Source organism: Vibrio sp. 1580 (assembly GCF_033340055.1).
The window spans coordinates 1-50,669 of sequence record NZ_JAWOVT010000009.1 but is presented as its reverse complement, the minus strand read 5'-3'; the positions used below and the strand labels follow the sequence as shown (position 1 = coordinate 50,669).

The following is a 50,669-nucleotide window of genomic DNA, read 5'->3' as shown; positions in this document are numbered from 1 at the left end:
GAGACTTGAACTCTCACACCTTGCGGCGCCAGAACCTAAATCTGGTGCGTCTACCAATTCCGCCACTTCCGCAACTTATTCTGTAGTTATCAAGGTAATTGGTAAAAACCTAAATAACGTTGTTCATGGTGGCTACGACGGGATTCGAACCTGTGACCCCATCATTATGAGTGATGTGCTCTAACCAGCTGAGCTACGTAGCCAAAACCATATTTTTTGTTCTCAACGCTTTGTTGCCTTGTCGTTGGGAACGGCGCGCATTATGCGAAGTTGAGTGAGATCCGTCAACAGTTTTTTTTAATAAATTTCGGAAAAAACCTCGTTCGCTTCCTTTTTAAACAAAGAGGCGTGTTTATGATCTAAAACTGGAAATAAATTAGCTTGCAGTTGCGTAATTTATTTTTGTTCATTTACTTAAGGTATTAAAAAAGCCAGCTTAACAGCTGGCTTTTAGTGTAAATGAAGTGTTTAGAATTCATTCATTTAATTAAACATTGAAGCGGAAGTGTACAACATCGCCATCTTTTACGATGTAGTCTTTACCTTCTAGACGCCATTTACCTGCGTCTTTTGCGCCATTTTCACCATTGAATTGGATGAAATCGTCGTAACCAACTACTTCTGCACGAATAAAGCCTTTCTCGAAGTCAGTGTGGATCTTACCTGCCGCCTGAGGCGCAGTTGCACCAACAGGGATTGTCCAAGCACGTACTTCTTTAACACCTGCTGTGAAGTAGGTGTGTAGAGTCAGTAGTTCGTAACCAGAGCGAATTACACGGTTCAGGCCCGGCTCTTCGATCCCCATATCTGCTAGGAATTCTTCGCGATCTTCATCTTCTAGTTCAGATAGTTCAGATTCGATAGCTGCACATACAGGTACAACGACATTGTTTTCTTTTTCTGCGAACTCACGAACCGCATCTAGATATGGGTTATTTTCGAAGCCATCTTCGTTTACGTTTGCAATGTACATAGTTGGCTTCAGTGTTAGGAAGTTTAGGTAGCCGATTGCTGCTAACTCTTCTTTAGATAGCTCAACTGTGCGTGCCATGCCGCCTTCAGTTAGTACTGGTAACAGTTTTTCTAGTACGGTTAGTTCAAATTTTGCGTCTTTATCGCCGCCTTTTGCCTTCTTCGCGTTACGTTGAATCGCTCGCTCACAAGAATCAAGGTCAGCCATTGCAAGTTCAAGGTTGATCACTTCGATATCTTCGATAGGTGAAACTTTACCTGAAACGTGAACAATGTTTTCGTTTTCAAAACAGCGTACAACGTGGCCAATCGCGTCTGTTTCACGGATGTTAGCTAGGAATTTGTTACCTAAACCTTCACCACGTGATGCACCAGCAACAAGACCAGCGATGTCCACGAACTCCATCGTCGTTGGAAGAACTCTCTGTGGGTTAACGATCTTAGCTAGTGCGTCTAGACGTAGATCTGGCACAGGAACCACACCAGTGTTTGGTTCAATGGTACAGAACGGGAAGTTTGCTGCTTCGATACCCGCTTTAGTTAGTGCGTTGAACAGAGTTGATTTACCTACGTTAGGTAGACCAACGATGCCACATTTAAAACCCATGATAGTAACCTTATTCAGCTTTGAACGTGTGGAGGCGATTTTGTGCTTTAGATAGGCCATCCTTAATCAGGATATCTAGACAACGAACAGCCTCATCAGCTGCTGCATCTAAAAGCTCTTGCTCTTTAGCTGGCGCTTTACCTAATACAAAACCCGCCACTTTATCTTTGTGTCCCGGATGACCAATGCCAATACGAAGACGATAAAAATCTTTGTTATTGCCCAGTTTGCTAATGGTGTCACGCAGACCGTTGTGTCCACCGTGACCCCCACCTTTTTTAAACTTAGCGACACCTGGCGGTAAGTCTAGCTCGTCATGAGCAACCATGATCTCTTCAGGTTTAATTTGATAAAATTTCGCAAGCGCTGCGATCGATTTACCTGATAGATTCATGAAGGTGGTTGGGATAAGCAAACGGAGATCCTGGCCATTGACCATAATGCGTCCTGTTAGACCAAAAAACTTTGGTTCGTTCTTCAGTGTAACGTTGTGAACGCGTGCTAATTCTTCTACAACCCAAGCGCCCGCATTGTGACGAGTTCTGGCGTATTCTGGTCCTGGATTAGCAAGACCAACAAGAAGTTTGATTTGTTGACTCAAGGTTAGGATCTCTCTGGAATCTCAAAAAGCGCAGTATGATAGCACAGAAAACTCGCGGTGGGCGACCAAGGGATTTTCTAGTTATCAGTACAAATAAAAAAACACCCCAAAGAGGGGTGCTTTTGAAATCAGTGTAACTGAAATGTTCGTATTAGTTGAACATTGCAGAGATTGACTCTTCGTTGCTGATACGACGAATCGCTTCAGCTAGCATGCGAGATAGGCTTAGTGTTGTCACTTTACCTGTTGCAGCCATCTCTTTAGACAGAGAGATAGAGTCAGTTACGATAACTTGGTCAAGAACTGAGTTCTTGATGTTATCCGCAGCGTTGCCTGAGAATACTGCGTGAGTAGCGTAAGCGAATACACGCTTAGCACCGCGCTCTTTTAGTGCTTCAGCTGCTTTACATAGTGTGCCACCTGTGTCGATCATGTCATCAACGATCACACAGTCACGACCTTCAACATCACCGATTAGGTTCATTACTTCAGAAACGTTTGCACGTGGACGACGCTTATCTACGATTGCGATGTCGATGTCGCCTAGTGCTTTTGCTGTTGCACGAGCACGAACAACGCCACCTAGGTCAGGAGATACCACTACAGGGTTATCTAGACCGCGAGCCTGCATATCTTCAAGTAGCACTGGCGTGCCGAAGATGTTGTCTACAGGTACATCGAAGAAGCCTTGAATTTGCTCTGCGTGTAGGTCGATAGTTAGAACGCGGTCAACACCAACGTTAGATAGGAAATCAGCAACAACTTTTGCAGTAATTGGCACACGCGCAGAACGTACACGACGGTCTTGGCGAGCGTAGCCGAAGTAAGGGATAACTGCAGTGATACGGCCTGCTGAAGCACGGCGCATTGCATCAATCATAACAACCAATTCCATTAGGTTGTCGTTAGTCGGTGCACAAGTGGATTGAATGATGAAAACATCGCTACCACGAACATTCTCATTGATTTGAACTGCAACTTCGCCATCAGAAAAGCGAGAAACAGATGCATCACCAAGAGAGATGTAAAGACGATCAGCAATACGTTGGGCTAGTTCAGGTGTTGCGTTACCAGCAAATAGCTTCATATCAGGCACGGTGGAAACCTCGGGTTTGCGTCCAGTTTAAATAGGTCGGTGTGAGGCTGATTGGTATTCAGCCAAAGTCTCTTTTAATGGCGAAATATTGCGCCCTTGAGCGACAAATGCCGAGACTTTATCAGAGAGTTGTGCAAGGATAGTTTCTGCTTCAGATTTGCTCGAAAATTCAGCAAAAACGCAAGATCCTGTCCCCGTCAATCTTGACGGCGCGTATTGTAGCAGCCAAGAAAGTTGCTTATCAACCTCTGGGTAGAGCATTCGTACAATTTTTTCGCAATCGTTTACGCTTGGCGTATTTAAAAGTGTTTCTAGATCTCGTTTTGGGGTGTTTCGCGTCAGATCTGGATGACAAAAAACGTCGACGGTTGCGATAGATACATTCGGTCTGACGACTAAATACCATTTTTCTTCGGGATAAGCAGGAGAGAGTTTTTCACCAACACCTTCAGCAAAAGCTGCAAATCCGCGCACAAATACGGGCACGTCTGCGCCTAGTTTTAAACCTATTTCAGCCAGTTCGTCGTCAGTTAGATTCAGTTGCCATAAGTAATTCAGTGCCACTAATGCTGTAGCTGCATTCGATGAGCCCCCACCAATGCCTCCACCCATAGGCAGCACTTTCTGTAGCTCAATATGCGCGCCAAAAGGGCAGTTTGAGTAAGTTTGAAGCGCGGTTGCTGCTTTCCAAATTAAATTGTCTTGAAGAGGCACACCTTCTATCTCTGGAGAAATCGTAATATCACCAGAATGGTTCGCTTGAATGGTGAGCTCATCGCCGTGATCGACGAATTGGAATAACGTTTGTAACTCGTGGTAGCCATTCTCTGTACGGCCGTTGATATATAGAAAGAGATTCAATTTCGCTGGTGATGGCCAGCGTGTTGAAAGTTCAATCATTGGGTGATGTTCCATTTTGTGATCACTAGATTTATTTTGACATCAGCTGTGGTGAGTTTCAGCTTATTTGGCAGAGGGAGAGACTGTTCATGCCATTGAACGTCGCCATATCTTTGATATGCAATACTCCAATCATTTAAACCAATTTGTTTGTTTAACGCTTGCAGTGTATTGGTTGGAGACAGTTGGAATTTGTCGGCATCGGTCGGTAGACCTAATAGCCAGTCAGGCATGTGATCGACGGGCATCATCAACCCTGTAAGACGGTAAATCAGCTGATTAGCACTGTGAGAAGAAAGGACCTGATCATCGTAAGTTTCTACTGTGGCGCCTTGTGGGGTGATGGTGAGCTTTAATGCCGTTTGTCCGAGAATCGTTGTTAAACGCAACTGGCTTAGTGCTGAAGAATGTTTCCAGTAGAAGTTTAAATTTTGTCTTTGGTCTGGGCCAATATAACCAAGTTTCCCCGTTGCCTGAAAATCTTGGATGGTTTCGAGTCGCTGCTCATGAGCTTGCCATTCAACGCTGGTAACACTTTCAGGAACGGACGAACAACCAGCGAGCAGTAAGCTCGACAAGAAAAAAAGAATAAAGGAGCGTAACGTCATGTTTGATGGCTTATTAATCAGTTTCATCGGGAATCGCTCACAACTATAGCATTGAAAAGTCGCACTTAGGAAAACAAATCCGGCTTACCCTTTCAATAAATGCGTGCTTACAGTAAAATTCTGGACCTATTTTATAACCTATCCCAGAGATACCACGTTAGATGTCCTTGCTTGCTATTGGAATTAATCACAATACAGCGTCTGTCGACTTGCGAGAGAAGGTGGCGTTTGGTCCGGATAAACTCGGCCCTGCACTCGAGCAACTTAGAGAGCACGAAGCGGTTAACGGCAGTGTGATTGTTTCAACCTGTAACCGAACTGAGTTGTACTGCGATGTTAAGCAAGGAGCGCGAAACAAGTTGATCGATTGGCTTGCTCAATTTCATCAAGTGAGCCGCGAAGATTTAATGCCGAGTTTGTATGTTCATGAAGAACAAGCTGCAATAAAGCATTTGATGCGCGTATCGTGCGGTCTTGACTCTCTGGTGTTGGGTGAGCCTCAAATTTTGGGGCAGGTAAAGCAAGCATTTTCTGACTCGCGAGATCATCAAGCCGTCGATGCCTCGATTGATAAATTGTTTCAAAAGACGTTCTCAGTCGCCAAACGGGTAAGAACAGAGACAGATATTGGTGGTAATGCCGTGTCCGTGGCTTATGCGGCATGTACACTGGCAAAACATATTTTTGAGTCGTTATCAGATTCAACCGTGCTTTTAGTTGGTGCGGGTGAGACGATTGAATTGGTCGCGAAGCATTTAGCGTCCAACGGTTGCACAAAAATGATTGTCGCGAACCGCACTAAAGAGCGCGCGCAAGGCTTAGCGGACCAATTTGGCGCAGAAGTGATCAGTTTGAACGAAATTCCTGAACATTTGGCGAAAGCGGATATTGTGATTAGCTCAACGGCGAGCCCATTGCCTATTATTGGCAAAGGTATGGTCGAAACGGCTCTAAAGCAGCGCCGGCATCAACCTATCTTGTTGGTCGATATTGCGGTGCCGCGAGATGTGGAGTCGGAAGTCGGTGAACTGAACGACGCATATCTGTATTCTGTTGATGACTTGCAATCTATCATCGACAGCAACATTGAGCAGCGTAAAGTCGAAGCGATTCAAGCTGAAGCGATTGTTAGTGAAGAAAGCGCTGCGTTTATGACATGGTTGCGTTCACTGCAAGCCGTCGATAGTATTCGCGACTATCGCAAATCAGCCAACGAAATTCGTGAAGAGTTACTGAGCAAAAGTTTGCAATCTTTAGCGGCAGGCGCAGATCCGGAGAAAGTGCTGCGCGAGCTGAGTAATAAACTCACCAACAAACTGATTCACGCTCCAACTCGCGCATTGCAAAGTGCAGCAGAGCAAGGCGAACCAGCAAAATTAACGATTATCCGCCAAACACTTGGCTTGGATGATCTATAACTCACGCTTTTTATTAAGAAAACGACACTATGAAAGCCTCTATTCTGACTAAGCTAGAAACGCTAGTAGAACGTTACGAAGAAGTTCAACATCTTCTTGGTGATCCTGATGTAATTGGAAATCAGGACAAATTCCGTGCTCTATCAAGAGAGTACTCTCAGCTAGAAGAAGTAACCAAGTGCTTCCAAGCTTATCAACAAGCACAAGAAGATCTTGTCGCCGCTGAAGAGATGGCAAACGAAGACGACGAAGAGATGCGTGAAATGGCGCAAGAAGAAATCAAAGAAGCGAAAGCGACGATTGAGCGTCTTACTGATGAGTTACAGATTCTTCTTCTGCCAAAAGATCCGAACGATGATCGTAACTGTTTCCTAGAAATTCGTGCAGGTGCGGGTGGCGATGAAGCGGGCATTTTCGCGGGTGATCTATTCCGTATGTACAGCAAGTACGCAGAAAAGCGTGGCTGGCGCATCGAAGTCATGTCTTCAAACGAGGCTGAGCACGGTGGTTACAAAGAGATGATCGCAAAAGTGAGCGGCGACGGTGCATACGGCGTACTGAAGTTTGAGTCTGGCGGTCACCGTGTGCAACGTGTTCCTGCAACTGAATCTCAAGGCCGTGTGCATACTTCTGCTTGTACAGTAGCAGTAATGGCGGAAATCCCTGAAGCGGATCTGCCAGAAATCAAAGCAGCAGACCTGAAAATCGATACGTTCCGTGCATCTGGCGCGGGTGGTCAGCACGTTAACACCACGGATTCTGCAATCCGTATTACCCACTTACCAACGGGTACGGTAGTAGAGTGTCAGGATGAGCGTTCACAGCACAAGAACAAAGCGAAAGCAATGGCGGTTCTTGCTGCTCGTATCGTTCAAGCGGAAGAAGAGCGTCGTGCCGCAGAAGTGTCTGATACACGTCGTAACCTTCTAGGTTCTGGTGACCGTAGTGACCGTATTCGTACATACAACTACCCACAAGGTCGTGTGTCTGATCACCGTATCAACCTGACCATCTATCGTTTGAACGAAGTGATGGAAGGTGACCTACAGAGCTTGATTGATCCTGTGATTCAAGAGCACCAAGCAGACCAACTTGCGGCGCTCGCAGAGAACGGCTAATCGATGAGCCAAGTTCAATCGATTGAGCAAGCACTGAAAAGTGCGACGGCGAAACTGGCAGAAGGCGGCAAAGAGTCGCCTTCTCTCGATGCAGCTGTACTCCTTTGCCATGTCCTTGGCAAACCACGAACTTACCTGCTGACCTGGCCAGAAAAAGCGTTAGAAGCAGAGCAAAAATCTCAGTTTGACGCTCTACTTGAACGACGTTTAACTGGTGAACCCGTCGCTTATATTATTGGTGAGCGAGAGTTTTGGTCTTTACCGTTCAAAGTTTCTCCCTCTACCTTGATCCCAAGACCGGATACAGAACGTTTGGTCGAGGTTGCACTCGATAAGACCTACGAGCAAACTGGGCCTATTTTAGATCTTGGAACGGGGACGGGGGCAATTGCTATCGCACTCGCATCTGAAATGCCAAAACGTCAAGTGATGGGCGTAGATCTCAAACAAGAAGCGAAAGCACTTGCAGAGTACAATGCTGAGCAGCTAAACATCAAAAATGTGACCTTTGCTCAAGGCAGTTGGTTTGAGCCTATTACAGAAGGTACGAAGTTTGCTTTAATTGTCTCCAACCCGCCATATATTGATGAAAAAGATCCACATTTATCCCAAGGTGATGTGCGCTTTGAGCCAAAATCTGCATTAGTTGCTAAAGAGAATGGCTTAGCTGATATTCGTCATATCTCGGATCTTGCTCGTCAGTATCTTGAAGTGGGCGGTTGGCTGGCATTTGAACATGGTTATGATCAAGGTGAGGCGGTGCGTGAGATAATGCGTGGCTTTGGTTACCAACAGGTCGCTACGGAAAAAGATTATGGCGGTAACGATCGAGTAACGCTTGGTTGTCTGGCCAGTTAATCATGGAAGTCAGCAAACACTAACTAAAAAGAGAAGAAAAATGTACGTAGCTCTAAAACACATACACTTAGTGACGATCGCTCTCAGCGCGACGCTACTATCGATCCGATTCGTGTTAATGATGATGAACTCACCGAAGCGAAATAATCGCTTTTTGAAAGTGTTTCCCCACATCGTTGATACTGCATTGCTCGTGTCAGGTATCGCGCTTATTTTCATTACGGGTTTCATCCCGTTTACCGATGCCGCACCGTGGTTAACAAACAAAATCACCTGCGTACTGGCGTACATTGCGCTTGGATTCTTCTCATTGAAACTTGCGAAAAACAACCTACTGAAGATATTTGGCTTTTTCGGCGCATTAGGTTGGTTGGTCATGGCTGCAAACATTGCTGTGTCTAAGAGCCCTACGTTATTTGGATAGACGTCATGTTAGAGTTTTTTGACGAAGATTTTGACAATATACCGTTGGTGGAAGGTGCGCTTGAGCTAAACAAAGCGATTAACCCAGAAACCAAAGTACATTGGGCGAAACAAGAGTTAGAGCGTCTTTACAAAGATGCAGAAGCCACGCTTGTTCATGAAACCGATGAAGAGCAACGATTTGATGCATTCCTACGACTGTTTTTCCACGAGTGGGGATTCAAAGGCGACGAGCAGGAATACTTTATTTCGGACAACAGCTTCATCGATAAAGTGTTGGAGCGCAGAAAAGGTATTCCTGTGAGCTTAGGTTCGATTTTGTTATACCTAGGCAAAAAGCTGGGGTTCCCGTTGAAGGGAGTTACTTTCCCTACTCAGTTCCTGTTAAAAGTCGACTGGATGCATAAGAAGCCAGACTACATCAACCCATTTAATGGTGAGTATGTAGGTGAAAGGATTCTTCAAGCTTGGCTTATTGGCCAAGAAGGACCGCTAGCTCAGCTAAAGCCTGAACATTTTGAGGAAGCTGACAACCCAACAATTATTGGTCGCTGGTTGGCGTTGATTAAAAGTGCGATGTTGCGTGAAGAGCATTATACGCTGGCATTACGTTGTACAAATCTTGCTCTAACATTTGTGCCAGATGACCCATACGAAATTCGTGACCGTGGTTTTATTTTCCAACAGCTAGAGTGCCCTCAAGTAGCGGTATCAGATTTTCAGTACTTTATTGACCAATGCCCTGACGATCCGGCTTCCGAGCTACTAAAATCACAAGTTAATGTGATGAGTGAAACGCACGTCACACTTCACTAATTTTATCGATGTGCCGAACGGTGGCGTATCGTGGACAGAAAAAGAGAATCAAAATGGAACAGAAAATCGTTAATATCGGCGACATTCAGGTTGCTAACGACAAGCCATTCACCCTATTTGCAGGTATGAACGTTCTTGAGTCTCGTGATCTTGCGATGCAGATCTGTGAGCACTACGTAAAAGTAACGGAAAAACTTGGTATTCCTTACGTATTTAAGGCGTCGTTTGACAAAGCAAACCGCAGTTCTGTTCATTCATACCGTGGTCCAGGTCTGGAAGAAGGTATGAAAATCTTTCAGGAGCTGAAAGACACTTTTGGTGTAAAGATCATCACGGACGTTCACACTGAAGCGCAAGCTCAACCTGTCGCTGACGTGGTAGACGTTATTCAGCTTCCTGCATTCCTAGCTCGTCAAACTGACCTTGTTGAAGCTATGGCTAAAACAGGTGCGGTTATCAACGTGAAGAAACCTCAATTTATGAGCCCTGGTCAAGTGGGTAACATCGTTGAGAAGTTCGCAGAATGCGGTAACGACAAGATCATCCTATGTGAGCGCGGTTCTTGCCACGGTTACGATAACCTAGTTGTAGACATGCTTGGTTTTGGTGTGATGAAAAATGCTTCGAAAGGTAGCCCAATCATCTTTGACGTAACGCACTCACTACAAATGCGTGACCCATCAGGCGCAGCATCTGGCGGCCGTCGTGAGCAGACAGTTGAGCTTGCAAAAGCGGGTCTAGCGACAGGCATCGCAGGTCTATTTATCGAAGCGCACCCAAACCCAGACCAAGCGCGTTGTGATGGCCCATCTGCACTGCCTCTAGACAAGTTAGAGCCATTCTTAGCACAAATGAAATCGCTTGATGATCTGATCAAGAGCTTTGCAGATATCGATATCAAGTAAACGCCAGATGACTGGTGGTAACAAATACTATAGCCAACCGAGTGTTGGCTATTTTTTTATCTGAAAAACTGTAAATTCTCAAACTTGTTACTGATGAATTTGTTATTGCTAAACAATGCATCATAATTATTAAATCAATGTGTTAGGGTGCACGTGGTTTTCAAATAGATCGAATGCTTAAAATGTGCGTCAGTAATCCCAATAAGAAAAAGGTAAATAAATGAATCAGCGTCTGATGATCAAAACTGTTTTGAGTGCCGCTATCTTGGCCTCGTTAGCTGGGTGTGCTACGCAACCTGCACCAGAATGGAATGCCGATACAACCTATAAATTGACCGTGTTGCACACTAACGATCATCATGGTCGCTTTTGGCAAAATCGATACGGTGAATATGGCATGGCGGCGCGTAAAACGTTAATCGATGATTTGCGCGAAGAAATACAGGATGAGGGGGGCAGCGTGTTACTGCTTTCTGGTGGTGACATCAACACAGGAGTACCTGAGTCTGATTTACAAGATGCCGAGCCGGATTTTAAAGGCATGAGCAAAATTGGTTACGATGCGATGGCTCTAGGTAATCATGAGTTTGATAATCCATTGGACGTGCTATTCAAGCAGCAAGAGTGGGCAAACTTTCCGATGTTGTCTGCCAATATTTACGATAAAAATACTGGCAAGCGTTTATTCCAACCATACGCGATGTTTAACAAGCAGGGCATTAAAATTGCGGTCATTGGTCTTACAACCGAAGACACAGCGAAACTTGGCAACCCTGAGTTCATTGAACAAATTGACTTCCGTGACCCAAAAGAAGAAGCCAAGAAGTTGATTGCAGAACTGAAAGAGACAGAGTATCCAGATCTGATTTTTGCTGTCACGCATATGGGACACTATGAAAATGGTAATAGAGGCATCAATGCTCCTGGCGATGTGGCGTTAGCTCGTTATTTGAATGACGGCGATCTCGACATGATCGTTGGAGGACACTCACAAGAACCTGTGTGCATGGAAGGTCCAAACGTTATCAAAAAGAACTTTAAACCAGGTGATGAATGTCAGCCCGATAAACAAAATGGTACCTTTATTGTTCAGGCACATGAGTGGGGGAAATATGTGGGACGCGCCGATTACGAGTTTCGTAATGGCGAACTCTCGATGGTGAGCTACGATCTAATCCCTGTAAACTTGAAAAAGAAAATTAAAGTTGATGGTCAGTCGCAACGAGTCTTGATCCAAGATGAGATTAAACAAGACGAAATGATGCTTGAGTTTCTTCGTCCTTATCAAGAAAAAGGTCAGGGCAAGCTAAACGTGAAGATTGCAGAATCTAACGGTAAGCTTGAGGGTGACCGCAATGTGGTTCGTTACCAGCAAACAAACTTAGGTCGATTAATTGCAACGGCTCACATGGAACGTGCGAAAGCAGATTTTGCTGTAATGAATTCTGGTGGTGTTCGAGATTCGATTGCTGCGGGTGATATTACTTATAAAGACGTGCTCACTGTTCAGCCATTTGGCAATATGGTTTCTTACGTTGATATGACGGGTAAAGAGGTATTAGATTATCTAAATGTCGTTGCAACTAAGCCTGTTGACTCTGGTGCTTATGCACAGTTTGCCGGCATTGCGATGAGTATCAATAATGGTGAGGTAACCAATGTGTTTATTGGTAATAAGCAACTTCGCTTAGATGGTAATTACCGCTTTACAGTACCAAGCTATAATGCTGCTGGTGGAGATGGTTACCCTAAAATCGACGATCATCCAGGGTATGTAAATACAGGTTTTACCGATGCTGAAGTTTTGAAGGATTATTTAGAAACACACAGCCCTATTGATGTTAATGAGTATGCCCCTTCAGGTGAAATCACGTATTTAGTTGATACGGCGATTGATCAGTAACCCAACAGAGAAAAAGCGATTGACTCAAACTCGCTGATATCATTAACTAAAAGCGCAGATCCAATTCAGTCTGCGCTTTTTGTTTTTATGAGGAGAATCTTGATGACTCCGGCCATTAATCTTGCGAAAAAGAAAAAAATTCCACACACGATTCATCAGTATGAGCATGACCCTAGAGCCGATAGTTATGGCTTGGAGGCTGCTGAAGTACTGGGGCAGGATCCGAAAACAGTATTTAAAACCTTGCTGTTCTGCTTGAACGGGGAGCCAAAGAACCTTGCGGTTGCGATTATCCCTGTTGATCAAAAGCTGAACCTAAAACTGGCGGCGAAAGCAGCGAAGGGCAAAAAGGCCGATATGGCTGATCCGGAAATCGCCCAAAAGACCACAGGTTATGTCGTTGGTGGAATTAGCCCACTAGGGCAGAAGAAAGCCTTACCTACTTTTTTGCACGAAAGCGCAGCAGAGCAAGACAAAATCTGTGTGAGTGCTGGTAAACGTGGTTTAGAAATTGAGTTAGCCCCGAGAGATTTGCTGAGCTTAACTCGTGGTCAGTTTGCACCTCTTTGTTTGTAAACTCATGACAAATAAAAAGGACGCTCATGAGCGTCCTTTTTTGATCTTGCCTGTCAGTGAAGCGTTACTTCTTCAGACTCAATGTACCACCAGTGCGTTTAGCTGGTTTGCTTGGTTTCGCGGCATTTGGGTTCATGTAATGCTGCTTAGGCTTACTCAGTGATTGAGGCTTGTTTGCTGAATGCGTATTGCTCGATGCATCTGGTTTACGGTGCGATTTACCATGCTCGCCTTGCGGTCTGCTGCGTTCACCTTGTGATTTCGCTTTGTAATGTTCTTTAGCTGGACGTCCGCCTTCATCATCACGCTGACGACGCTTTTGTTGACCTTTTTTCGAGTTTGGTGCATGACGGAATTCATCAGCATTGTTACCGCGGAAAGTTCGTGTCTTCTGGTTACGACGAGCAGTAGAATCTTGGTTTTCTTCACGGCTATCAAACAGCTTCGCGTCGGTCGCTTTACGAATGTTGCGACCTCTAGAGTCTGTTTTTGATGCTTCTTCTGTACCTACCGAGCCTTCACACATTGCTAGGATCTCTGCCACTTCTTCGTCACTTAGATAACGCCATTTCCCATTGGGAATACCATCAAGAGAGATATTCATGATGCGTACGCGACGCAGCTTGAATACTTCATAGCCCAGCGCTTCACACATGCGACGGATCTGACGGTTAAGTCCTTGAGTGAGCACAATACGGAAAGAGAATTTAGTTTCTTTCGTTACCTTACAAGGTAGGGTGACTGTGTCGAGAATCTTAACGCCACTCGACATCTGTTTGAGAAACTCGCCTGTAATTGGCTTGTCCACGCGTACGACGTACTCTTTTTCGTGGCTGTTGCCTGCGCGAAGGATTTTGTTCACGATGTCGCCATCGTTGGTCAAAAAGATCAGACCATCAGAGGGTTTGTCTAAGCGGCCGATCGGAAAGATACGTTTTTGGTGGCCGATGAAATCAACGATGTTTCCAGGGACGTCTCTCTCAGTTGTACAGGTGATGCCTGTTGGTTTATTGAGAGCGATATAAATCGGCTTCTCTTTTGCTGCCACTGGCTTACCATCCACACAAACATCATCACCAGGTAGCACTTTTGTCCCCATTTCAGGTTTGTTGCCATTAATGGTGACACGGCCTTGCTCAATCAGTCTGTCTGCTTCACGGCGTGAGCAAAACCCCGTTTCACTGATGAATTTATTTAATCGTTTAGCGTTGTCTTGTGACATTTTTGTCTCCTAACGTTTCACAACGGCGAATGAAGCTCCCTTCCTCTAAGGGGAAGGAAGAATAAGGGCGGGCATTCTAGCATTAGGGTGAAATTTAGCCTAACCGTTTTTGGTGACGTTCGCGGGTTTCTAATTTCTTTTCCGCACTTTTTCTAAGTAGGACGTAAACGGCTCCAGTTCCACCGTGAAAGCGTTGCGCACTATGGACGCATTGGACTTCCTTTATTTGTCGTAGCCAACTGCTAACAAAGCTTTTCATCATTGCAGGTGGATTTGAGCGTTCTCCTCGACCATGGACGATAACGACGGTTCTAATGTCCATTGATAGGCATTGCTTTAAAAACGTCACGACTTCATCACGTGCTTCTTTCAATGTTTTACGGTGCAAATCCAAGCGAGCTTGGATTGGATACTTACCAAGGCGAAGTTTGCGGTAAACCCCGTCCTGTACACCATCACGTTTGAACTCAACAAAGTCCTCTGGCTTGAGCATTTCAGCGTGATCAAGTGATAGGTATTCTGGGTCATCTTCCGTTAACCAGATTGCTGCTTCGCGTTTTGCGAGCTGTGCTTCTGTTACTTGGTGTACTTTTTTGTGTTCGGTGGTGTCTTGAGTGATTGGCTTTACATCGCCCATCATCTGTTGAAATAGATCAAAATCGTCGTCGTGAGACATAGCAGTAATCTCATTAAGAACAGGGAAGAATAATAGGATTATATCAATGAGTGGTGCATTGAGATCAAATAAAAAACCGGAGTAGGCAAGTAACCGACTCCGGTGCAAAGCGTTTCTAGAGCTAAGCGAGATCTAGTGAGGAGATTTGTCGTTCATGATCTTGTATATGAAGAAACCGCCGTAAAATAACATCAGACCAATTGCCCCAAAAATTACTATCATTGACGATAGACCCACTGCATTACCAAATAGGAGATCAAGCCAAAAGTCCATACGTTTCCTCCAAGATGTTCCCGACAGGAATAAACTAAATGGCGGTGTCTTGTTGCACACTGATCTGGATCAATTATGTTGCTAAGGTTAATAAACTGTATTTTGTTGTGAGTTATCAGTCACATTTTACGTGCTAGTGTTCAGTTATTCATCAAACGAATTAAGACCTAAGGTTTTTTTGTAAAAAGCACTTGCGCCACAGTTCAGAATCCGTAATATACGCATTCGTTGACGGGGACAATTCCTCAGTTAAACATCTCGGTGAATAGCGCAGCTTGGTAGCGCATCTGGTTTGGGACCAGAGGGTCGGGGGTTCGAATCCCTCTTCACCGACCACTTTCAGAAATCCTGCTCAATGAGCAGGCTTTCGTCGTTTTAGCGGCAGCAAATTTGACTTTGATAGTAGCGAACCAAATGGGGTTCGCCTGAAGTTAGAATATGGCTCTTCATCGACACATATTGAGAAAAAGGCTCTACAGAAATGTAGAGCCTTTTTCGTATTTGGTGATATTTATTTGGAACCAGAGGATCGGGGTCTGGAATGCCAGTCCTCTGGAAGCCCAGTAGCGTCGAATCCCTACTTCACCGACCACTTTTAGAAAGCCTGCTCAATGAGCATGCTTTCGTCGTTTTTAGCGCTAGTAATTTTAGACTTCAATAGTATCGAATCAAATTGGGGTTCGCCTGATGTTCGAATGTGGCACTTCACCGACACGTATTGAGAGGAAGGCTCTACAGAAATGTAGGGCCTTTTCATTTTTTAGAGCGAGTAAATTTATTACTTGATGTCACACGAGATAGTATTGATAGGAGTTTCAGAAGTAGTGAAACAGACATAAGCGGTCTTTGGGTGATTTGGCCCAATCTTGACGTAACCCGCTTTTAAATCGTCTTCATCAAACGTTACTGAGTGAGATTTGCTTGTATTTCCATCATAGTAAACCGCTTCAAAGCCTTGGTTCATCATATGTGCAACGCGATTTCGAGTGTGGGCTGTTGAAAACGTGATGTTCGCGCAACGCATCATTGGTTTTTCGGTAATAAGAAATTGACCACTCTCTTTATCTAAAACACCGCCTTTTACTTCCGGAGTTATATCAATAGCTTGAAAAGCTTCTACGTTGCATGGCGGTTTAGCATAAGACAGCGAAGAAGTGAGCATAATTCCAATCGTGTATAGGAATAAATATTTAAATTTCATATGAGTTGTTTTGTATCCACTTAGCTTAACGGCGTTTTATAAGAAAGTTTGAATGAATTTTAAATGGTTGTATTTAAATAATTGTATTTAAATGGCATTTTTCAAACAATCACTAGATATCACAATTTGCTTGGCGCGTCTTACCCAGTGGTTTGATGTTAAACCCCCGATTTTTAAGCAGTTCAATCAGGTTATCTTTACCTACTAAATGCAAGCCACCAACAACAACGGTGTAGCGACCCGATTGTTGAGGTAGAACACTGCCAGTGTCGAGTTTTTTAGCCCAATCTCGATTACGCTCGTATAAAAAGGCTTGGTTAAACTCTTCTGTTGTATGATCGGTCAAAGAGGCTTCGACCAACATGCTACCATCACCACTCTTCCAACTCTCTATCAAGCATTGAACCAACTCTTCTCCGCCATCATATTCTTCAATTGACGAGAGGAGTATCTCTTTACCGCCTTCTGATTGACCTGCGATTAAATCGATTTGGAATTGCACGGACTCCAGTGGAATGACCGGGATTTGCTTTTTATCAGCGAGTCCTATTAAGTGCATGTCTACCCCTTTATCAGAGACATACCCCAGTTTGTTGACTAAAGCGAGTTGGATGGTGAATGCAGCCATCCAAGGTGGGGAATTTAGGAGTTGAGTTTCTGGCAAACCTAAATCTTGGGCAATTTCAATTAAGTGGCGGCGTTGCGCTCTGTCTAAAACATCTTTAGAAAGAATGGTTGTTTGTGGGTAAACCAAGCCTTCAGAATTCCTGACGTCTGCTTCAATAATCAACCCTGCGCTTTGGCTTAAATGCTGGATGACCGTTCTAGGGAGTGGGTACATCGTTTTATCCCCCACATGTACCGAGCCAATAATCATAAGTTCGGTTTCCCCTTTTTTCGCTAACCAATGCTGTGGCTCTGCATAAGAGGAAAAAGGAGTCAAAGTAACAAGTAGGGATGATATGAGCGTCAAGAGACGAAACATAGAATGGTCCTCAGATAAGATACCTTTAAACTTTATACGCAAAATAGCGTGAGGTTAAGTGCAATTTCTCCAGTGGGGTATTCGACAAAATCGTCATTTCTAAAAATATTGACGAGTTTTGACGACGAATAAATGAGAGTCACTTCACGAAAGGTAAATAGGTAATTCGCTTACTAATGGTTCACAAAATAATTAGGCGTGATCCAAATCTTACAAAATCAGTCGTAACTCATGAATATAAGTGACCTAGATCGCAGCAAACTCGTCAAAACAAGTTGTTCGATTTTGACGTGTATTGTAACTCCATGAAAATTAGGTTTTTATTGTTTTTGCTGAGTGTCATTTTTTGAGCTGGATCACTTCCTATTTCTATTTATTTTACGCTTAGAAATAACAGGTTGTATGTTGAATGTAACGGTTAGGTACCTCGCATTTGAGGGGCCGAGATTTTTATCATTGTCGTTTTGAACCACTGACTTTTTTGGGGAAGTAAGATGTTTAAACCTAGTCTGATTGCTGTTTCTGTTATCACTACATTAGCAGGTTGCTCTGCGCTGCAAAGCTCTGAACAACAAGTTGTAAATTCGTTGGCTAATAATCTTGATATTCAATACCAAGTGTTGACTAACCACGGTGCAAACGAAGGTCTTGCTTGTCAGGACTTAGGGGCTGAGTGGGCGTCTTGTAACAAGGTAAACATGACGCTGGTTAACCAAGGTGAAGCGGTTGACTCAAGAGATTGGGCTATTTACTTCCATAGCATTCGTCTGATTCTGGATGTTGAAAACGAACAGTTTAAAATCTCTCGCGTAACGGGTGATCTACACAAACTAGAACCAACAGATAAGTTTGATGGTTTTGCTGCGGGTGAAGAGGTTGTGCTTCCTCTTGTTGCTGAATACTGGCAGCTATTTGAAACTGACTTCATGCCAGGCGCTTTCGTTGCTGCACCAAATGCAGAGCCTAAGATGATCGCTTCTCTTAACACAGAAGACGTTGCATCTTTCGTGACTGGCCTTGAGGGTAACAACCTAAAACGTACGCCAGATGACAACAACGTATTTGCGAGCGCTGTGTCTCGTTTCGAGAAGAACGAAGATCTAGCAAAACAAGACGTATCAACCACGTTACTACCAACGCCAATGTCTGTTGAAGCAGGTAAAGGTACGGTAGATATCGCGGCGGGTATTGCGCTGCCTAAAGACGCATTCGATGCGGCTCAATACGCAGCAATTCAAGGTCGTGCAGAAGTGGTAGGTGTGGATGTTCGTGGTGATCTTCCTGTAAGCATCACTGTTGTTCCTGCAGACTTCACCGGTGAATTGGCAAAATCTGGTGCTTACGAAATGAGCATCAAAGGCGACGGTATTGCGATTAAAGCGTTTGACCAAGCAGGTGCTTTCTACGCAGTACAATCTATCTTTGGCCTGGTAGATAGCCAAAATGCTGATTCTCTACCACAACTGTCTATTAAAGATGCGCCGCGTTTTGATTACCGTGGTGTGATGGTGGACGTGGCTCGTAACTTCCACTCTAAAGACGCGATTCTTGCAACGCTTGACCAAATGGCCGCGTACAAGATGAACAAACTACACCTTCACCTAACGGATGATGAAGGCTGGCGTTTAGAAATCCCGGGTCTGCCAGAGCTGACTGAAGTGGGTGCTAACCGTTGTTTCGATTTGGAAGAGAAAAGCTGTTTACTGCCTCAGCTTGGCTCAGGTGCAACGACAGACAACTTTGGTTCTGGCTTCTTCAGCAAAGCAGACTACGTGGACATCTTGAAGTACGCGAAAGCGCGTAACATCGAAGTGATTCCTGAAATCGATATGCCAGCACACGCTCGTGCAGCAGTGGTATCAATGGAAGCACGTTACGACCGTCTAATGGAAGAAGGTAAAGAAGCCGAAGCGAACGAGTACCGCCTGATGGATCCTCAAGATACATCGAACGTAACGACGGTTCAGTTCTACAACAAGCAAAGCTTCATCAACCCATGTATGGAATCTTCAACTCGCTTTGTTGATAAAGTGATTTCAGAAGTAGCAGCAATGCACCAAGAAGCGGGCACACCGCTAACAACATGGCACTTTGGTGGTGACGAAGCGAAGAACATCAAGCTAGGCGCTGGTCTGCAAGACATCAACGCAGAAGACAAAGTAAGCTGGAAGGGTAACATTGATTTGTCTAAGCAAGACAAGCCATTCGCACAGTCACCACAATGTCAGACGCTAATTGCAGACGGTACGGTAAGCGATTTTGCTCATCTACCAAGCCACTTTGCAGAAGAAGTGTCGAAGATGGTGGTAGAGAAAGGCATTCCAAACTTCCAAGCTTGGCAAGATGGCCTTAAGTACAGTGAAGGTGAGAAAGCGTTCGCAACAGAAAACACACGTGTTAACTTCTGGGACGTTCTTTACTGGGGTGGCACATCATCAGTGTACGAATGGTCTAAGAAAGGTTACGACGTTATCGTTTCTAACCCAGACTACGTGTACATGGACATGCCGTACGAAGTTGACCCGAAAGAGCGTGGTTACTACTGGGCGACGCGTGCAACAGATACTCGTAAGATGTTTGGTTTTGCACCAGAGAACATGCCTCAGAACGCAGAAACCTCTGTAGACCGCGATGGTAACGGCTTCACTGGTAAAGGTGAAATCAAAGCGAAACCTTTCTATGGTCTATCAGCACAGCTGTGGTCTGAGACAGTACGTAACGACGAGCAATACGAGTACATGGTATTCCCTCGCGTACTAGCAGCCGCTGAGCGTGCATGGCACCGTGCTGATTGGGAAAACGACTACAAAGTGGGTGTTGAATACTCGCAAAACTCTAACCTAGTAGACAAAGTCGCGCTAAACCAAGACTACAACCGCTTTGCGAACGTACTTGGCCAACGCGAACTGGCTAAGCTAGAAAAAGCGGGTATCGACTACCGCCTACCTGTACCAGGCGCGAAAGTTGAAGAGGGTAAACTGGCAATGAACGTTCAGTTCCCGGGTGTGAAGCTTCAATACTCTCTAGACGGCAAGAACTGGCTAACTTACGCAGATAATGCTCGTCCAAATGTGAAAGGTGAAGTGTTTATCCGTTCTGTGTCAGCAACCGGCGAGAAAGCAAGTCGAGTGACCAGCGTGAAATAACTCGATTCTTGTAAGTTAATTTTTTGGCAAAGCCTCAACATCATGTTGGGGCTTTCTTTATTTTTTGAGGAAATTAAGCGTGATCGATGTCTAATTATTTTTCATTGATAAATAAGTTTTTGGTTGCAATGGTCAAGGTTATTGTGAACTGGATCGACTTAATCTGCTAAATATCAATAAACAACCTGTTTATGATCACACTTCTATTTTTTGAATAATTTTATAAAAATACGATAAGTGCCTGTATTTCCCATGTTTTTATCAGGGTTGTTGAGCTTCGGTTTGAACAAGATCACTTTTTAAAATGTTTTATTTTCCATCGCGAATTAATTAAAACAATATTGCGAACGCCAAGGAGGCACATTCCAAAGTTTGCGATAAAAGGGAAGAGATGCCCTCTAAAACTATCGCATAACGTGAATAAATAAAGGCAGTAATTATGAAAAACATTTTTGCACTGAGTGCTCTTTCTCTCGCTTTCGCTTCTAGCGCTTTTGCTGGTTCTTCTTACGTAACAGGTAATGTTCAATTCCACGATGATGGTCGAATTCATGGTTCGGACGTTACGTCTACACTGGAAGCTGGTCATACTTTTGATAACCAATTCGGCGGCTTTACGGTTTACACCGAATTTGATGGTATTCAGTTGGGTAAACTGGAAACAGAAAACGGTGGCGCAGGTAACACAACACCAGCAATCACTGTGGGTGGTGAGCAGTCATTTAATATTACCGATCATTTATGGGTTGCCGCGGGTTACCAACACCTGTTCTCTGCTGGCGAGAATGTACAGTACCGTCCATTGGTTAAGATCGGTTACAACTTCGATAACGGCATCTCCTTAAGTAACCGTACTCGTGCGCACATTGATGCGACAGACGCAGATGCGGATACAGATTACCGCATGGACAACCGCATCGGTTACGTGATGAATGAGGATGTGACGCTAAGCTACAACAACGTCTACATGATTGAAGCGGAAACCATGGACCACGAGCTTCGTGCAACGTGGACTCGTAAAGGTGTTCAACCTTACTTTGAGTTCCGTAGTCAAGCACACGGTGCAGAAAACGCGAGTGGTGACAGCCTAGTGAATAACGCTTTTGTATTTGGTGCCTCTTACGGCTTCTAATTTTATATTTGTCTTAACTGTCCATTAAGAAAAAGCCCAGCGGTTTATCTCGCTGGGCTTTGTTTTTATTGGTCGTTGCCTTCGTGGTGGCTATATTCGAACACTTGGCCTTTTTCGTTAAAGGCGTAAACGGTATAGCTGTCTTTTTTGTCGCCATATTCCATACCAGGGGAGCCCATTGGCATGCCTGATACTGATAGGCCTTTTGCGTTACGTGGTGGATTTTTCAAAAACGCTTTAATGTCTTCGGCTGGAATGTGACCTTCAAACAGATAGCCGTTGATCTCTGCCGTGTGGCAAGAGTAAAGCTGTTCATTCTTGATGCCTAGATCGCGTTTGATGGCGTTCATGTCATCGTGCAATTTTTCTTCGACCGTAAAGCCGTTCTCTTCCATGTGTTTTGTCCATTCTCCACAACAGCCACAGTATGGTGATTTATGGTTAATGACATCGGCTGCCAATACGTTGGCGGACACGGTCGCAAGCATTGCAAAGGTCAATAGTTTCAACTTCATAATACCCTCAAAAAGAAGTGGTTATTTTACTGAAAACAGTCGTAGTCGATTTGCATTACTAACGACAGTAATTGAAGACAGTGCCATTGCCGCTCCTGCGACAACAGGACTGAGCAAAAATCCAAACGCTGGATAAAGCACACCAGCGGCAACTGGAATACCCAACGAGTTGTAAACAAAGGCACCAAATAGGTTTTGCTTCATGTTCTTAAGTGTAGCGCGAGAGAGTTCAATCGCATGTACTACCGCCATTGGTGACGTGTTCAGGATGGTCATTTGCGAACTTTCAATGGCGACATCACTGCCGCTACCCATAGCAATACCGAGGTTGGATAACGCGAGAGCAGGGGCGTCGTTAATGCCATCCCCCACCATTGCCACGACATGTCCTTGAGATTGAAGTTGCTCAATGTGCTGAGCTTTCTCATCTGGCATTACTTGGGCAATCACTTCATCAATACCAAGTTCTTGGCCGATAGCATTGGCAACGTGTTGGTTATCGCCCGTCAGCATTACCGTTTTGATGCCTTGCGATTTTAATGCAGAGAGCGCTTGTTTCGCATCTGATTTGATCGGGTCGGCAATGGCGATCAGGCCGATCAGTTCGCCGTTCAATGCCACAGCTACCGGAGTCCACGCATTTTTTGCGCATTCATCGATGGCAGGTTTTAGTGCGCTAGTCTCGACGTTCTCTGCTTGCATAAATTGAAGCGAACCAATGAGCAGCGGTTTATCTTGATACGTCGCCCAAATGCCGCGCCCGCGAACGTTCTCAAACTTGTCTAATGAGACACCCTTTGCGTCGTGTCGTTTGGCGTAATCACATACCGCTTTTGCCAGTGGGTGCTCAGACTGACGCTCTGCCGCATACGCTAAAGCCAATAGATCTTCTTGGCTGGTGGCGTGAGTAAACACTTGCTGAACGCTAGGTTTACCTTGGGTAAGCGTGCCAGTTTTGTCGAATACAACCGTGTCGACTTTGCTTGCCAATTGAAGGGCGTCGGCGTCTTTGATCAGAATGCCGAGCTCTGCGGCTTTACCCACTCCCACCGTGACAGAAAGTGGGGTTGCTAAGCCTAGAGCGCAAGGGCATGCGATGATCAGGACGGTTGTGGTGACCACCAGCATATAACTCGCTTTTGGCTCTGGGCCAACGGCAAACCAAACGAGCGCGGCCAGTATTGCTATGCCAACAACGACAGGGACAAACACCGATGAAATCTGGTCTGCCAGTTTCGCGATGGCTGGCTTACTGCTTTGCGCTGTGCGCACCATGCGGATGATACGAGCCAGCATGGTATTTGCGCCAATGCCCGTTGCCTCAATGACTAATCCACCATCGGTATTTAATGTCCCAGCAGACACTTGAGCCTCTTGCGCTTTTAACACTGGTACTGGTTCACCAGTGAGCATCGACTCATCAATGTATGATTCACCTTGAATCACAACACCATCAACAGGCACTTTCTCGCCTGGTTTGATACGCAGTTTCATGCCTAGCGTGATTTGCTCAACCGTTATTTGTTGATCGCCTTGTTCCGTGATTACCGTAGCTTGCTGAGGTTGCAGGTTAATCAGAGCTTGCAATGAGCGTGTTGTGTTTGCTTTGGCTTTTGCTTCTATATAGTGACCAAGAGAAATTAAGCCGATGATCATTGCACTCGCTTCAAAGTACACGTGGCGTGAAGCAAGAGGGAACCAGCCTGGGAAAATCACCACAAGCATCGAATAGAACCACGCTGCGCCAGTACCGAGCGCGACTAACGTGTCCATGGTGGCGCGCTTGTGAGTAGCAGCTAACCAAGCGTTACTGAAGAAGTGTTTCCCTGCTGTGGCAAGAAGGAGTAAACATACGATACCGATCACTCCCCAAGCTAATTGGTCGTTGGTGTTGCGAATCATCATATTGCCGCCAGCAACGCCCCAAATCATTAAAGGGGCTCCGACGACAAGGCCAGCAATAGCATCCAGTTTAAAGCGTTTTTGTTGCTGACGTTGTTGCTGTGCTTGCTTTTCTTGCTGGGTTGCGGCGTCTTGTAGGATCTCTGCTTGGTAACCGGCTTGTTTTACCGATTCAACAATTGCGTTAAGGAGGTCATCAGAGTCTTGGCTTGCGAATACTAGTGCGCTTTGTTCTGCAAGGTTGACCTGTGCTTTCTCAACACCTTCCACGTTAGTAAGTGCTTTCTCTACTGAAGATACGCAACTCGCACACGTCATGCCTTGAATCAGCATTTGCAATTGAATACTCGCTGGTGGCACCTGCGTATCTTTAATATTGCTTTGCTGTTCTACCTGTTCGGTCTCTGGTGAGCTTTCGTTCTCTACTTCAACAGAATCAAGGTTGGCGGTATAGCCGAGTGTTGCTATTAAGTCGATCACTTGTTGCTCGGAGAGGAGGGTACGAATCTCTAAGTGCGTTGTTGAAGCCTCAAAAGAAATAACGTCTTGATTAGATTCTAATAAAGATGAAAGTTTTTTGACGCAACCGCCACAGCTTAAGCCTGAAAGGTTTAGTTCGTAGTGATTTCCTGCTTGGTAACCAAGAGATTCAATCGACGAGACGAGCTCTTTAAGAGAAGACTCGGTTTTGACCTCTACTTGCGTCGGGGACAAATTGAGGATCTCCACATCGTGATTCGCATGTAAAGCATTCTCAACTTTTCTCGCACAGCCCATGCAGTTGAGCCCTGATAAAGGTATAACTAACTGATACATAATCTGCACCTCAATAGTAGTGATGCTATGAGCTTAAACCTTCCTGCAAGGGTAAGGTCAATACCCATTTGCTACTCACAACAATTTCGTCAAAATCTCTCGAATCCCACAAGTGCACGGTCATTTTACTTGCGAGTGATCTCAAGGTTTTTTCTCTTTGAATATAAAGTTCCGTTAAAACACCTAAAAGATGAATGAAGTCGCTCACGTTTTTTAGATGCTCTCAATGTCAGTTCAGTGTCAAAACGTACTTTTAACGTTTTTTATTTTTTATATTTGATTTTAACTAATTGTTTTTTATTGATTTATTTTATTTTTGATCTTCTCATTTTGAAGTCGCTCAGATTGCTGTAGGGAAAGTTTTTTAGTGCGAAAAAAGTTTGTCATATTTGCCCCGTCCAAACACTGTTTCAAGTTCCTGCCATGTCCTAGTTAGTGAATTTGAAAATGGAAAAAACTAAAAATATAGGGGTTTATAATGTCTTACCTAAAGAAAAGCCTACTTGCCACGGCAATTACCGGCATGATGTTCAGTGGTGCTGCATTTGCTGATGGTGCAAACAGTGACGCAGCAAAAGAGTTTCTAACCAAAGATTCATTTTCTTATGAAGTTTACGGAATCATCGCGATGCAGGCCGCGTACCGCGATTACGATTCTGGCAGCAAAGCAACGGACGAAGATTTGGGTGGCATGCAGCTAAACAACGAGTCTCGTATTGGTTTCCGTGGTAAAAAACAATTTGCTAACTTCGACCCTACTTTTATTTGGCAAATCGAAGGCGGTTATGTAGACCCTAGCTTTGGTGGCGAGGGCGCAGGTCTTGGTGAACGTGACACATTCGTCGGTTTTGAAAGTGCATCTTGGGGGCAAATTCGCCTGGGTCGCGTTTTGACACCTATGTACGAATTGGTTGACTGGCCAGCATCTAACCCTGGCCTCGGCGATGTATACGACTGGGGTGGTGCTATTGGTGGCGCCAAGTACCAAGACCGTCAATCAAACACTATCCGCTGGGACTCTCCAATGTTTGCTGACAAATTCTCCCTAGATATCGCAGCTGGTGCAGGTGATAAAGCAGGTCTAGGTGAAGGGGATGACTACTGGGGTGGTATCGCAGCACACTACAAAATTGGTCCTATCCAGTTAGATGCGGCATATGAAGGTAACCGTAATATCAAGATGGAAAGCCAAACGTGGGAAAACAACACGTACTTGGTAGGGGCACAAGGCTGGTTTGATAACGGGATCTCTTTCTTTGCGCAATACAAATACATGGAAGCGGACGCAAGCAATGGTGTGAGTGAAAAGCAAGATGCAATGTCTGCCGCTATCATGTACACCACGGGTGATTGGCAATACAAACTGGCTTACGCCGCTAACTTTGATCTAGAGCGTGATGGTAAGAAAATTAACGATACAGCGGACGATGTGTTATCAGCACAAGTTATGTATTTCGTAGACCCATCGGCAGTGCTGTACGTACGTGCTCGTACTCTAGACTTTGGCGACGGTGCGTCTCAATTAGATAAACCAACAGAAGCACGTTGGAAGTCTGCTGACTACGACGAGTTCTCTGTAGGTGTTGAATACTACTTCTAATTAAAGAAGCAGCTAAAAGGGCGGAAACGCCCTTTTTATCTTGATACTTATTCAAATAAGCCTTTGAAATGACTGGCCTGTAAATTTTAGAGGCTTATCTAAATTGGTATAAAGTGAGAAACCATGATGAAAAAAACAACGACACTTCTCGGACTTTGCGCAATGCTTTCGGCGCCAGCTTTTGCTGCTCAACTCACTCTGCAATCTGAATTAGTTCCTCGCGTTCTCAACGGCGAGTTCGTCTACCCTGAGTGGATATCCAAGAACAACAGCATCGAGTTAAAAGATGGGGAAAACCAATTAGCGGTAACGGTTGGACAAATCGTATTTGAAGATGGAAAGCGCCGTAAATTCGATTCGCAGCCGCTGGTATTAGAGTTTGATGCAGAAAAAGACACCGAGCTTTCTCTGACTTATCAAACATTCCGTACTATTGAAGAGGCGAGAGCCTTCGAACTCGATCCTAAAGTGGTATTGAAAGACAAAAACGGAAAAGAAGTGGCATTCTCTATGGTTCAACTTCGTAAAGGTGGTTTGCAAGGTTTTCGTGATTACGAACGAGAAGTTGCCGACTATAATAACGCAATGAATAAAGAATCGACTAAGGCAAGCATTGCGTCTTCTCCAGCGGAAACCAAAACAATCAAAGCATCGTTTAATGAATTGAGCCGTGAAGAGCAGCAAGAATTTATGCAATGGGCAATGCGTAACCTGAAGTAATTTCGTCTCGTGCTTTAACAGTAAATAGCAGGGCTGTGCCTTTTTGGTTCTGCCCTGTTTTTATTTCTGTTGTCAAACCGATTGTAGAATTGACTTACGGTGGTAAAATGTCGCCACTTTTATCCTTGACATTACAACGAGAGATCTCTCGTTGCTCATTACCCCTAAGGAACTCAAATGACGGTTAAAACTCGTTTTGCTCCTAGCCCAACTGGCTATCTACACGTTGGTGGTGCGCGTACTGCACTTTACTCTTGGCTATACGCTAAAAACCAAGGTGGTGAATTCGTTCTACGTATCGAAGATACAGACCTTGAGCGTAACTCTCAGGAAGCGGTTGATGCAATTCTTGAAGGCATGGAATGGCTAGGCTTGGAGTGGGATGAAGGTCCTTACTACCAAACTCAACGTTTTGACCGTTACAACGAAATGGTTGATAAGCTTCTTGCTGAAGACAAAGCTTACAAATGTTACGCGTCTAAAGAGCTGCTAGATGAAATCCGTGCAGAGCAAGAAGCAAATAAAGAAATGCCTCGCTACGATGCTAACCATCCAAAAATCAAAGCAGCAAACGAAGCGGCAAAAGATGGTGATCCATGTGTTATCCGTTTCCGTAACCCGAAAGAAGGCAGCGTAGTATTTGATGATCAAATCCGTGGTCGCATTGAAATCCGCAACGATCAAATGGATGACCTAATCATTCGTCGTACAGACGGTTCACCTACTTACAACTTCTGTGTAGTAGTGGATGACTGGGACATGGGTATCACTCACGTTGTTCGTGGCGAAGACCACATCAACAACACCCCTCGTCAAATCAACATCTACGAAGCACTAGGTGCGCCAGTACCTACATTTGCACACTGTGCAATGATCCTGGGTGATGACGGCGCGAAACTGTCTAAACGTCACGGCGCTGTATCAGTCATGCAATACCGCGATATGGGCTACCTGCCTGCGGCACTAAACAACTACCTAGTGCGCCTTGGTTGGTCTCATGGTGACCAAGAAATCTTCTCTCAAGAAGAGATGATCAATCTATTTAGCCTAAACGCAGTATCTAAGTCAGCGTCTGCTTTTAACACTGACAAACTGCAATGGTTGAACAACCACTACATCAAGAACTCAGATCCTGCGTACGTTGCTGAGCATCTACAATGGCATCTAGACCAACAAAAACTAGACGTAACGAATGGTCCTGCTATTACTGACGTGATCAAGCTGGTGGGTGAGCGTTGCAACACACTAGTTGAGCTAGCTGAGCAAATCCGTTACTTCTATGAAGATTTCTCTGAGTTTGAAGCGGGCGCAGCGAAGAAACACCTACGTGGCGTGGCTAAAGAGCCTCTAGAACTTGCATTAGCGAAAGTGGAAGCACTAACTGAGTGGACGACAGCGAACATCAAAGATGGCGTTATCGCAGCAGTATGTGAAGAGTTGGAAATCGGCATGGGCAAAATCGGTATGCCATTACGTGTTGCTGTAACAGGAGGCGGTCAGTCTCCTTCTGTCGATGCAGTAATGGAGCTGGTTGGAAAAGAGCGTTGTATTGCTCGCATTAAGATGGCGCTTGAGTTCATTGCTGAGCGTGAAGCAAACGCATAATTGCTTTGAACTGAACGTTCTTTTGAATAAATAGTCACAAAGCCGCGGTGAGCAACCGCGGCTTTTTTGTATCTTCAATTTAGATAACGAGAAACTTTCTCTCATATTGGTGAATGAAGAGATGGTTTCACCTGTAATTTACCTCAATATGGATAAGATTTTTTAATCCAAATATCGTTGGCATGAATAAAAAACGAGCGATTATATATCAAGTATCTGATTGATTTTTATCCATGTTCCTTAAAGTTCCATTTTGTTTGTCTCATTTTTAAGAAAAACCTTTGCTTTAGCTATGTTGTTTCAAAAAATAAAGCAAACGTTTGCGTCGTGATTGCGTGGGGATTTTTTTGCTTAAGATCACATGTTGTCGAGATTTTTGATGACAATAAATTGACAGAATTGGGATTTTTCTCGCGATTTCTTAGCGTTATAGTTCATCCCGTCAGCGATACCGAGATGGCGATATGTATCACTGAACAGGAAATGTACGTAAGTTGCTTCCATAAAAAAAATGCATGTGCATAAAAAGAAGCTGACTAAGTATCTCACTCAAGGAATGAATAAAAAGAATTGAAATACAACGTCAGTCAGACGGCGCATTTCGGCATCTAACAAAAGAACTTCTTTAGAGGAATCAATAATGAAAAAATTAGCAGCGGTAATTTCAGCGTCTCTACTTATGGCTTCAGCAGCACAAGCAGAAGTATACGTTGGTGGTAAGATGGGTAAGTCATGGATGGAAGACGCGTGTGTAGCGGGCCAGGCTTGTGACAAAGACGATTCTACTCTTGGCGCTTTTGTTGGTTACGAAATGAATAAATACTTCGCAGTAGAAGCGGGTTTCGACAACATCGGTGATTTTAACCAAACTTCTTTCGGTGGCCACGTAGAAGCAATCACTCTTGCTCCTAAATTTAGCCTACCAATCACTGAAGACATCGCACTTTACGGTAAAGTGGGTGGCGCTTACGTAATGTTTGATGGCAAAGATGATTACTCTTACCTAGGCGCGGCTGGTCTTGAATTCAACCTAAGCCAAAACGTAACAGCTCGTGCGGAATACCAAACACTGACTGACATCAGCAACGATGTAACTCGTGCGACAGGTAACACTGCAACACTAGGTGTTTCTTTCAAATTCGGCGGCAACGATGAGCCAGTAATCGTAGAAGAGCCAGTTGTTGTTGAAGAAGTGGTTGTAGAAGAAGTGGTAGAAGAGCCAGTAGTTGTAACGAAAACATTCGAAACTCAAACAATCGGCACTGGTAGCTTCGATCTAAACAGCACAACTCTAAAACCAGAGAGCGCTGCAAAACTTGATAACCTAGTTGCTTTCCTAAACGAGCACCCACAAGCGAACGTTGAAGTTGTAGGTTACACAGATACGTCTGGCCCAGCAGCTTACAACCTAAAAGTTTCTGAGAAACGCGCTGAGTCTGTTGCTAACGCACTCGTTGAAAAAGGTATTGATTCATCACGTATCCAAGCTCGTGGCGAAGGTGAAAACAACCCAATCGCTTCAAACGACACTCGTGAAGGTCGTCAACAAAACCGTCGCGTAGAAGTCGTTGTTCCAGAATTTGAATACCAAGTTCAGCAATAAGCTCCTATTCGACCGTAGTATAGAAGACTGAAGCTGAAAGCCCCAAAGAGTTCGCTCTTTGGGGCTTTTTATTTCTCTTTAAAAACTGACTGAAATGTTCAAAGTGGCCAGGTATTATTTAAGATCAATGCTGTTTAAACGCCCCATAAATGTCAGGATCTCCAAGTTATCTTTATGTGCTTCTAACAACGCTTTTTTGGTTTGCATGTAGGCGGCAAGTTTGCCGTACTTACTAATAGAGCGAACCACCGTTTTATATTTATACTCACCGTCATCATTGAACTCTCGCCACTTGGCGATGTAACACGTATCTCGGTTGTCAGGGTTTTCAAGAGTAGGGTTAGGCTTGTGAACGATTTTAGGCTCAACGCTATGTGGAAGCCTGGTCATTAGGTAAGGGTCTTTCAAAAGACGTCGCCAGAATTTGCCCCACATTTGCCGGCCTAACTCGTTTCTCAGCTTAATGGCTTTTTGTAAGCCTTTCTTTTCTCCAATACGAACAAATCCAACCGAGCGGTGTAGTACCGTATCCTCGGGGGTATGGATATGTATCTTAAAGGCTGTCTTGCCTTTAGAAATAAAGCGGTGTCCAGTGTTAGTTATTAAATTGCTCTTAGACATAGTGCTAACTAATAATTTTATTAATAGCTAAAAGGGTAAGCAAAACTCATAGATAATTAAAGTAATAAAATACAAAACTGTAAATAGGGCTTGTTGAAATGATTTCAAGGGGAAGAAGTCAGATCAGTAGAAGGCTTTATCCCGTAACCGAAACACCTGATCCGATCATATTGATTACTGGGAAGATTACCTAACACGATGTACTAGGGGGAGCAGTGCGAGGCTTGAAATTGAAGATACAAAAAAGCCTTAGCTCAAGTGGGAGCTAAGGCTATGATATGGCGCCCCCAGTAGGATTCGAACCTACGACCTGTCCCTTAGGAGGGGACTGCGCTATCCAGCTGTGCCATGGGGGCGTAATACCAATAGTTGCAGTTCATTGCACTGTTTTACTGAGTTCAAATCTAGCAATCTACCAGATCTGTATCAGCATCACGTTGAACGATTCGCTACGGTCATTGGTATAATCAAATAAGATGCGCTGCCTATGATATTCAAAAGTGAGCATATCTCAAGACTTAATGTTTGCTTTTATAGGATCTTGTTCATTACGTCGCCAATTTGAACGCTAGATGCTAAATTTGGCTGATCAATCGTCAGTTCCGCTTCGTGTTCGTATATGCGTGATACCGTTAATGTAATTTCGCTTTGCGAGACTTTGTTTCTTGGCAATCCATTTTGGTCGATAAACGACGCGGTGTGCCAAAGCTGCAATTTGTCTCCCTCTTTTACGCCGTGCATACGGCCGAGATCCATCGTTACGGTATTACCGAAGACTGCCACAACCTCTGGCAGTGTAATTTTGCAAGATAGCTCCGACTCCAGATCCAACATAATATTGCGACTAACGCGAAGCATCATCTCGCCATAGGTCGATGCCCAAAAACGTGCACTACGAGTGTCCACTTGACTCGTCTTAGCAAATGGCCAACGCGCGACCTCACGGTAGGCTTTGTTGAAGATTTCATGGCCAGTTTTACCATCAAATACTTTCATTTCTAACGCAAACTGACGATTGATGATGTCATCTTGCAATAGTTGAGATTCGACCGTTGCAGTGAGATCGGTAATGACCCCTCCAATGATGTATTGTGCGCCATTGTCTTGCGCGATCATTTGAGTGCGAGCAGGATAGTTGCTGCTTATTGAGTAGTCCGTTGTACCAACAGACACAAAGCTGCGTGAGGTTTGATCAAGTTGACGGTTCACTACGTGGCTAAAATCGTCACCAACTTGATAAATTTGTCCCATCACTGCTTGTTGTGGTGATGCGACCTCAATATTGCCGACCAGCATTGTCTTTTTGTATTGATCGGTGTGGCAACCCGTTGCCGATGGATAAATATCAACGCGGATTTTTACCTCGACTTTACCGCGACGTTTGCGTTCAGACTCCACCAAAATGTAACGGACTTCATGATTGGTAAACTGGTATTCGTTGCGACTTTCTTCTAATAGCGGCATCAAGTTGCTAATACTGCCAATATCTGCGCCCGAAAAATTGACGGCTTTGAACAGCGCGTCTTCCAACGCATGGAGCCTTGCCGTCTCTTCTGAAGAAACGATGGTGGCAACGCCTGTGACTTCATACCAAGATGCCATTACCTTAAAAGGCAGAAGCATCACTAAAGTGATTGAAAACAGACTGTTTAATATTTTTTTCATTGGTTACAACCGTTCGGGTATAAATATTGCTTTAACAAATTCAGTGAAGTTTGGTGGGTTTTTCTTCGTTAGGCAAACAAAGAAAAGCAAAGACTGTTCCAATATTCACTTTCTTGGAAAGGAATTAATAAAGAACGGTATCACCTAAGATTATCTGGAGAATCAAACCATGAAAAAGTGGCTTGTCGCTGCATCGATGATGACGCTTCTGACATCGTGCGCGTACTCACCGATTTACAATGGTAAAGAACCTTACTCGGGAAGCCAGTTCATGCTGATGGATAGTCCGCGTCATACGATGGACTTTTTCATTGAGAGCATGACAGAAGACCTGATGGTTTCTAATGTGGCAGTATCAGCGCGGACACCGATTGCGATTACCTCGTTTGTTGATCTACAAAATATGGATGCAACAAACTGGTTAGGTAACTCGGTCTCTGAAGGTTTTATCCATCAGTTTCAGCGCCGAGGGTTTAAAGTGGTTGATTTCAAAACTACGGGCTCTATTCAAGTGACGCAACAGGGCGATTTTGCTTTAAGTCGTGATTGGCAAGATTTAGCTCAAGAGCAGCAAATTCAGTATGTATTGACCGGAACGATGCTGCGCCAAGAGGGGGGAGTGCTTGTCAATGCACGCGTGGTTGGCATGCAAAGCCGTGTAGTTGTAGCGACAGCGCAAGGTTTCCTTCCGGCTGACCGTATTGGGCGTGACTTAGATACGTTAAATAGCATCCGCACACAAGATGGTGTGTTGATTCGTTCTGACCCTACCATTCGTCAGCCGTACACTGTGATTCTCCGTCCATAGGATAGAAGCATGAAGAAGTTATTATTTATTGTTGCCACACTGATATTGGTTGGGTGTCAGCCATTACAACAGATGCGTCAAGATGAAATCTTAGTGGCGGTGGGCTACGCCAGCGTCAGTGAGCAAACAGGCCGCACAGTAGAAGAAAAGCGTGTACGTGCAATGCGCGCATCAAAAATTGATGCTTATCGTGAGCTAGCAGAGCAAGTTTATGGCATGCGTGTTAGTGGACGTGCAGAGCTGCAAGACCAGCGTTTGGGTATTGAAAGCACCACTGGTGCCGTCGATGGTGTAATTCGTGGTGCAGAAGTTGTGCGTAGTTATCTTGTTGAAGACAGTTATGTGACTGAGCTGCGTCTGGATATCCGTAAGATGGATAAGCTACGTGATTATGGAGAAGTTCAGCAAGTGCCTGAGAAGCGTCAGCAAACTTTGTTTTAAACCATTTCACTAGACAGATAATCTTTTTGAGCGGCTGATTGGTAACAATGAGTCGCTTTTTTATATCTACGTGAGCGCGGGAATTGAGGGTAGGAGTGACGTTTAAGCTTTTATATTGGTGCCAAGCGTCGAGATGGTGTGGGTTTTTCCGCCCGCATTGTAGGTCATGCCAACTTTGCCATGAGTTCGCTGGAGCATGTTGTTGAGTTTATTGAAGCTCAGCTGTGCGCGACTAAGCGATTCGCCATTTACTTGGTTAACTTGTTGACAGTCGAGGACGATCGATTGGATTTGAGCAACAACCTGACTTAGGTGCTCATCTTCAGTAAGTTGATTGACGTGCGGGTGAGAGGCGATTCGCTGATCAGTTGTTCTGAGCTGATCAATGAGCGTCATCTTCTGTTTGGCAATGTTCTCAATCTCGGTAGAGACACGCGCCGTTATTGCTTGTGTTTCTTGGCGTAAAACAGCGGAAAGTGCCTTAGCATTTTCTAGCTGGAAATTAACGAGATCGACTAATGCTGCCATAAAATACTTACCTTCGGCCTAAGTCAGTTAGCTTTTGCCTTGCAATTCGTTTTCAAACTTAATCATGTTGTCAGCCAATTTTTCAGGATCGACTTTGTATGAACCGTTTGTGATAGCTTCTTTGATTGCTGCAACTTTGGCGCTGTCATATGCCGGAGAAGCTGCCATATCCTTCTGGAGTTTACTGACGGCTTTACTTTGCTGGCTGAGTGATACTGCGTCTTGTTGCGCTGGCGCCTTTTTTGATTCTGTCGTGCTGGTAGCATTGGAATCGTTACGTGCAGGTGCGCGACTTGTTGTCGTCATCATTTGCCCTGAACGTATATTATCTATACCTGCCATGTTTAACCTTTGCCTTGTATCGTAATACTGGTATCCAGACTATCGACCAGCGCAAAAATAACTTTAGTCATTTTTTGCATTTTTATTGATCAGTTTAAACACGCTACCAGTGGGTATTAAAAATTAACAGTGATTTCCGCAATGTCAGTCACTATGCCTTCTATTATACGTTGCGACTTATCATTTTTCACTCTTACTTGATCGCCAGCTGAACCATCCTGCAATGCTGTGCCTTGCGTTGTGATCGTCATGCCAGAATTCACCGCTTTGATAATGACCTTTTCATTTCGGCATACCACACAAACATCATTTCTCTCTACGACATCGCCTAAGCGAACATTACGCTTTAGCTTTGCCCCAACCACTTGATCGTAGCTAGAAAATCCATCTTTACGAAAGCGCTGTAGCTCGATCATGGAAGTGGTAACATCCGATGCGCTGACGATTTCTCCTCTCCCTAGTGTTCGTGTAGCGACGATCATTGGTACTGATACCGAGATCCTCACAGGGACATAGACTTTCCAGTCATCCGGTTGGCATTCCACTAACACATTGATGTTACTTCTCGTGCTGCTGGTGGAAGAGGCAGATGTATCTAACGGAACAGGGCAATCCGTTGCTTTTATTCTCGAGTCGATCTCTGCCGCATTAACAGATAGCTCGCCACCATCAGGCTGATCAACCGTAGCAAGAATATGTTGTTCTGCTGCTGTTTTTATTTGCTCGATCTGATTATCTGAAGCTGAATGAACAAAAAAGCTAAACATACTGAGCAAAATGCCGATAGACTTAGCGTACTTTGTAATTAGCGCTCTACATATTGTCATAGTCAATGGTGTCGAAGTGAAAGTGAAATACGCCATACTGTCTCCCTGGTATCGTGCTTGCCAGTGGTAGAGTATCATTTAAAAACAAAAAGTTTGAGATGGAGATGAGCATATGACGGGGATTCTTGACTCGGTGAATCAGCGTACGCAACTCGTCGGTCAGAACCGATTGGAATTATTGACCTTTCGACTGATGGGCCGACAGCGCTACGGCATTAACGTATTCAAAGTGAAAGAAGTACTACAGTGCCCTAAGCTGACTTCAATGCCAAATCTACACCCTCTGGTTAAAGGTATCGCTCATATCCGCGGCCATACCGTGTCCGTTATTGATTTGAGCCTGGCAATTGGTGGCCGCCCAACCACTGATTTAGATAAATGTTTTGTTGTTATTGCAGAATTTAACCGTACGATCCAAGCATTTTTGGTATCATCGGTTGAGCGTATTATCAATATGCATTGGGAAGCGATTTTGCCACCGCCAGACGGCGCAGGTAAAGCGCACTACTTGACTGCCGTTACAAACATTGACAATGAGCTGGTTGAAATCCTTGACGTTGAAAAAATCCTGGCAGAAATTGCGCCAGTTGATGAAACGATGGATTCCGCTATTGGCGAAGAAATCGCACAAGCAGAACAAGAAAAGCCTATTGTACGCCGCATACTGATTGCTGATGACTCGACGGTCGCGCGTAAACAGGTAGAGCGTGCGATTACATCCATCGGTTTTGAGGTCGTATCTGTCAAAGACGGCAAAGAAGCGTACAATAAGTTGATTGAAATGGCTCAAGAAGGCAATATCTACGATCAAATTTCGTTGGTTATTTCCGATATTGAAATGCCAGAAATGGACGGCTATACCTTAACGGCTGAAATTCGCAGACATGCCGATTTGAAAGACCTTTATGTTATCCTCCATTCTTCATTAAGTGGTGTATTCAACCAAGCTATGGTTGAGCGTGTAGGTGCCAACACCTTCATTGCGAAATTTAACCCAGATGAGTTGGGTAACGCGGTTAAATCTGCATTAACACAATAAAAGAGACATTAATGACTGCTATTACAATCAGTGATCAAGAGTATCGTGACTTTAGCCGTTTTCTAGAATCGCAATGTGGCATCGTGTTAGGTGATAGCAAGCAATACCTCGTGCGTAGCCGACTGAGTCCTTTAGTGACGAAGTTTAAGCTCGCATCGTTATCAGATTTGCTACGTGATGTTGTTACAGGGCGTAATCGAGAATTACGAGTCGCCGCTGTGGATGCGATGACGACTAACGAAACCTTGTGGTTTCGAGATACTTATCCGTTCACGGTTTTAGCTGACAAATTATTGCCAGAAGTAGCGGCAAGCAAGCGCCCAATTAAGATCTGGTCTGCTGCCAGTTCATCGGGCCAAGAACCGTATTCTATTGCAATGACGATCCTGGAAACGCAACAGCGCAAGCCGGGCTTGTTACCAAACGTGTCCATTACAGCCACAGATATTTCGGCAAGTATGCTCGAGATGTGTCGTGCAGGGGTGTACGACAACTTGGCTTTGGGTCGCGGGCTTTCACCAGAACGTCGTCGCACCTTCTTTGAAAATGCGGACGGTGGTCGCATGAAAGTCAAAGATAACGTCAAGCGTTTGGTGAACTTTCGTCCACAAAACCTGATGGACAGTTACGCACTGATGGGTAAGTTCGACATCATTTTCTGTCGTAACGTATTGATTTACTTTTCTCCAGAAATGAAATCTAAAGTGCTTAACCAAATGGCGAGCAGTTTAAACCCTGGTGGTTACTTGCTGTTAGGGGCATCAGAGTCGCTAACTGGTCTGACTGATAAATTTGAAATGGTGCGCTGTAATCCGGGCATCATTTACAAGCTTAAATAGCGGTATCTCTTCATTGATAGAAAAGCCTGACTTCGTGTCAGGCTTTTTTGTTTGTTACCTTTCTGCGCCGAGCGCTTCATGTATCACTCAATTAGTTGAAGCGCGTTTTTGCCTTGTGCCCTCAACACGGTGTATCTTTATTAAGTGAGCAAAGTGATACGACATGACATTCCAGTTACTTTGGCTCACTTATTGCTATTTCAATTCACGGTAACCACTAGGTTGGTGTAATGCTTTAGGTTTTGGCATGCTAATTGCTTTTTGGTTATCAATCACGGTCAGTTCTTAATTGTAGAGGCAAACATGGCTATATCTTTTGACAATGCACTAGGCATCCACCAGCACACGGTGGGCGTACGTGAGCGCAATGCAGAGGTGATTTCCACCAACATCGCACAAGCAAACACGCCTGGTTACAAAGCAAGAGGTTTAGACTTTGCGAAGGAATTGCAAGCGGCAACATCTGGGGCAAGCATTGGTCTTAGTCGCACAGATGGTCGGCATATTCCTGCCACTACAACGTTGGTTGGGGACAAGTTATATCGTCTTCCTACGCAACCAGATACGGGAGATGGCAACACGGTAGACTTGGATTTAGAGCGTAACTTGTTTATGCAAAACCAAATCAGACACCAAGCATCACTCGACTTTCTAGGCAGCAAATTCAAGAACTTAACCAAAGCAATCAAAGGGGAATAATTTAGATGAGCTTATTTAACGTTTTCAATGTGACAGGTTCCGCAATGAGCGCTGAATCCGTTCGTCTGAATACTACCTCAAGCAACTTGGCGAACGCCGACAGTGTCAGCAGCTCTGCGAAAGACACTTACAAAGCGCGTCATGCCGTGTTTGGTGCAGAGTTAAGTAACGCCATGCGTGGCGGTGATACGGTGCCAGTGAAAGTGATGGGTATTGTAGAAAGTGATAAACCGCTGAGTGCGGAGTACAACCCAGACCATCCCCTTGCAAACGAAGAAGGCTACATTTACAAGCCTAACGTCAATGTAATGGAAGAAATGGCAAACATGATCTCAGCTTCTCGTGCATACCAAACTAATGTACAGGTCGCTGATTCTAGTAAACAAATGCTGCTGCGTACGCTGCAGATGGGTCAATAAGGATAAGGGGGTAGCGTATGGCCGGAATTAACAACGTTGGTCAAAGCGGCTTGTCCTATATCGACCAGCTTAAAAGTCTACAAGAGAGTAACAAGAAAGCGGAAGAGAGCACGGGTAAGCAGGACCTAAAACAGGAAGACTTCTTATCATTGCTCACGAAGCAACTGTCTCAGCAAGACCCTTTTAAGCCGGTAAGTAATGACCAGATGATTGCGCAAATGGCTTCATTTGCGACCGTTGATGGCATTGGCAAGATGAACACTCAGTTTGAGAGTTTGAATTCGTCAATGACATCAAATCAAGCGTTACAAGCTTCCTCTTTGGTAGGGCGTGACGTATTGGTCCCAGGAGCAGCAGGTGTGAAGCAGGACGACGCACCAATGGCGGCAATGGTTAAGCTTTCACAATCTATCGATAATCTGTTTGTTCGTGTAGAGGATGAAGCTGGCCAACTGGTTCGTACCTTTGAGGTAGGGGCGAAACCAGCCGGCGACACGCGTGTGCTTTGGGACGGTAAAGATGAAAGCGGAAATCAACTGCCAGCTGGCAAATACAAAGTGAAAGCGTCTGGCTTAGTTGAGGGGGAGTCGCAAGAGTTCCCAGTATCGACGTATGCCAACGTAAACAGCGTATTGCTTGGCAAAGGTGACGGAAACGTATTACTCAATCTGGCTGGTTTTGAATCGCCAGTTCGACTTGCAGAAGTATTGGAAGTCGGCAAAGCGTAGTCATAGCTCGCTAGATTAGGAGATTTTGGAATGTCATATGTATCTTTAAGCGGTTTGTCCGCCGCCCAACTGGATTTGAACACCACCAGTAACAACATTGCGAACGCCAACACTTACGGCTTTAAAGAGTCCCGTGCTGAGTTTGCTGATGTTTACTCTAACTCTTTATTTACTAACGCAAAAACCACGCCGGGTGGTGGTGCGCAAGCAAGCCAAGTGGCGCAGCAGTTCCATGAAGGCTCAAGCATTTACACCAACAACCCAATGGATTTGCGTGTTTCGGGTACAGGTTTCTTCGCCGTGGCGAAGGAGCGTCTGACTCCACAACAGAATGAACTGACACGTAATGGTGCATTTCACTTAAATAAAGAAAACTACATGGTGACCGCGAACGATGAGTTCTTATTAGGTTACCAAGTGGACCCAAGTTCTGGTGAGGTTTCTTCATACGAGCCACAACCCATCAATATTCCTGCTGAATTTGGTAAGCCAAAACAAACAGCAAACATTGAAGTGGGTGTGAACTTGCCAGCGAACGGCGATTTGAAAGATCCAACGCAGTTTGATTTTTCAGACCCAGATACATACAACCGTTCAACCTCTTCGACAATTTATGACTCGATGGGTCAGTCTTACAAGCTAACGACGTATTACTTGAAAGATCAGACTCAGCCAAATACATGGAACACTTACTACACCGTGACAGATAAAGAAGGTGAAAAGCCTTTAAATGTTGCGGCTGGTGATGCGCAAACGCCAACAGGTCATGTGGGGCATACCATGAAGTTCAACAACGATGGTACGTTGGCGAGCTTGAACAATGGTCAGCCAATCACTTCTGTGGCTCTGGGCGATCCGGCGACGAACACGACACCAGTCGATATGAATGGTGCCGATCCTGCGCAGACGCTTAACTTCGGCTTAGGCTCAGCAACACAGTTTGCGGCTCCGTTCGAACTGACTAAGTTTGACGAAGACGGTGCAACGACGGGCTTCCTAACCAAAGTTGACTTCGATGAAAACGGCAGCGTATTGGGAACTTACTCAAACGGTGAAAACGTTACATTGGGTCGTGTTGCTCTCGTACGTGTTCCAAACGAGCAAGGTCTGGATAAGAAAGGCGGCACTCAATGGGATTCAACGCAGTTCTCTGGTGACAAGATCTGGGGTGAATCAAATAAAGGCTCTTTCGGCACCATCAATAACGGTATGCTGGAACAGTCAAACATTGATATGACGCAGGAGTTGGTGGACCTGATCTCTGCTCAGCGTAACTTCCAAGCAAACTCACGTTCGCTCGAAGTACACAACCAACTACAACAGAATATCTTACAGATCCGCTAGAGCACTAGCTGGGTCATTCGATACTCTGCTTGAGTAAGCAATGGCGTGTGATTGCTTCTTAGTAATTACCGCTTTGTTCACTTTCATCATGACATTCATCTGATGCTTAGCCTGAATACACCTCACTCAGGCTAAGCATGCTTTGATCTACGATTTGCCGCTGTTGCCGCCGTATGGATCAAAACCTTGCCTCTCGTTACAGTTTTCTGCCCCTATTGACCTCTTTTAATTGTTGATTGTTAATTCAAAGTATTGATTGATAAGCCTATTTTTGTTTTGGCATAACTATTGCTTTTACTCCGTGTACAGAGAGATTTTTTGGAGTAATTTATGGATCGCGCACTGTTTCTCGCAATGAGTGGCGCCAAGCAAAATATGCAGGCACTACAATTGCGCGCTAATAACTTGGCTAACGTAAGCACGACCGGATTTCGGGCTGATTTAGCACAGGCTCGCTCAATGCAGGCTTATGGTGAAGGCCATCCTTCACGTGTGTTCAGCATGACAGAGCGTCCAGGGCATAACTTTGCTCAAGGTAGCGTGATTACAACAGGGCGTGATCTGGATGTGACGATTGAAGGCAGCGGTTGGATATCGGTACTCGATCACACAGGGAAAGAAGGGTTGACCCGTAACGGCAACCTAAAAGTCGATCAAAATGGCATGCTTACCAACGCAAGTGGTCATTTGGTGCTGGGTGAAAACGACGCGCCGATTACTTTGCCTATTCCTCTCTCCAAAATTGAAATCGGTCGGGATGGCACCATCTCTGTACTTCCTCAAGGTGCCCCGGCAGAAGAATTCCAAGCGGTTGATCGCATTAAGCTTGTTAAGCCTAATGATCAAAGCTTGTTTAAAGACACCAATGGCTTATTTCGCCATAAAACTCCAAACCAACCTTACGAAGCAGACGCGACTGTTAGCCTCCAGACGGGAGCGATAGAAGGCAGTAACGTGAATGCCGTAGGTGAAATGACCGCATTGATTGACTTACAACGTCAGTTTGAAATGCAAGTCAAGATGATGAGCACAGCTGAAGAAATGGATAAATCTTCAGATTCACTGCTTCGTATGAGTTAACAGAGTTAGAGGTTCACTATGCATCCAGCACTATGGGTAAGTAAAACAGGTCTAGACGCCCAACAAACCAACATTGCCACGATTTCGAACAACTTGGCGAACGCCTCTACTGTCGGCTACAAAAAGAGCCGTGCAGTATTCGAAGATCTGTTCTATCAGAACATCAACCAGCCTGGCGGCCAGTCATCTCAGAACACGGAACTGCCAAGTGGCTTGATGCTAGGTGCGGGTTCTAAAGTGGTTGCGACGCAAAAAGTGCACACGCACGGCAATGCACAGACAACGACCAACGCACTGGACATGATGGTGGAAGGCGACGGCTTTTTTCAAGTGACATTGCCGGACGGCAACATCGGTTATACCCGTAACGGTCAGTTCACGCTAAATGGTGAAGGCACGTTAGTCACGTCGGGTTCTGGCTACCCTGTAGAGCCTGAAATTGTGATTCCAGAAGATGCGATTTCTATTACTGTCGGTACGGATGGTGAAGTGTCGGTTCGCGTCCGAGGGCAGCAAGACAACCAAGTCGTTGGTCAGTTAACCATTACAGATTTTGTTAACCCGGGTGGCCTAGAGCCAATTGGTCAGAACCTTTACTTACCAACGGGTGCCAGTGGCGATCCACAAGAGGGTGTTCCAGGTTTGGACGGTTTGGGTGAAATTCGTCAATCCATGCTGGAAGCGTCCAACGTGAATGTAACGGAAGAGTTGGTCAACATGATCGAAGCCCAGCGCGTTTACGAAATGAACTCAAAAGTGATCTCGTCAGTCGATAAAATGATGAGCTTCGTTAACCAGCAATTGTAACGATTAAGAGCAAGATTTGAGGAGCTCACGATGAAACGTATTTGCCTACTCGCTTTGATTGCTACGATGTCGGGATGTGCCATGTTGGAACCGATTGAAACGGATGAAGTGACACAAGCAACCACTGTGGTCGACGCAGTAGAAGGCGATAAATCGAAAGAAGAGAGCAGCGGTATTGTAGATACTTTACGTGGTAGAAGTGATCCGGTTGCTGGCGACCCTGCTTGGGCTCCAATTCATCCGAAAAACAAGCCTGAGCATTACGCTGCTGCAACAGGTTCGTTGTTTAGCGCCGAGCACATTACCGACCTATACGACGATTCTAAACCACGTGGTATTGGCGACATTATTACCGTAACACTGGATGAGACAACCAGTGCGACGAAAAGCGCAAATGCCGATTTATCGAAAACCAATGAAGCGCAAATGGACCCGCTTCAAGTGGGCGGAGAAGAGCTGCAAATTGGCGGAAAATATAATTTCTCTTATGACTTAAACAACTCCAACTCATTTGCAGGTGACTCTTCTGCAAAGCAGAGCAACAGCATCAGTGGTTACATCACTGTTGAGGTGATCGAAGTACTGGCAAACGGCAACCTCGTGATCCGCGGTGAGAAGTGGATGACGCTAAATACGGGTGATGAGTACATACGTTTAAGTGGCACTATTCGTCCGGATGATATTAATTTCGACAACACCATTGCATCAAATCGCGTTTCTAACGCAAGAATTCAGTACTCTGGCACTGGTTTGCAACAAGATATGCAAGAGCCAGGCTTCTTGGCACGATTCTTTAATGTAGCGCTATAACACGCCGTGCTGACGGCAATTTGACTGCAAGAGATAAGTAAGCATGAAAAAACTCCTTTTAGTACTGATGAGCGTTGCTCTGTTTTCTACCGTAGCCCAAGCCGCACGTATCAAAGACGTCGCGCAAGTGGCAGGTGTACGAAGCAACCAACTCGTGGGTTATGGTTTGGTTTCAGGCTTACCTGGTACGGGTGAAGCGAACCCGTTTACAGAGCAAAGTTTCGCCGCCATGCTGCAAAACTTCGGCATTCAGATGCCGCCGGGCACAAAGCCAAAAATTAAAAACGTTGCCGCAGTCATGGTTACGGCCGAATTGCCGCCTTTCTCTAAACCGGGTCAGCAAGTGGACGTGACTGTCTCTTCCATCGGAAGTGCTAAAAGTTTGCGTGGTGGCACCTTGCTGCAAACGTTCCTCAAAGGTCTCGACGGTCAAGTTTACGCGGTTGCTCAAGGTAACTTAGTAGTGAGCGGCTTCAGTGCTGAAGGCGCTGACGGTTCTAAAATCGTAGGTAACAATCCAACCGTTGGTCTTATCTCTAGTGGTGCGACAGTAGAGCGAGAAATTCCAAACCCATTTGGTCGTGGTGATTACATCACGTTCAACTTGCTTGAGTCAGACTTCACAACGGCTCAACGTATGGCGGATGCTGTAAACAACTTCCTTGGCCCACAAATGGCGAGCGCTGTTGACGCGACATCAGTGCGCGTGCGTGCTCCTCGTGACGTCAGCCAGCGTGTTGCGTTCTTATCGGCAATCGAAAACCTAGAGTTCGACCCAGCAGATGGTGCAGCCAAAATCATCGTTAACTCACGAACGGGCACCATCGTAGTTGGTAAGCATGTGCGTCTTAAACCTGCAGCAGTAACGCATGGCGGCATGACGGTTGCGATCAAAGAAAACCTGAATGTTAGCCAACCTAACGGCTTTTCTGGTGGGCAAACCGTTGTCGTACCAGACTCGGATATCGAAGTCAGCGAAGAGCAGGGCAAGATGTTTAAGTTTGAGCCAGGCTTAACGTTGGATGACTTGGTCCGTGCAGTGAATCAAGTCGGCGCAGCGCCGTCGGATTTGATGGCTATCTTGCAAGCATTGAAACAAGCTGGTGCCATTGAAGGCCAGTTGATCATCATTTAATGGTTAGGAGGTAGGTATAATGAACAATCCTAACGACATTGGTTTTATTCATGACATCAGTTCGCTGGATACCTTGCGTCAAAAAGCAGTGAAGGAAGGTAAAGATGGCGAGCAAGAAGCACTGCGTGCAGCAGCTCGTCAGTTCGAATCTATTTTCACCTCCATGATGTTGAAATCCATGCGAGAAGCCAATGAGGGCTTTGAGTCCAACATGATGAACAGCCAAAACGAGAAGTTCTATCGACAAATGTTGGATGAACAGATGGCGAGTGAATTGAGTTCGTCTGGTTCAATGGGACTGGCCGATATGATTGTTAAGCAATTAACGGCTGGGCAAGGGAACGACAAAAAAGAAACGGCTATGCGTGATGCGGCAAACAATGCTGCGGAATATCGTCGTGTTGACCCGAAAAAAGCGCGCGAGATTGAACAGCGCTTGATTGAGTCTGGTCAGCTATCTCGACCAAGCAATGAACCCACTCGATTCGATTCACCAGAATCCTTTGTTAACTCGATGAAGCCATACGCGGAGAAAGCTGCGAAAGCCTTAGGTGTCGAGCCATCTCTGCTACTTGCGCAAGCCGCTTTGGAAACGGGGTGGGGACAAAAGGTCGTGAAGAACGCGCGTGGCAGCAGCAACAACTTATTTAATATCAAAGCAGATCGAAGCTGGCAGGGTGACAAAGTGACGACTCAAACTTTAGAGTTCCACGATAACACGCCAGTGAAAGAGACGGCAGCGTTTCGCTCCTACTCAAGTTACGAAGACAGCTTTAATGACTTTGTACGATTTTTGAATGACAACCCACGTTACGAGACAGCATTGCAGAAACGCGGGAATTCAGAGTTGTTTATTCGCGGTATCCACAGTGCGGGTTACGCGACCGATCCGAATTACGCAGATAAAGTCCTGCAGGTGAAGGATAAAATCGAAAGTATGTAATGTCTCTGCGACAATTTATGACGTTCTCGAAGGCTTGCCATAGTGCAAGCCTTCACTTTATCTGAACATCTACGCCTTTCTATCACTTGGCACATCTTTTGCTTTTAATGTGTCTAGGTGATCGGTTTTGCCGATTTATATTTCGTTTTCGGGGGCATGTATGGCGTCAGATCTTCTGAATGTAGGTACTCAAAGTGTGCTTACTGCTCAGAGACAATTAAACACCACTGGTCATAACATTTCTAATGTTAATACAGAGGGTTATAGCCGTCAGTCTGTTATCCAAGGTACGAATGATCCGCGCATGTTTGGTGGTTCTACCTACGGCATGGGTGTGCATGTGGAAAATGTTCGCCGCTCGTGGGATCAGTTTGCCGTGAATGAACTGAACCTGTCGTCGACTAACAATGCCAACAAAACGGATACCCAAGACAATCTTGATATGCTCTCTAGCATGTTGAGTTCAGTGGCATCGAAGAAAATTCCCGAGAACCTGAATGAGTGGTTCGATGCGGTAAAAACCATGGCAGATACCCCGAACGATTTAGGGGCACGAAAAGTGGTATTGGAAAAGGCGAAAATCTTCTCTGATACATTAAATGATTTCCACGAAACCGTGCGAATGCAATCTGATGTCACCAATAAAAAATTGGATATGGGCATTGAGCGCGTTAACCAACTTGCGTTGGAAATTCGCGATATTCATCGACTGATGATGCGTACTCCCGGTCCACATAATGACCTGATGGATCAGCATGAAAAGCTAGTTACTGAGCTGTCAGAGTACACCAAAGTTACCGTAACCCCACGCAAAAATGCGGAAGGGTTTAATGTTCATATCGGCAATGGACACACTCTTGTTTCTGGCACGGAAGCAAGCCAGCTCAAAATGATCGATGGCTATCCGGATGTTCATCAAAGACGCTTAGCAATGGTGGAAGGGGATGGCATTAAAGCGATCAAGTCTGACGACATGGATGGCAAAATCGGCGCTTTGCTTGAAATGCGCGACAAACACATTCCACAACTGCAAGATGAAATGGGCCGTTTAGCGACGGGTTTCTCCTACAAAATTAATCAGCTGCAATCTCAAGGTCTGGATCTTAACGGTAAGATAGGTAAAGACGTATTTACCGACGTGAACTCTGAGCTGGTGGCAAAATCTCGAGTTTTTGCTGCGCCTGACTCTCAAGCTGATGTTGCGGTTTACATTGATGATATTTCAGCGATCAAAGGTGGTGAATATTCGCTACGTTATGATGGCGACCAGTATAGCGTGACAACACCGAAAGGTGAGCAAATGTCGTTGAACATTGATCAATCAGATTCTTCGTTTGTTCTGGATGGTATGAAAGTGCAAATCGGTGAAGGTCTTGCCGCTGGTGAGCGCGTATTATTGCGCCCAACACGAAGTGGCGCAGCCATCATCAAGATGGAAACCAATGATGCAAAAGCCATTGCCGCGCAAAGTTATGAAGCTTCAACCACTTTTGCTCAAGGTAACGCCAAGTTCAAAATTCGTGAGGCGGGGGATGTTAAAGAGTTTGAGGTCACCGTACAACCAGCCGACGAGAAACATGATAAGCCATGGTTAAAGATCACGGACAACAAAGGCAATTTGCTATCGGACAAATACTCATACCCGCTAGACAAAGATAACCCGATGATTGAAATCTCAGTGCCGAAAAGTCATCCGCTGTATAAAAATGGCGATGCGACTGTATTTGAGCTGAGCGAAGGTGCGCTGATGAATGACAAGTTCACCGCAAACTTGGTGCCTTCTGAAGGTGGTAACGGCAACTTGAGAAAAATGCAGAAGATCCAAACAGACAAGATGATGGATGGAAAATCCAGTACCTTGATCGATGTTTATCATAACCTCAATACTGAAGTTGGACTGAAGTCTTCTACAGCAAACCGTTTAGCCTCCGTCGCTCGTTTAGAGCATGAAGCGGCGCAAGAGCGCGTTGCTTCTATTTCTGGTGTTAACCTCGATGAAGAAGCGGCCAACATGATGAAGTTTCAACAAGCGTACATGGCTTCATCACGTGTGATGCAAGCGGCGAACGATACCTTCAATACCATTTTACAACTGAGGTAAGGAGAAGAGATAAGTGCTAACCCGAATTTCTAGTTTCCATAACTATCAGTCCGTACAAAATGATCTGCGTCGTCAAGAGAATAAGGTTCACCACAACCAAGAGCAGCTTGCTTCAGGGAAAAAGTTACTGAAACCTAGTGACGACCCCCTCGCTGCGCATTACATCCAAAACATTAGTCAGCAACAAGAACAGCTACAACAATATCTTAGCTCGATAGTGTTGGTGCGTAATCGTCTAGAAAACCACGAAGTTAATATCGCCAATGCGGAGAATTTTGCCGACGAGTCGAAGCGCTTAACGATGGAGATGATTAACGGTGCCTTTTCTGCTGAAGACCGACAAGCAAAGAAGCGTGAGCTAGAAGAGATTGCGAACAACTTCCTTAACTTGGTGAACTCGCAAGATGAATCTGGTAACTACGTGTTTGCTGGCACTAAGCCAAAAAGCCAACCATTTTATCGCGATAAAGATGGTAGCGTGCAATACGCTGGGGACGATTATCAGCGCAAAATGAAAGTTTCTAGCATGCTTGAGATGCCAATGAACGATCCTGGCAGCAAGCTGTTTATGGAGATACCAAACCCATTTGGCGATTATCAGCCGAATTACGATCTACAAAACGGTTCTGAGTTGCTATTAAACAGAGCCACTAACGTTGATACGAAGGATGATGCGGCGTATCGCGTGACATTTGTCGATATGAATAACGGCAAATTTGGTTACCAATTAGAGCGTAACGGCAAAGTAGTGGATGCCGATGAGTTTTCTCCAGAGAAAGGGATTGAATACAAAGGCCTGAAAGTGCACGTAAAAGGCCAAATTACGCCTGGTGACAGCATTGAGATCGAAAAGCGGGCAGAGTTCAGCATTTTCGATACCTTCAAGGATGCAATGGCATGGTCAGACAAATCGGTTTCGGATACGTCGGCGACCGCCAAATTGCACCAAATGACAGAAGAATTCCACGCTGCTTTTATCCATTTGAATAAAGCGCGTACAGATGCCGGTGCTCGATTGAGTACGCTGGATATCCAAGAGCAAAATCATGAAGACTTTAATTTGTCTCTCGCAAAAGCGAAGAGCAACTTTGAGGACTTGGATTACTCTAAAGCCGTGATCGAGTTCAGTGAAAACTCGCGAGCGTTACAGGCATCGCAACAAGCATTCGGTAAGACCAAAGATCTAACGTTGTTTAACTACATCTAGTACGGCACTCATACACATTGTCTGATTTTGATGCCTTATGTGCAAAGCCTTAAGCGCGATAAGTCGGCGTAACCTGAGAGTCTGAGATGTCATGCGGCACGATTTTACCCAAAGCGGCAATGAGGCGGGAGGCAAGTCGGGCGGCAACAGGGCAGCGTTCAATACCCTTGGGCTAAGATGAGTCTGACAAACCTGAAATAGCTTAATGATAAAGCTAACTTATTGTTTATTTGATTCTTTTAAAAGCAGTTAAATAATTTACGCAAGTTGGCACACAAATTGTATTGAAAATATCAGAACAGATTTAGAGATTCTAAACCCTGCGTTTAAGGCAGATTTAGCAAGTAACTTTTACGGTCAGTGCTTATCCAAATGAGAGTAAAGCTGGCCGCTTCGCAAAAGCTTGCGAACTCAACAGGAGAGCAAAATGGCTGTAACAGTTAGTACTAACGTCTCCGCGATGACCGCGCAGCGTTACCTAAACAAAGCGACTGATGAATTAAACACGTCGATGGAGCGCTTATCTTCAGGACATAAGATTAACAGTGCAAAAGATGATGCGGCAGGTCTACAGATCTCTAACCGCTTAACTGCACAGTCTCGTGGCCTAGATGTCGCAATGCGTAACGCGAACGATGGTATCTCGATTGCACAAACCGCTGAAGGTGCGATGAATGAGGCAACCTCTGTCATGCAACGAATGCGTGACCTTGCGATTCAATCATCGAACGGTACTAACTCTCCAGCTGAGCGTCAGGCGATCAACGAAGAGTCAATGGCATTGATTGACGAGCTAAACCGTATTGCAGAAACCACTTCATTTGGTGGTCGTCGTCTATTGAACGGCTCATTCGGTGAAGCAGCATTCCAGATTGGTGCGAGCTCAGGAGAAGCCATGATCATGGGACTCACCAGCATTCGTGCGGACGATACTCGCATGGGCGGTGTGACCTTCTTATCTGAAAATGGTAAAGATAAAAACTGGAGCGTTGACCCAGCTAAATCTGACTTGAAGATCACGCTACCAGGTATGGGTGAAGACGAAGACGGCAATGTTGATGATCTAGAAATCAACATTAATGCCAAAGCGGGCGACGACATCGAAGAGCTTGCCACTTACATTAATGGTCAGTCTGATATGATTAATGCGTCTGTAAGTGAAGATGGCAAGTTGCAAGTTTTTGTCGCGCATCCAAACGTTCAGGGCGAGATTTCCATTTCTGGTGGATTAGCATCTGAGCTTGGCCTGAGTGATGAACCTATCAGAACGTCAGTACAAGATATTGATATGACCACGGTACAAGGTTCTCAAAACGCGATTTCTGTGCTGGATTCGGCACTGAAATACGTAGACTCGCAACGTGCAGACTTAGGTGCGAAGCAAAACCGTTTGAGTCACAGCATCAACAACTTGGCGAATATCCAAGAAAACGTTGACGCATCGAACAGCCGAATTAAAGATACAGATTTTGCGAAAGAAACCACGCAAATGACCAAAGCACAAATTTTGCAACAGGCAGGTACATCGATTCTTGCTCAAGCGAAACAGTTGCCAAACTCTGCAATGTCACTATTGCAGTAGTTTACTTAGCCTGTACTCAATACATTCAGACGTGGATGGGAATGCAGGCTTTTGGCAAGCAGCTTTACAATAGAATGAGCGGCTCTCTCATCTCTCACCTGCCAATCATTTTCAATGTAAAGTTGCACTCGGTATGCCGGAAATGTGTTCATTTCTCTTGATCTCCACATAGGCTCTGGCGACCAACCTAGCCCCAGTTCTCTCAAAGGAAAAGGGGCTTTTTCTTTTCTAATTTTCACGTCTATCGTCTGCGAACTTACCTTTAATTGTTTCCTTTTGCTGGTTTTCTATACAATTTAGCCCTCTCGGCTCGATTTGTGGAAACTTGAGCACTTTTTCTTACTTTTCTTCAATTTTATTAGCTAAATCTCGCAATGTTATTTTTTTAAACTTTTTTCTAAAGCTTCTGAATTTGGTGTCGTTAATAGAGGTAACTTTGAGAGAACTACTTGGTTTTCCGAGACGTCGGAAACCGCTACACCGGAAAATCAATTGGAGAAATCACCA

General features: G+C 45.0%; 47 protein-coding genes and 3 tRNA genes. 31 read left to right on the top strand and 19 right to left on the bottom strand.

Going from position 1 to position 50,669, the window contains the following annotated elements; all coding sequences use genetic code 11:
• Window positions 1-126: 126 nt before the first annotated feature.
• From R7093_RS15475 to lolB, 6 genes are all read right to left on the bottom strand, one after another.
• Window positions 127-203 (bottom strand) — tRNA-Met (locus tag R7093_RS15475).
• Between the two features lie 284 nt (window positions 204-487).
• Window positions 488-1,579, bottom strand: a complete 1,092-nt coding sequence (ychF, locus tag R7093_RS15470; RefSeq protein ID WP_005393178.1) for a redox-regulated ATPase YchF — start codon at window positions 1,577-1,579, stop codon at window positions 488-490.
• Between the two features lie 10 nt (window positions 1,580-1,589).
• On the bottom strand, window positions 1,590-2,180 hold the full coding sequence (gene pth / locus R7093_RS15465) for an aminoacyl-tRNA hydrolase (RefSeq protein WP_005384112.1): 591 nt from the start codon (window positions 2,178-2,180) through the stop codon (window positions 1,590-1,592).
• Window positions 2,181-2,331: 151 nt separating this feature from the next.
• Entirely contained in the window at window positions 2,332-3,276 is a 945-nt protein-coding gene (locus tag R7093_RS15460) for a ribose-phosphate pyrophosphokinase (protein WP_005393176.1), read from the bottom strand.
• Window positions 3,277-3,303: 27 nt separating this feature from the next.
• Window positions 3,304-4,176 carry a 4-(cytidine 5'-diphospho)-2-C-methyl-D-erythritol kinase gene (gene ispE, locus R7093_RS15455; protein WP_213869001.1) on the bottom strand — a complete coding sequence of 291 codons (873 nt, stop codon included), beginning with the start codon at window positions 4,174-4,176 and terminating at the stop codon, window positions 3,304-3,306.
• On the bottom strand, window positions 4,173-4,811 hold the full coding sequence (gene lolB / locus R7093_RS15450) for a lipoprotein insertase outer membrane protein LolB (protein ID WP_237306755.1): 639 nt from the start codon (window positions 4,809-4,811) through the stop codon (window positions 4,173-4,175). Before lolB ends, ispE begins: the two co-directional genes overlap by 4 nt.
• 134 nt (window positions 4,812-4,945) lie before the next feature.
• On the opposite strand from lolB, the gene hemA reads away from it, so the two are divergent.
• The 8 genes from hemA to ybaK all read left to right on the top strand — a co-directional run bounded on the left by hemA (window position 4,946) and on the right by ybaK (window position 12,801).
• Window positions 4,946-6,202 (top strand): glutamyl-tRNA reductase, encoded by a 1,257-nt coding sequence (hemA, locus tag R7093_RS15445; RefSeq protein ID WP_005384104.1) that lies wholly within the window; start codon window positions 4,946-4,948, stop codon window positions 6,200-6,202.
• Window positions 6,203-6,231: 29 nt separating this feature from the next.
• On the top strand, window positions 6,232-7,320 hold the full coding sequence (prfA, locus tag R7093_RS15440; protein WP_005382222.1) for a peptide chain release factor 1: 1,089 nt from the start codon (window positions 6,232-6,234) through the stop codon (window positions 7,318-7,320).
• A gap of 3 nt (window positions 7,321-7,323) precedes the next feature.
• Complete coding sequence (prmC, locus tag R7093_RS15435; protein ID WP_017634841.1) at window positions 7,324-8,178, top strand: peptide chain release factor N(5)-glutamine methyltransferase; 855 nt, start codon at window positions 7,324-7,326, stop codon at window positions 8,176-8,178.
• A gap of 40 nt (window positions 8,179-8,218) precedes the next feature.
• Window positions 8,219-8,602, top strand: coding sequence for a SirB2 family protein (locus R7093_RS15430; protein ID WP_005382225.1), 384 nt, complete (start codon window positions 8,219-8,221; stop codon window positions 8,600-8,602).
• Window positions 8,603-8,607: 5 nt separating this feature from the next.
• Entirely contained in the window at window positions 8,608-9,417 is an 810-nt protein-coding gene (locus tag R7093_RS15425) for a SirB1 family protein (RefSeq protein ID WP_005384098.1), read from the top strand.
• A gap of 53 nt (window positions 9,418-9,470) precedes the next feature.
• The gene (gene kdsA / locus R7093_RS15420; protein WP_005384095.1) at window positions 9,471-10,322 is read left to right on the top strand and encodes a 3-deoxy-8-phosphooctulonate synthase; all 852 of its coding nucleotides are present in this window, start codon (window positions 9,471-9,473) and stop codon (window positions 10,320-10,322) included.
• A 220-nt stretch (window positions 10,323-10,542) separates the two neighbouring features.
• Entirely contained in the window at window positions 10,543-12,225 is a 1,683-nt protein-coding gene (gene ushA / locus R7093_RS15415) for a bifunctional UDP-sugar hydrolase/5'-nucleotidase UshA (protein WP_213901875.1), read from the top strand.
• A gap of 102 nt (window positions 12,226-12,327) precedes the next feature.
• Entirely contained in the window at window positions 12,328-12,801 is a 474-nt protein-coding gene (gene ybaK, locus R7093_RS15410) for a Cys-tRNA(Pro) deacylase (protein ID WP_005384092.1), read from the top strand.
• Between the two features lie 64 nt (window positions 12,802-12,865).
• Here the strand turns inward: ybaK and rluF are convergent, their stop codons facing one another.
• The 3 genes from rluF to R7093_RS15395 all read right to left on the bottom strand — a co-directional run bounded on the left by rluF (window position 12,866) and on the right by R7093_RS15395 (window position 14,972).
• Complete coding sequence (gene rluF / locus R7093_RS15405) at window positions 12,866-14,023, bottom strand: 23S rRNA pseudouridine(2604) synthase RluF (RefSeq protein WP_017634839.1); 1,158 nt, start codon at window positions 14,021-14,023, stop codon at window positions 12,866-12,868.
• Window positions 14,024-14,117: 94 nt separating this feature from the next.
• On the bottom strand, window positions 14,118-14,699 hold the full coding sequence (smrA, locus tag R7093_RS15400) for a DNA endonuclease SmrA (protein ID WP_005382233.1): 582 nt from the start codon (window positions 14,697-14,699) through the stop codon (window positions 14,118-14,120).
• A gap of 132 nt (window positions 14,700-14,831) precedes the next feature.
• Window positions 14,832-14,972 carry a DUF3149 domain-containing protein gene (locus R7093_RS15395; protein ID WP_005382236.1) on the bottom strand — a complete coding sequence of 47 codons (141 nt, stop codon included), beginning with the start codon at window positions 14,970-14,972 and terminating at the stop codon, window positions 14,832-14,834.
• A gap of 259 nt (window positions 14,973-15,231) precedes the next feature.
• On the opposite strand from R7093_RS15395, the gene R7093_RS15390 reads away from it, so the two are divergent.
• Window positions 15,232-15,308 (top strand) — tRNA-Pro (locus R7093_RS15390).
• 442 nt (window positions 15,309-15,750) lie between these two features.
• Here R7093_RS15390 and R7093_RS15385 read toward each other — a convergent pair.
• A complete protein-coding gene (locus R7093_RS15385; RefSeq protein WP_005384085.1) occupies window positions 15,751-16,134 on the bottom strand; it encodes a hypothetical protein in 384 nt (127 codons plus the stop codon).
• A gap of 151 nt (window positions 16,135-16,285) precedes the next feature.
• Window positions 16,286-17,158, bottom strand: a complete 873-nt coding sequence (locus R7093_RS15380) for a TraB/GumN family protein (RefSeq protein WP_005382001.1) — start codon at window positions 17,156-17,158, stop codon at window positions 16,286-16,288.
• 494 nt (window positions 17,159-17,652) lie between these two features.
• Between R7093_RS15380 and R7093_RS15375 the strand changes: the two genes are divergently transcribed.
• Both R7093_RS15375 and R7093_RS15370 read left to right on the top strand, forming a co-directional pair.
• The gene (locus R7093_RS15375) at window positions 17,653-20,304 is read left to right on the top strand and encodes a beta-N-acetylhexosaminidase (RefSeq protein ID WP_318146728.1); all 2,652 of its coding nucleotides are present in this window, start codon (window positions 17,653-17,655) and stop codon (window positions 20,302-20,304) included.
• Window positions 20,305-20,743: 439 nt separating this feature from the next.
• Window positions 20,744-21,436 (top strand): oligogalacturonate-specific porin KdgM family protein, encoded by a 693-nt coding sequence (locus R7093_RS15370; protein ID WP_005382004.1) that lies wholly within the window; start codon window positions 20,744-20,746, stop codon window positions 21,434-21,436.
• 65 nt (window positions 21,437-21,501) lie between these two features.
• Here R7093_RS15370 and R7093_RS15365 read toward each other — a convergent pair whose 3' ends face one another.
• Together R7093_RS15365 and R7093_RS15360 are read right to left on the bottom strand one after the other, a co-directional pair.
• A complete protein-coding gene (locus R7093_RS15365) occupies window positions 21,502-21,951 on the bottom strand; it encodes a DUF411 domain-containing protein (protein WP_258626387.1) in 450 nt (149 codons plus the stop codon).
• Between the two features lie 21 nt (window positions 21,952-21,972).
• Window positions 21,973-24,669 carry a copper-translocating P-type ATPase gene (locus tag R7093_RS15360; protein ID WP_318146727.1) on the bottom strand — a complete coding sequence of 899 codons (2,697 nt, stop codon included), beginning with the start codon at window positions 24,667-24,669 and terminating at the stop codon, window positions 21,973-21,975.
• Window positions 24,670-25,147: 478 nt separating this feature from the next.
• Between R7093_RS15360 and chiP the strand changes: the two genes are divergently transcribed.
• The 4 genes from chiP to R7093_RS15340 all read left to right on the top strand — a co-directional run bounded on the left by chiP (window position 25,148) and on the right by R7093_RS15340 (window position 30,197).
• The gene (gene chiP / locus R7093_RS15355; RefSeq protein WP_318146726.1) at window positions 25,148-26,269 is read left to right on the top strand and encodes a chitoporin; all 1,122 of its coding nucleotides are present in this window, start codon (window positions 25,148-25,150) and stop codon (window positions 26,267-26,269) included.
• Between the two features lie 123 nt (window positions 26,270-26,392).
• The gene (locus tag R7093_RS15350; RefSeq protein WP_005382008.1) at window positions 26,393-26,989 is read left to right on the top strand and encodes a DUF2057 domain-containing protein; all 597 of its coding nucleotides are present in this window, start codon (window positions 26,393-26,395) and stop codon (window positions 26,987-26,989) included.
• 177 nt (window positions 26,990-27,166) lie between these two features.
• Entirely contained in the window at window positions 27,167-28,594 is a 1,428-nt protein-coding gene (gene gltX, locus R7093_RS15345; RefSeq protein ID WP_005384075.1) for a glutamate--tRNA ligase, read from the top strand.
• Window positions 28,595-29,234: 640 nt separating this feature from the next.
• On the top strand, window positions 29,235-30,197 hold the full coding sequence (locus R7093_RS15340; RefSeq protein ID WP_005382010.1) for an OmpA family protein: 963 nt from the start codon (window positions 29,235-29,237) through the stop codon (window positions 30,195-30,197).
• A gap of 114 nt (window positions 30,198-30,311) precedes the next feature.
• Here the strand turns inward: R7093_RS15340 and R7093_RS15335 are convergent, their stop codons facing one another.
• From R7093_RS15335 to R7093_RS15325, 3 genes are all read right to left on the bottom strand, one after another.
• Window positions 30,312-30,818, bottom strand: coding sequence for a hypothetical protein (locus tag R7093_RS15335; protein WP_005382011.1), 507 nt, complete (start codon window positions 30,816-30,818; stop codon window positions 30,312-30,314).
• A 279-nt stretch (window positions 30,819-31,097) separates the two neighbouring features.
• Window positions 31,098-31,174 (bottom strand) — tRNA-Arg (locus R7093_RS15330).
• Window positions 31,175-31,349: 175 nt separating this feature from the next.
• Window positions 31,350-32,483, bottom strand: a complete 1,134-nt coding sequence (locus tag R7093_RS15325) for a flagellar assembly protein FlgT (protein ID WP_025768949.1) — start codon at window positions 32,481-32,483, stop codon at window positions 31,350-31,352.
• 169 nt (window positions 32,484-32,652) lie between these two features.
• Here R7093_RS15325 and R7093_RS15320 point away from each other — a divergent pair, with 169 nt between their 5' ends.
• Window positions 32,653-33,291 carry a FlgO family outer membrane protein gene (locus R7093_RS15320; RefSeq protein ID WP_005382013.1) on the top strand — a complete coding sequence of 213 codons (639 nt, stop codon included), beginning with the start codon at window positions 32,653-32,655 and terminating at the stop codon, window positions 33,289-33,291.
• A 9-nt stretch (window positions 33,292-33,300) separates the two neighbouring features.
• On the top strand, window positions 33,301-33,732 hold the full coding sequence (gene flgP, locus R7093_RS15315) for a flagellar assembly lipoprotein FlgP (protein WP_005382014.1): 432 nt from the start codon (window positions 33,301-33,303) through the stop codon (window positions 33,730-33,732).
• Between the two features lie 102 nt (window positions 33,733-33,834).
• On the opposite strand, the gene R7093_RS15310 is transcribed toward flgP, so the two are convergent.
• From R7093_RS15310 to flgA, 3 genes are all read right to left on the bottom strand, one after another.
• Window positions 33,835-34,260, bottom strand: coding sequence for a flagella synthesis protein FlgN (locus R7093_RS15310; RefSeq protein ID WP_005382015.1), 426 nt, complete (start codon window positions 34,258-34,260; stop codon window positions 33,835-33,837).
• Between the two features lie 27 nt (window positions 34,261-34,287).
• Window positions 34,288-34,602 carry a flagellar biosynthesis anti-sigma factor FlgM gene (gene flgM / locus R7093_RS15305; RefSeq protein WP_005382018.1) on the bottom strand — a complete coding sequence of 105 codons (315 nt, stop codon included), beginning with the start codon at window positions 34,600-34,602 and terminating at the stop codon, window positions 34,288-34,290.
• Between the two features lie 116 nt (window positions 34,603-34,718).
• Entirely contained in the window at window positions 34,719-35,465 is a 747-nt protein-coding gene (gene flgA, locus R7093_RS15300; RefSeq protein ID WP_005382020.1) for a flagellar basal body P-ring formation chaperone FlgA, read from the bottom strand.
• Window positions 35,466-35,541: 76 nt separating this feature from the next.
• On the opposite strand from flgA, the gene R7093_RS15295 reads away from it, so the two are divergent.
• The 14 genes from R7093_RS15295 to R7093_RS15230 all read left to right on the top strand — a co-directional run bounded on the left by R7093_RS15295 (window position 35,542) and on the right by R7093_RS15230 (window position 50,162).
• A complete protein-coding gene (locus R7093_RS15295) occupies window positions 35,542-36,468 on the top strand; it encodes a chemotaxis protein CheV (RefSeq protein WP_005382022.1) in 927 nt (308 codons plus the stop codon).
• A gap of 11 nt (window positions 36,469-36,479) precedes the next feature.
• Window positions 36,480-37,307: a CheR family methyltransferase gene (locus R7093_RS15290; RefSeq protein WP_005382024.1), complete on the top strand. Its 828-nt coding sequence runs from the start codon at window positions 36,480-36,482 to the stop codon at window positions 37,305-37,307.
• A 303-nt stretch (window positions 37,308-37,610) separates the two neighbouring features.
• A complete protein-coding gene (gene flgB, locus R7093_RS15285) occupies window positions 37,611-38,006 on the top strand; it encodes a flagellar basal body rod protein FlgB (RefSeq protein WP_005382026.1) in 396 nt (131 codons plus the stop codon).
• A gap of 5 nt (window positions 38,007-38,011) precedes the next feature.
• Window positions 38,012-38,425, top strand: coding sequence for a flagellar basal body rod protein FlgC (gene flgC / locus R7093_RS15280; protein ID WP_005393132.1), 414 nt, complete (start codon window positions 38,012-38,014; stop codon window positions 38,423-38,425).
• A 17-nt stretch (window positions 38,426-38,442) separates the two neighbouring features.
• Window positions 38,443-39,153, top strand: coding sequence for a flagellar hook assembly protein FlgD (gene flgD / locus R7093_RS15275; protein WP_047102910.1), 711 nt, complete (start codon window positions 38,443-38,445; stop codon window positions 39,151-39,153).
• A 30-nt stretch (window positions 39,154-39,183) separates the two neighbouring features.
• Window positions 39,184-40,497 carry a flagellar hook protein FlgE gene (flgE, locus tag R7093_RS15270; RefSeq protein ID WP_005382030.1) on the top strand — a complete coding sequence of 438 codons (1,314 nt, stop codon included), beginning with the start codon at window positions 39,184-39,186 and terminating at the stop codon, window positions 40,495-40,497.
• Window positions 40,498-40,827: 330 nt separating this feature from the next.
• Complete coding sequence (flgF, locus tag R7093_RS15265; protein ID WP_005382031.1) at window positions 40,828-41,577, top strand: flagellar basal-body rod protein FlgF; 750 nt, start codon at window positions 40,828-40,830, stop codon at window positions 41,575-41,577.
• Window positions 41,578-41,595: 18 nt separating this feature from the next.
• On the top strand, window positions 41,596-42,384 hold the full coding sequence (gene flgG / locus R7093_RS15260; protein WP_005382032.1) for a flagellar basal-body rod protein FlgG: 789 nt from the start codon (window positions 41,596-41,598) through the stop codon (window positions 42,382-42,384).
• Window positions 42,385-42,414: 30 nt separating this feature from the next.
• A complete protein-coding gene (flgH, locus tag R7093_RS15255) occupies window positions 42,415-43,194 on the top strand; it encodes a flagellar basal body L-ring protein FlgH (protein ID WP_005382033.1) in 780 nt (259 codons plus the stop codon).
• Between the two features lie 43 nt (window positions 43,195-43,237).
• Complete coding sequence (locus R7093_RS15250; protein ID WP_005393118.1) at window positions 43,238-44,329, top strand: flagellar basal body P-ring protein FlgI; 1,092 nt, start codon at window positions 43,238-43,240, stop codon at window positions 44,327-44,329.
• 16 nt (window positions 44,330-44,345) lie between these two features.
• On the top strand, window positions 44,346-45,272 hold the full coding sequence (gene flgJ / locus R7093_RS15245) for a flagellar assembly peptidoglycan hydrolase FlgJ (RefSeq protein ID WP_115385802.1): 927 nt from the start codon (window positions 44,346-44,348) through the stop codon (window positions 45,270-45,272).
• A gap of 160 nt (window positions 45,273-45,432) precedes the next feature.
• Window positions 45,433-47,373: a flagellar hook-associated protein FlgK gene (flgK, locus tag R7093_RS15240; protein WP_318146725.1), complete on the top strand. Its 1,941-nt coding sequence runs from the start codon at window positions 45,433-45,435 to the stop codon at window positions 47,371-47,373.
• Window positions 47,374-47,386: 13 nt separating this feature from the next.
• A complete protein-coding gene (gene flgL, locus R7093_RS15235; protein ID WP_047102907.1) occupies window positions 47,387-48,580 on the top strand; it encodes a flagellar hook-associated protein FlgL in 1,194 nt (397 codons plus the stop codon).
• A gap of 427 nt (window positions 48,581-49,007) precedes the next feature.
• Window positions 49,008-50,162, top strand: a complete 1,155-nt coding sequence (locus R7093_RS15230; RefSeq protein WP_005382038.1) for a flagellin — start codon at window positions 49,008-49,010, stop codon at window positions 50,160-50,162.
• Window positions 50,163-50,669 lie beyond the last annotated feature (507 nt).

What these genes read in the sequence shown, in the direction of transcription:
- R7093_RS15310 (WP_005382015.1), bottom strand. Translation starts at nt 34,260, where the DNA reads ATGGCAGCATTAGTCGATCTCGTTAATTTCCAGCTAGAAAATGCTAAG.
- hemA (WP_005384104.1), top strand. Translation starts at nt 4,946, where the DNA reads ATGTCCTTGCTTGCTATTGGAATTAATCACAATACAGCGTCTGTCGAC.
- R7093_RS15370 (WP_005382004.1), top strand. Translation starts at nt 20,744, where the DNA reads ATGAAAAACATTTTTGCACTGAGTGCTCTTTCTCTCGCTTTCGCTTCT.
- ybaK (WP_005384092.1), top strand. Translation starts at nt 12,328, where the DNA reads ATGACTCCGGCCATTAATCTTGCGAAAAAGAAAAAAATTCCACACACG.
- R7093_RS15230 (WP_005382038.1), top strand. Translation starts at nt 49,008, where the DNA reads ATGGCTGTAACAGTTAGTACTAACGTCTCCGCGATGACCGCGCAGCGT.
- flgM (WP_005382018.1), bottom strand. Translation starts at nt 34,602, where the DNA reads ATGGCAGGTATAGATAATATACGTTCAGGGCAAATGATGACGACAACA.
- flgK (WP_318146725.1), top strand. Translation starts at nt 45,433, where the DNA reads ATGGCGTCAGATCTTCTGAATGTAGGTACTCAAAGTGTGCTTACTGCT.
- R7093_RS15380 (WP_005382001.1), bottom strand. Translation starts at nt 17,158, where the DNA reads ATGTTTCGTCTCTTGACGCTCATATCATCCCTACTTGTTACTTTGACT.
- flgG (WP_005382032.1), top strand. Translation starts at nt 41,596, where the DNA reads ATGCATCCAGCACTATGGGTAAGTAAAACAGGTCTAGACGCCCAACAA.
- flgA (WP_005382020.1), bottom strand. Translation starts at nt 35,465, where the DNA reads ATGGCGTATTTCACTTTCACTTCGACACCATTGACTATGACAATATGT.
- flgB (WP_005382026.1), top strand. Translation starts at nt 37,611, where the DNA reads ATGGCTATATCTTTTGACAATGCACTAGGCATCCACCAGCACACGGTG.
- R7093_RS15385 (WP_005384085.1), bottom strand. Translation starts at nt 16,134, where the DNA reads ATGCTCACTTCTTCGCTGTCTTATGCTAAACCGCCATGCAACGTAGAA.
- R7093_RS15350 (WP_005382008.1), top strand. Translation starts at nt 26,393, where the DNA reads ATGATGAAAAAAACAACGACACTTCTCGGACTTTGCGCAATGCTTTCG.
- prfA (WP_005382222.1), top strand. Translation starts at nt 6,232, where the DNA reads ATGAAAGCCTCTATTCTGACTAAGCTAGAAACGCTAGTAGAACGTTAC.
- R7093_RS15290 (WP_005382024.1), top strand. Translation starts at nt 36,480, where the DNA reads ATGACTGCTATTACAATCAGTGATCAAGAGTATCGTGACTTTAGCCGT.
- R7093_RS15360 (WP_318146727.1), bottom strand. Translation starts at nt 24,669, where the DNA reads ATGTATCAGTTAGTTATACCTTTATCAGGGCTCAACTGCATGGGCTGT.
- flgF (WP_005382031.1), top strand. Translation starts at nt 40,828, where the DNA reads ATGGATCGCGCACTGTTTCTCGCAATGAGTGGCGCCAAGCAAAATATG.
- R7093_RS15375 (WP_318146728.1), top strand. Translation starts at nt 17,653, where the DNA reads ATGTTTAAACCTAGTCTGATTGCTGTTTCTGTTATCACTACATTAGCA.
- flgP (WP_005382014.1), top strand. Translation starts at nt 33,301, where the DNA reads ATGAAGAAGTTATTATTTATTGTTGCCACACTGATATTGGTTGGGTGT.
- R7093_RS15425 (WP_005384098.1), top strand. Translation starts at nt 8,608, where the DNA reads ATGTTAGAGTTTTTTGACGAAGATTTTGACAATATACCGTTGGTGGAA.
- R7093_RS15295 (WP_005382022.1), top strand. Translation starts at nt 35,542, where the DNA reads ATGACGGGGATTCTTGACTCGGTGAATCAGCGTACGCAACTCGTCGGT.
- chiP (WP_318146726.1), top strand. Translation starts at nt 25,148, where the DNA reads ATGTCTTACCTAAAGAAAAGCCTACTTGCCACGGCAATTACCGGCATG.
- R7093_RS15250 (WP_005393118.1), top strand. Translation starts at nt 43,238, where the DNA reads ATGAAAAAACTCCTTTTAGTACTGATGAGCGTTGCTCTGTTTTCTACC.
- kdsA (WP_005384095.1), top strand. Translation starts at nt 9,471, where the DNA reads ATGGAACAGAAAATCGTTAATATCGGCGACATTCAGGTTGCTAACGAC.
- R7093_RS15340 (WP_005382010.1), top strand. Translation starts at nt 29,235, where the DNA reads ATGAAAAAATTAGCAGCGGTAATTTCAGCGTCTCTACTTATGGCTTCA.
- prmC (WP_017634841.1), top strand. Translation starts at nt 7,324, where the DNA reads ATGAGCCAAGTTCAATCGATTGAGCAAGCACTGAAAAGTGCGACGGCG.
- rluF (WP_017634839.1), bottom strand. Translation starts at nt 14,023, where the DNA reads ATGTCACAAGACAACGCTAAACGATTAAATAAATTCATCAGTGAAACG.
- R7093_RS15320 (WP_005382013.1), top strand. Translation starts at nt 32,653, where the DNA reads ATGAAAAAGTGGCTTGTCGCTGCATCGATGATGACGCTTCTGACATCG.
- smrA (WP_005382233.1), bottom strand. Translation starts at nt 14,699, where the DNA reads ATGTCTCACGACGACGATTTTGATCTATTTCAACAGATGATGGGCGAT.
- R7093_RS15335 (WP_005382011.1), bottom strand. Translation starts at nt 30,818, where the DNA reads ATGTCTAAGAGCAATTTAATAACTAACACTGGACACCGCTTTATTTCT.
- ushA (WP_213901875.1), top strand. Translation starts at nt 10,543, where the DNA reads ATGAATCAGCGTCTGATGATCAAAACTGTTTTGAGTGCCGCTATCTTG.
- flgC (WP_005393132.1), top strand. Translation starts at nt 38,012, where the DNA reads ATGAGCTTATTTAACGTTTTCAATGTGACAGGTTCCGCAATGAGCGCT.
- flgH (WP_005382033.1), top strand. Translation starts at nt 42,415, where the DNA reads ATGAAACGTATTTGCCTACTCGCTTTGATTGCTACGATGTCGGGATGT.
- ychF (WP_005393178.1), bottom strand. Translation starts at nt 1,579, where the DNA reads ATGGGTTTTAAATGTGGCATCGTTGGTCTACCTAACGTAGGTAAATCA.
- flgD (WP_047102910.1), top strand. Translation starts at nt 38,443, where the DNA reads ATGGCCGGAATTAACAACGTTGGTCAAAGCGGCTTGTCCTATATCGAC.
- ispE (WP_213869001.1), bottom strand. Translation starts at nt 4,176, where the DNA reads ATGATTGAACTTTCAACACGCTGGCCATCACCAGCGAAATTGAATCTC.
- R7093_RS15325 (WP_025768949.1), bottom strand. Translation starts at nt 32,483, where the DNA reads ATGAAAAAAATATTAAACAGTCTGTTTTCAATCACTTTAGTGATGCTT.
- R7093_RS15365 (WP_258626387.1), bottom strand. Translation starts at nt 21,951, where the DNA reads ATGAAGTTGAAACTATTGACCTTTGCAATGCTTGCGACCGTGTCCGCC.
- gltX (WP_005384075.1), top strand. Translation starts at nt 27,167, where the DNA reads ATGACGGTTAAAACTCGTTTTGCTCCTAGCCCAACTGGCTATCTACAC.
- R7093_RS15395 (WP_005382236.1), bottom strand. Translation starts at nt 14,972, where the DNA reads ATGGACTTTTGGCTTGATCTCCTATTTGGTAATGCAGTGGGTCTATCG.
- flgE (WP_005382030.1), top strand. Translation starts at nt 39,184, where the DNA reads ATGTCATATGTATCTTTAAGCGGTTTGTCCGCCGCCCAACTGGATTTG.
- lolB (WP_237306755.1), bottom strand. Translation starts at nt 4,811, where the DNA reads ATGAAACTGATTAATAAGCCATCAAACATGACGTTACGCTCCTTTATT.
- R7093_RS15430 (WP_005382225.1), top strand. Translation starts at nt 8,219, where the DNA reads ATGTACGTAGCTCTAAAACACATACACTTAGTGACGATCGCTCTCAGC.